Raw genomic sequence first — 57,671 nt, 5'->3', positions numbered from 1 at the left:
GACATGACGGTCGCCGCTTTTATTGATATGGGTGTCAACCTGGACTGCGTGCGCCGCGGGCTCAGAAAGATCGACTTAGACGGCTACACGGTGAAGACCCATCGTGTCCAGAGGGGGCATGGGAATGCTTTACGGTTTGATGTGGTTGTTCGCCGTGAGAAAAATTTTTCTTATCAGGAGATTATGCGACTCATCAAGACGAGCCGCCTGGGCCGCGGCGTCCAGGAACGGATGGTCAAGGTTTATGAGGCGCTGAAGGCCGCCGAGGGGCGCGTCCACGGCCACGCGCATCATGACATGCGTTTCCATCAGCTCGGCGAGGTCGACTCTTTCGTGGATATTGCTGCCGCCTGTATCTGTATGGATGCGTGCAGGGCATCGCGCCTGCTGTATTCCGCCATTCCTCTGGGGTTGAAGATCGCTCCTGCCGTCTCGGTCATGCTGGAGGGACAGGAGGTCTATTTTACGTCCTGGCCGTTTGAGAACGTGACGCCGACGGGCCTGGCGATCCTCAGGGCGCTCGGGACGCAGACATCCGGACAGGTGCAGGAACGTTTTGTTTACGGCAGATGCGGCTACGGCGCAGGCACGGCTGATCCGCCGGGCATGGCCAACGTCCTGCGCATTGCGGAGCTTGATGCCGCAAAGCGCTTCCTTGAGAGCGACACGGTGCTGGTCCTTGAGGCGAATATCGACGACACCCAGCCTCAGATATATGCTTATGTGTGCGAGCGCCTGCTTGAAGCGGGGGCCTTGGATGTTTCTCTGCAGGGCGTCATCATGAAGAAGTCTCGGCCGGGAATTTTGCTGACGGTCTTGTCAGATGCGAGTAATTTCGATAAGATATCTGACATCGTCTTTCGCGAAACAACCACGATCGGTTTGCGTTATTATCCTGTCAGCCGCATCAAATTGCCGCGTTCCTGCGGCAAGGTGAGGGTGGCCGGCGAGACCTTGAAGATCAAAACAGTTGTTCTTCCGGATGGTTCGCGGCGCAGCCTTCCGGAATACGAAGACTGCCTTCGGGCGGCCAAAAGGACCGGACGGCCCCTGCAGGAGATCATGGAATTTGTCAAGAAGAGGACATAGAGATGGCTTTGTCGGGATTGGATATTTATAAGCTTTTGCCCAAGACCAACTGCAAGAAGTGCGGTTTTCAGACGTGCCTGGCTTTTGCGATGCAGTTGGCCAAGAAAGCCGTCAGCTTGGACAAGTGTCCGTCTGTCGGCGAATCGGTGCGGCTCAAACTTGAGGAAGCTTCCCTGCCTGCCATCCGTCTCGTCGAGATCGGCACCGGCGAGAGGCGTGTGGCCGTAGGCCAGGAGACCGTCCTCTTTCGTCACGAAGAAAAATTCCACCACCCGACGGCAATCGGGTTGATTGTGGAAGACGATCTGCCTGTAGCTGAGCTTGACCGGACGCTGGGACAGATACGGTCTTTAAGGTTTGAGCGCGTCGGCCAACAGATCGGCGTCGAGCTGGTCGCGCTGCGCAACACAAGCGCCAGGACGGAGGTTTTTGTGGAACAGCTTCGGCGCATACGCGCGGCTGTTTCCCTGCCGCTTGTCCTGATGGCTTGTTCTGCGGAAACGTTGAAGGCCGCCCTCCGTCTTTGCGCGTCCGAGCGGCCTCTGGTTTATTGCCCGAAAGCGACGGATCTTGAGGCTTTTGTTACCGTCTGCAAGGAGTCCCATGTTCCTCTGGCGTTTCGGGCATCCAGTCTTGAGGAATTTTCTGCCGCGACAAAGAAAGCGGCCCAGGCCGGCTTTGCGGATCTTGTCCTGGACATTCCCGAAAATACAACGACAGAGCGGCTGTGGCAGTTGACCCAGATCAGGCGATTGAGCCTGAAAAAAGGCGAACGCAGTCTTGGATTCCCGACGATGGTGGTCGTGAATACCGCCGTGGAAAGCGAGGCCGTTTGCCAGGCCGCCGCCTACATCGCCAAATATGCGAGCATCTTATTGGTGAGGACGACGAAACCGGAGCACATCCTGCCTTTGTTGACGCTGAGGCAGAATATTTATACGGATCCGCAGAAGCCCCTCCAGGTCGAGCCGAACGTCTATCCTGTCGGGGCTGTTTCGCAGGATTCGCCTTTGCTTGTGACGACGAATTTCTCCCTGACGTATTACACGGTCTTGGGTGAGATCGAATCCAGCCGCCGGCCATGCTATCTGTTGTGCATGGATACCGAGGGGATGTCCGTATTGACGGCCTGGGCCGCGGAAAAATTCGGAGCCGAACAGATCGCCGATACGCTGACGAAATTCAAGCTGGCGGATACGGTGCGGCACAAGAGCATTGTGATCCCGGGATACGTGGCCATGATGAGCGGGGACCTGGAGGATAAGTCGGGCTGGCGCGTCGTGGTCGGGCCGCGCGAGGCTTCGGGGTTGCCTGTGTTTTTAAAGAACCTTGCGCAAGGATAGGTTCTCTTTTATGTGGTTACCCGATTCTATCGGAGGAGCCATGCGGAGACCTGTCCTTTTTGGATTAGGGGTTTGACGATGGACAAGTGTATCATCACATTTTTGCCGGATAACAAGAAGGTCGTCGTGGACCGGGGGACGAGCCTTTTGTCCGCGGCCCTTACCGCCCACATCCATCTGAATTCCAGCTGCGGCGGCGACGGGGTTTGCGGCAAGTGCCGCGTCCTGGTCAAAAGCGGCAAGGTCCATGCCGAGCCATCGGGCCGCATTGCTCCGCAAGACAGGAATGCCGGCGTCTATCTGGCATGTCAGACATTGGCGGAATCCGATCTGACAGTCGAGATTTTTCCGGAGTCCCGCCTGGATCTGAGCGCTTTGAGCCGCGAGGAGCTCGCCTTGCGCCTGCGGGGTATCTATGCGCCGGCAGAAGATATTCAGGAGGCCAAGCCGGGGTTGACGCAAGAGGTGTTTGCGTTCCGGCCTTTGGTGGAAAAATTCCATTTTGAGCTGCCTGCGCCGGATTTCAACGACAAGTTGAGCGATCTGGAGCGTGTCTGTCGGGCCGTCCAGGAGAAGATCGGCGACGCGCCCCTGCATACGGGCCTGGCGAACTTAAGGAAGCTGGGAGAGTTATTGCGTACCAGTTCCTGGAGTGTGACCGTGGCCGTGGCCGCAAAAGGGCCGGTTTATGAGATCCTCGCCATTGAGCCTGGGGACAGTTCGCAGAAGAATTTCGGCCTGGTTTTCGATATCGGCACGACGACGATCACCGGACAGCTGGTCGATTTGACGCACAAGAAGGTCCTGGGGACAAAGGCGACCTATAACCGGCAGGCGACGTTTGGCTCGGATATCATCACGCGGATCATCTATGCCCAGGCGGCCGATGGCTTGGAGAAACTTCACCATGCGGTCGTCGATGTCTTGAATGAGATGGCGGAGTCTTTTATCGAAGAGCACGATGTAGACTTGAACGATGTGACGTGCGTCTGCGTCTCCGGAAATACGACCATGATCCACCTGCTGTTGCGCATAGACCCGTCGCATATCCGCCAGGCGCCTTATGTGCCGACGGCGAATTATATCCCTGCGATCAGGGCGGCGGAGGCCGGCCTCAAGATCAATCCTCACGGTGTCCTCTATTGCCTGCCGGGAGTCTCCAGTTATGTGGGCGGCGATATCACGGCAGGGGTCTTGTCGTGCGAGATCTTCAAATCCAAGGATTTGGAGTTGTTGATCGACATCGGGACGAACGGAGAGATCGTCCTGGGGAATAACGAATGGCTGATCAGCTGCGCCGCATCGGCGGGCCCTGCTTTCGAGGGTAGCGGCATGGCATGCGGTCTGCGTGCCGTGCGCGGCGCCATCCAGGCGGTCCACGTCGATCCTGAGTCCCTCGATGTCGCCTATACGACGATCGGCGGCGACAAGCCGCGGGGCATCTGCGGCTCCGGCTATATCGATCTGGTGATGCAGTTGTTGCGCGCCGGTGTGGTCGACAAGAACGGTAAGCTCAACAGAGAGAAGGCCCATTCACGTCTGCGGCCGTCTTCAGCCGGCTATGAGTTTGTTGTGGTTTCCGGTCCTCAGGCAGGGCTTGACAATGACATCGTGGTGACCGACGCCGACCTTGATAATTTCAAAAGGGCCAAAGCGGCCATCTATTCGGCGGTATCGCTTCTGGTCAGGCACATGGAATTGAAGGCCGGCGATATCCGCAGGGTCTTTGTCGCGGGCGGATTCGGCACGTCGCTGAACGTGGAGAGCGCCGTTTTTATCGGCCTGATCCCGGATTTGCCGCGCGAGAGGTATGTCTTTGTCGGGAACAGTTCTCTGGCGGGCGCCAGGGAGGTCCTTTTGTCCCGTGACGCCGCGCAGGCATGCGACCGGATCGCAGGCAATATTACTTATTTTGAGCTTTCGACGGATGCCGCGTATATGGACGAATATATGGCGGCGCTTTTCTTTCCGCATACCGACGCCGGCAGGTTTCCAAGCGTAAAGTATTAAAAAAAGAATGATCAAATTCCAAGATACAATGACCAAACAATAATCAATCACCAAATTCGAACGACCAAACAAAAAGGCGGATTTTTTATTTGATTATTGGATATTGGAATTTGTTTGTGATTTGTTTCTTGCCTGCCTGCCGGCAGGCAGGGTGATTGGTTATTTTGGTTGTGGGTGTAGGCTTGACATTTAAACAGTACAATTGATGGCTGTTCCAAGATTTTGGGTGCGACGATGAATGATGTGATCGTGATCGGCGGCAAAGGGGGGACGGGCAAGACGACGATCTCGGCTCTTCTGGTCCTTGATCTGGCCAGGAAGGCGCAAGGGGGCGTTCTGGCCGTTGATGCCGACCCTAACAGCAATCTATGCGACGCTTTGGGATTGAAAGACGTCGGGACGATCGCGGATATCGTCGATGAGGTCGCAAAGAACCCAGAGTCCGTACCCAAGAATATGGGCAAGGACGCCTTTATCGAATACAGGATCCATACCGGCATCACCGAGAGCGAAGGGTTCGATCTTCTGGTGATGGGGCGTCCCGAGGGACCCGGGTGTTATTGTTATATCAACAACGTCTTGCGCAACTGCATGGCGAAGCTCATTGACGACTACCGGTATATCGTTATCGACAACGAGGCGGGACTTGAGCATTTTTCGAGGAAGACCACGCGGGCTTGCTCCGAGATGATCGTCGTGTCCGATACCACAGCTGTCGGCCTGCGTTCCGCCGGACGGATTTTTGAGCTGGCGGATGAGCTTGGGATTTCTTCCAAAAGGCGGTTTCTCTTTGTGAATAAAGTCGAGGGGCCGAAAGATACGGGAAGCATGGGAAAAGACTGCAGACTGGATAAGGTTTTCTTCATTCCCTATGATGCCGCCGTTTCGGATCTGTCCGCCAAGGGCGTTTCTTTGTCATGTCTGGCGCAGGATTCTGCAATGAGACAGGCTATTGTCAAAGCCGGAGAAGTCATATGGCCGAAGAATTGAAGATGATTACGACATGGTCCCAGGCTGTCTGTGAGATGCGGTTAGGCGCCGGACGACAGGAGGGCGGCAGCCGCAAGGTGACTTTGACCGTAGGCGGCGAAGAGACTTTGCCGTTTTTATTCAAGGAAGGCGCCCTGCCGCATACACCGCTTATTGCCGTCGAGATCTTTGACGTTCCTCAGGACGACGAGCCGGAGGCCCTGCGCCGCGATCTCAGGGGGATCAGTAAAGATCCGGTGACATGGGCCAAGGCCATGGTCGAAGACATTGGGGCTGACCTGGTCTGCGTCAAGCTTGCAGGCATCCATCCGGACGGTGCCAATACATCGGCAGGCCAGGCCGTAAATCTGGTCACAAAGATCCTTGGCGCCGTCGATAGACCTCTGATCGTTCTGGGATGCGGCGAGGCGGGTCGGGATAACGAGGTCCTGCCGCTTGTCTCGGAGGCGACGAAGGGGGAGCGCCTGCTTTTCGGCGATGCCGTTCAGGAAAATTACAAGACATTGACGGCCGCCTGCATCGCCGACGGCCACAACATCATTGCCGAATCGCCGATCGACGTGAATATCGCCAAACAGCTGAATATCCTGATCTCCGATCTGGGGATGCCCCTGGACCGCATCATCATCAATCCTACGATCGGCGCTCTGGGGTATGGTCTCGAATACGCCTATTCCATCATGGAGCGCGCCAGGAACGCGGCGCTCTCGGGCGACAGGATGCTGGCCATGCCTTTTATCTGTTTTGTCGGCCAGGAGAGCTGGCGCGCCAAGGAGGCGAAAGTCCCCGCAAGCGAATCCCCGGCGTGGGGAGACCAGAGAGAAAGGGGCATTATGTGGGAGGTCGTCACGGCCATGTCTTGTCTGCAGGCAGGCGCAGACATCCTGACGATGAGACATCCGCAGGCCATCAAGATCGTCAAGTCTGAAATCCAGGAATTGATGAAGAAGGCCCAGTCTTGAACTTATAGCTTACGACTCACAGCTTATTTATGTATATTATCGGCGAATTGATCAATGGGATGTATCGTAACGTCAGGGAGGCCTTGGCGGAACGGGACGCCTCCGCCATCAAGACGTTGGCCCGCCGCCAGGTCGAAGCAGGCGCGGATGCCCTGGATGTTAACTGTGGCCCATTGTCGAAGGACCCCGTGCAGGATATGCGGTGGCTCGTGGAGGCGATCCAGTCCGAGGTCGCCGTGCCTTTATGCCTGGACAGCACAAAACAGGCGGTGATCGAGGAAGGATTGAAGGCATGCCGCGGCAAGGCGATCATCAATTCCACGACGGCAGACACCGACAAGCTCGACGCCTATCTGGCTTTGGCCTTGAAACACCGCGCATCTTTGATCGCGTTGACCGTCGACAAGAAAGGCGTGCCTCAGGACAAGGAGAGGCGCCTGGAACTGGCGGCTTTTATCCTTGAGCGCGCAGCCGGCGCCGGTCTTGACGCTGCCGAATTATATCTGGACCCGGTTCTTCTGCCGGTCAACGTCGCCCAGAACCAGCTTGAGGATATCCTGCGCGTCATCGGTGATTTTAAATTATTGACGACGCCCGCGGTCAAGAGCGTCGTGGGGTTGAGCAATATCTCCCAAGGATCGAAGAACCGCTCGATCATCAACAGGACATTTTTGGTCATGGCGCAGGCCGCCGGGCTTGAGGCGGCCATCCTTGATCCCCTGGACCAGGAGCTGATGCGGTCTTTGATCACGGGTGCGTTGATCCTCAACAAGGCGATCTACTGTGATTCCTATATCGAGGCGTACCTGAAGAGCAAACTCAAATCTTAGGTATGAGGAGCCGCTTTCCCAACCGCTCATCAAGATGGCCGACCCGGCAGCAGAACAGCGATGCACCCGTTCCGACAGAGCCGCCATTTTTGTGCTCTTGTCGCTCTTGGCCGTTCTGACTTATGTTTCTTTCCGGCCTATTCTTCATAACGGATTTGTGAATTGGGACGACAATGTCTATTTGACGCAGAACCCGCGCGCGAAGAATTTTACTCCAGAAAAGATACCTCAAATATTCACCTCGTTCGAGAGGGTCCAGTATAAACCCTTGTCCTTCCTTGCCTTTGCCCTGGAAAACCGTTTGTTCCGCCTGGATCCCAGAGGTTATCACGCCGTCAGTCTTCTGTTGCATCTCATCAATGCCTTTTTTGTCTTCTGGCTCTTTTTTCTCCTGCGCAAGGATATTTTCCTTGCCTGGTTCGTGGCTGTGTTGTTCGCCATTCATCCTCTCCGGGTAGAATCGGTCGCATGGGTGACGGAGCAAAAAGACCTGCTCTACGGCTTTTTCTTCCTCGCCGCCGCCGTCACATATGTGCTTTACCGTCTGGCGCGCCCCCGCGCCCTCTATTATGCGTCCCTGATTCTTTTTGCTCTCTCCTTGATGGCCAAGCCCATGATGATCGCATTCCCGCTGCTTTTGTTCTTTTTCGACGCCGCGCTCGAAAAGAAACCGCTCCTTTCCTGGTGGGACAAGATACCGTTTTTTGTCATTTCGTTCTTGATGATCCTGCTTAATTATGCCGCCTTGTGCTGGTTTCACGCCCAGTACAGCGTATCCTCCATGCCGCTGGAATGGCTCCAGCGGATCCTGATTTATATCTTTATGATCCTTTGGCCTGTCCGCCTGTCATGTTTTTATCCTTATGCGCAGGGTTTTCTTTTTACTGTCTGGCCATGTCTCCTATCGCTGCTTTTTCTGGGATATTTTTACGTGGTCCTGCGCCGCGATGGGGGGCGAGGCATTTTTGCATTCTCGCTCGGCTTTTTTGTTTTGAGTCTTATTCCCGTTCTGGCCGCCCGGGCATCCTATGCCGTCAGCGACCGTTATGTGTACATCGCAGCCCTTGGCATATTCTATCTCGCGGCTGCATACGTCCGGAGGTTATGGGTGTCGCGGTTGAGCGGCCGCCGGGTCTTGAGGGTCCTCTTGGTGACGATAGGAATAGGTTTCGTCTGTTTGCTTTCAACTCTGACTTTTCAGCGCGCGCTTGTCTGGCATGACAGTATCTCTCTGTGGGAAGATGTATTGGCAAAATACCCCGGGGTCTCTGCCGCGCATCTTAATGTCGCTTATGCCTATGCCGAGAAAGGCGATAACGCCCTGGCCAGGCAACATGCCTTGGAGGCCTTGCGGTTGGAGCCCGGCGCCTGGGATGCGCTCCTTTTGCTCGGCAATATCCATTATGGGCAGCGCCGGATGGACAAGGCCGAAGAGTGCTATCGCTTGGTTTTGCGTATCAATCCCGGCGCTTTTCAGGCATATAATAATCTCGGCCTGGTGGAAATAGCGCGCGGCCGCAGACATCTGGAGGAGGCGGCCGTGTTGTTCCGTCAGGCGCTTCAGATCAATGACTATTCGGATGAAGCCTATTTCAATCTCGGCAAGGCTTATCTCGGGCTTGGACGGAGAGAAGATGCCGTCGCTTGTTTCAGGAAGGCGTCTGTTTTGAATCCGGATTCTGCGCTGGCATATACCGCTCTCCTGGATGTTTTTATCAGCGAGAAACGCTTTGACGAAGCCCTGGGTATTTTGCAGCCCTTGCTGGCCCTTAGGCCGGATGATGAAGCCGTCCTTCTGAAAGGCGGCGTGGTTTTGGCTTCACTGGACTATTTTGATGAAGCGCGGCTGTTGTTTGAAAGGATCCTTGTTTTGGATCCTGGTTGTGTGGAGGCGCTGGAGAATCTGGGGGCCCTCTACGGTAATCATGGAGACCGGGCGAGGGCCGAGCAGTATTTTCAAAGAGTCCGGGATCTTGAGTCAGGGTCTGGCAGATGAAACAGGGAAGTGCTGGTTTTTCCAAACCGGAATTCGTCGTTGTTCGTCTTTTGATACGTTCGGCGGCGCCCCGACAGGCGCAGCCTCAGGATCAACCCTGAGCAAATCCCCAAGTATGTTTTTGGGCTTGGGAGGGTGACGAATGGGTTGAATTTTCTTGTCAAATACGGGGTTTCAGTATAATATAGTCGGGTGCCAGAGAGGTGTCCTCGAGAATTTTTGAAAATATCGGCGGAGTAGCGACCGAAGGGAGTCCTGAGCAAGCGAAGCGCGTCGAAGGACCCAGTCTGATGCCTGTCTTCGCGGGCGGCGCCCACAGGGCAGACCGGGGAATATGGGTTGACTTGTGGTTTTTCGTTTTTGGCGAAGGACGGGGTTGCCCGGTATTCATTTTGTTTTGACATTGGAATGGCTTTATGGCGGAGTAGCTCAGCCTGATAGAGCACGCGGCTCATACCCGCTTGGTCGGTGGTTTAAATCCACTCTCCGCCACCACTTTTTGTCATAGAGAGCATCGTCATTTGAGCGAGGGTGGTTTCCCCGCTTCGGCCGGAGGCCGAGGCGGGATTTCGCTGGATGGGATATTGAGGTGCTCAAAAATCCCTGCCTGCCGGCAGGCACTCTCCGCCACCAAAATTTGTTTGATCTTTTTTCATTCAAATTTTGTCCCGAGTTTCTGTCTGATCTATTTTTGGAAACGAGGGGCAGCTTCGCCGGGAGAGCGATTGAAGGAATCGGCGGCAAAATATTCCCTGTCGCCAAAATTGGTATTTGAGAGTTTTCCTTGCAAATTTTGTCCCGATGATTGCGCAGAGTTTTTTGCCGGAGTAGGCAAAAAACGCAAGCGATATATCGAGGGACAAACGACAAGGCTCTCAATCATCCCGTCAGAGGCCTTGGGTCCTGGCGGGGTTTTGTTATAAAGGGGGCATACAGGAACGCAGGGAGGCGGCGATGAAAATAAGGCGCAGCACATTATTCTTCTTGTCGTTTCTGTGCATCGCAAGCACGGCTTTTCCATCGGGATATAAAGGAGAAGAGATCGCGTATGCGATTTCTCCTATCGGTCGCGCAGAATATCGCGACCTGGGGCTGGTCGATCTTGAAGGACGCAAACTCAAGCTTATCACCTTCAGGACGGTCATGCCGGGCTTCGACGACTTAGAGAAGATCTACGCGGATCCGGAGACCGGGCTGCCGGTCAGGGTGGAACGGGACATCTCTTGGGTCTTTTCCAAAGAAAATCTCACGGAAGAATATGCGGCAGCGCAGCATACCTTGGTCATCCGGAAATACATCGATGGGAAACAGGTCAAAGAGTACAAGTTTACGGCCGACGGCCCGATCCATAATGCGGTCCTGTTGCCTTTTTATTTGCGCCGCGTAGAGCATTTGGCGCCGGGATGGTCCTACGAAATCCGTTTGCCGGATGTCTACAAGGTTTCCTTGGCGTCGCTGGATGACATTGAAGTCTCCGGCAAAAAATACAAGGCCTATCATTTTATCAGCGAACCCCGTAAGTTTGAAATATGGATTTCCAGCGATGCTTCAAGGGTCCCCCTGGTGATCAAGGGGCTCGGGGGCTTCGGTTACACCTTGCAGATGAAAGATCGCGTGCTTCCTCCTGCGGCCGGTGCAGAAGCCAGCTGAAAGAGGGACGCTTCAGGCAGAGGCCTTCATATTTTCGGCGTTGCTCTTTTTTTAAGAATGTGATAAAATTCCTCCATAATGGAGGAGATGGCGCGCAAGCCCCTAGTCATAGAGCCTAAAGGTTTTACGTTAATCGAGTTCGTCGCGATCGTCATCATTATGACTGTTCTGGCCAGTATCGCCTTGCCTTTATTGATCAAAGGGGCTGAGCGGGCTAGAGTGAATGAGGCCAAGACGATACTGGGCGCCTTGCGCCGTGCGCAATTGAGGTATGCTGTCAGTTACGCCGTCTATGCCAGCGACAGCAGCCGTTTGGACATCAATCTCCCGCCGGCAAAGTATTTTTCCTATTCGGTCCTTGGGGGGACAGACCTTAGCGGCGCCACCGTCCCTGTTGCCACTGCAATAAGGACGACCCTGGAAAGCTTTCAGGCCGTCAGCTGCCGTTTCAATATTACGGCCGGCGGTAATTTCACGGCTAATACGACCCAGTGTGTGCAGTTGCTTTGAACCCCGCCGGTCTTCTGCGGCGGCCTCAATGAGGAGAATTAGTGGTTTATAAATTCATTACCCGTTCCAAGGGAGTCGTTGTCTTTTCGATTTCCCTCATCGCCTTCGGCGCTTTTAACGCTTTTCTCATGATCCTTTCCATGGCGCTGATGAGCTTGAGGAACCTTCCGGAGGTGGCGGCAGTCTTGCCGGTGGGAATGATCTCCTTGCCCGTTTTTTGGTTATCGTCCATCCTGAACCTTTTGATCTTTTTGGCGTGGGTGGTCTGCGGGATCGGCGCTCTTCATCTGAAGGACTGGGCGCGTCAGACCTTGCGCGTCGTCATGTCCGTTTATCTCATCAACTTTTTGGTCAATATCTGTCTCAATGTTTTCCTGGCACAGGAAGTCATGACGGATGTCCCCGTCGTTTTTCTGATCATAGGGATTGTTTTGTCTTTTTCTTATTACCTCGGCCTGATCTATTTTTTTTCCCATCCCAACATTGTCCGCCAATTCAAATACGGTGTCCCTCCGGCTTGACCTCGGCTTAGAATAGTGGGGATGTAACCATGTACGCATGCGTCAAGAAGACTGTCGAAACCTATCGGATGTTTGCGCCGCAAGATAAGGTATTGGCGGCTGTTTCCGGCGGGCCGGATTCCGTTGCGCTCCTGAGTGTTCTGAAACGCCTCCAGGCGGCCCTTGGTTTGGAAATTTCCGTCGCTTCCTTTGATCACGGCATCCGCAAGAACTCCGGGCGCGATGTGGCATTTGTCAGGCAGTTGTCTGAAAGCCTGGGGTATCCTTTTTTCACGGAGCGTTTGAAACATAAAGGGAAAAGCCGTCTTTCCGAGGATTTTTTGCGCCGGGCACGCTATGATTTTCTGACAAGGATTGCCGCGGACACGGGCGCGAATGCGATGGCATTGGGGCATACGCGCGACGACCAGGCGGAAACGGTTTTGATGCGTCTTGTGCGCGGCAGCGGATTGTGGGGGTTGATGGCCGTCTTGCCCGTGAGGCGGCAGGGGGCGCTGAAGATTGTCCGGCCGTTGATCGGCGTTTCCAGGAAAGACGTCCTTCGATATCTCAAGAAAGAGGGATTGGATTACCGGGTGGATGAAACGAACGAAGAAGAAGTTTACCTGCGCAATAAAATCCGACTTAGACTTCTTCCTTTTCTTGAGAAAGAATTCAATGCCAATGTCAGGGGAGTGCTTGTGAATACGGCCTTGTCCGTGGGCGCTGATTATGATTATTTGGAACAGCGTGCCTGGGATTTCCTTAAGGGACACGGCCGCTCGGTCGCCGGACAGCTGATGATAGCAGAAGAACCGTTGAAGTCGCTGGATATAGCGTTGAGGCGCATGGTTGTGCGGATGGCGATTTCGTCGTTGACGGGGATTCCCGGCCTGCTCGGGTTCCGGCATTCTCTCGAATTGGAAGAGTTGCTGTTTGGGCGCCCTGCCGGATCCGAGGTCCATCTGCCGGGAGGCGTGGTTGTGTCCAAGGAGGCTTGTACGCTTTCTTTCGCTTGCCGCAAGTCTCGCCGTCACCGCCTTTCCCGGAGAAAAGTTTGTGCCAAAAGATGATTTGCTTTTAAGACGCGTTAGGTTATAATAGGAAAACCATGAATAAATCCAATCCCCGTAAAATGAAACAGTCTCCTGCACAAAGATTTAAGAAGAACAATCTTTCTGTTTTCGTGTGGATCCTTTTTATTGTCGGCACCCTTTATCTGATGGGGCTTTTGCAGAACAATGGGGTGGCCCGCAAAGAGCTTTCATACACCGAGTTCTATCGTGTCTTGACAGAGGAACCGTCGCGGCTCAAGGTTGTCACGATGTCCGAAGACATCCTCCAGGGGGAGTTCGTGAATGGCTCGCGTTTTTTTGTCAATATCCCCCCTGACGACAAAGACCTCTTGGCGCTCCTGCGTACTCATGCGCCTGATTTTCAGGTCAAGCCGGCCCGGACGATTTGGACGAATCTTTTGTTTTCTCTGGGTCCCGTTGTCCTTTTTATCGCCTTTTTGTGGTATTTCAGCTATCGGGGGGCCGAGGTGGGCAACCGGATCTGGTCTTTCGGCAAAGTGAAGGCGCGCTTGGGGACGGAGCCCAAGGAGAAGGTGACTTTTGCCGATGTGGCCGGGGTCGACGAGGCCAAAGAAGAACTCCAGGAGGTCATAGAGTTCCTTAAGGATCCCAAGAAGTTCCAGCGTCTTGGGGGCAAGATTCCCAAAGGCGTGCTTCTTGTGGGCCCTCCGGGTTGCGGCAAGACATTGATCGCCAAGGCTGTCGCCGGGGAAGCCAACGTCCCTTTCTTTAACATCAGCGGATCCGACTTTGTCGAGATGTTCGTCGGCGTCGGCGCGTCGCGCGTCAGGGATCTTTTCGAGCAGGCCCGCAAGGCCGCAAAGACCTTTGGCCGGGGCGCGATTATTTTCATAGACGAGATCGATGCGGTCGGCCGTCTGCGGTTTTCCGGGATCGGCGGCGGCCACGACGAGAGGGAGCAGACCCTGAATCAGCTTCTCGTGGAGATGGACGGATTTGATCCGCAGGAGGGCATCATCCTTATTGCCGCGACCAACAGGCCCGATACGCTTGATCCCGCCTTATTGAGGCCCGGCCGTTTCGATCGGCATGTGGTTATTGACCGGCCTGACATCAAAGGACGTGAGGCGATCCTGAAAGTGCATTCCGCGAACATCAAGCTGGCGGCTGATGTCGGTCTCGAGGCCATCGCCAGGCAGACGCCGGGTTTTTCCGGGGCGGACCTGGCCAACCTTTGCAACGAAGCTGCTCTGCTTGCCGCGCGTTATGACAAGGAGGCCGTAGGCAAAAAAGAGATGGAGGCGGCCATAGAACGTGTCGTCGCCGGGCCTGAACGCAAGAGCCGCGTGATCAGTCCTAAAGAAAAAGAGATAGTGGCCTTTCACGAGGCGGGGCATACGCTTGTCTCCCTCTTGACGCCGGAGGTTGATCCGCTGCACAAGGTTTCCATCATTCCTCGCGGCGTGGCAGCCCTCGGCTATACGCTCCAGCTGCCTTTGCAGGACCGTTACATCATGATGAAAAGCGAACTGATCGGCCGCATCACGGTCTTGTTGGCCGGCCGCGCTTCCGAGAATCTTTATTTCCAGGATATCACGACGGGTTCCGAGAACGATATCGAAGTCGCGACGCAAATGGCCCGGCGCATGGTGTGTGAATTCGGCATGTCTGAAAAGATCGGCTATCTGACCCTCGGCCATCGTCAGGGGTTGATTTTCCTGGGCAAAAATCTTTCGGAAGAACGCAATTATAGCGACGAGACCGCTAAGATCATAGATGATGAGATCAAGGCGATCATCGATTCATGCTACGATCGGGCAAGACTCCTTTTGGAGCAGAATAAAGACAAGTTGACGCTTTTGGCCAATACTTTGCGGGAACGCGAAGTCATGGATGCCGAAGAAGTCAAAAAACTGCTGGGCTTCGCGCTGTAAGCCGCCTATGGTTCCACGCGTTCTCGCTTTGAAAAATTCCGCCGATCTCCTGAAGGAATTCAAGCGTATCGGCGTCGATGGGGGCGGCATGAAGATCATGCGCCCCAAGGCCTTCCTGCGTATCGTCAAAGTCTCGCACCTCCCCGGTTTCTGTGCCAATATCCTCAAGCAGGAGATGCTTTCTCTCGGCGGGGACGCCGCCCTGAGCCGCGGCTCGATCACCGGAACCGACAGGCATACCGATTGTCTTCTTTTGGGGACCTTTTCCCAGTATGCGTCGCTGTCCTCCAAATTAAAGAAACAGCCGTTTGGCCTTTCCGAGCTCGGGCAGGAAGTCCGCTTGTGCCTTGCCCGTTCGGCAGACCGAAGAGTGCCGCTTCATCTGGGTCGCCGGCATCTGCGTTTAGGTCGCAGGACCCTGGTCATGGGCATTCTAAATGCCACAACAGACTCCTCCAGCGGCGACGGGATGCTGGGGGCTTCTCCTCAGCGGGCGTTGAGTCTTGCCCGCAGTATGGCGGAGGAGGGCGCCGACATCATCGATATCGGAGGAGAATCCAGCCGTCCCGGCTCCAGACCTGTTTCTGCAAAAGAAGAATTGAAGCGTGTCCTGCCTTTCGTTAAATTGTTTGCAAAGTCCCTGCGGGTTGCTCTTTCCATCGATACGACCAAGAGCGAAGTGGCCCATGCGGCCCTGGATTGCGGCGTCGGTATCGTCAATGATATTTCGGCTCTCAGGGGCGATAAGAAGATGGCCAGGCTGGTGGCCCGTTATGGGGCGGCCGTTGTCCTGATGCACATGAAAGGGACCCCTCGCACGATGCAGGAATCCCCCCATTATGACGACCTCATGGGGGAGATCACAGGTTTCCTGGATGATTCAATAAAAAAAGCACTTGATAGTGGTATCCGGCAAGATAAAATAATAATCGATCCGGGCATTGGTTTTGGCAAAACGCTTTCCCATAACATTGAGATCATTGAGAGGCTTTCTGAGTTGAGGATGTTCGGCCGGCCGATCCTCGTGGGGGTGTCCCGCAAGTGGTTCATCGGCAGGATCCTCAATGCAGGAGTTTCCGGGAGACTTTGGGGGACAGCTGCAGCAGTCTGCGCCGCTATCTCCGGAGGCGCGGATATCGTGCGGGTGCATGATGTCCGTCAGATCAAGCAAGTCGTCCGCGTCGCGGACGCCATTCACAAAAGGTGCAGTTGATGTGGAACAGCATTGTTGAATTCGTCAACATCTATTGGTCTGTATTGAAGCCGGTCATTGAGATCACGATCCTGTGGTTTGTTTTTTTCAGGATCATGATTTTTTTCGAGGGGACTCGCGCCGGTCAGGTCTGGAAAGGTATTTTTATCCTTGTCATCGCGTTCTTTCTGGCCCAAAAACTGGGTTTGAATACCCTCGATTGGATCCTGACGAAATTATTTGCCATATCGGTCATCGCTATTATCGTTATCTTTCAGCCGGAGCTGCGATTCGGCCTTGCCCGGTTGGGACAACCGCATCTTTTCGGGACAGGATTGAAGGAGGAGGAAGTCGATGACCTGATCCGCCAACTCAGCTCCTCATTGTTTTATCTGTCCCAGAGGAGGATCGGGGGGATCGTCGCCATCGAACGCGAGGACCGGCTCAAGGGCTATATCAACAGCGGCATCCTTATCCAGGCGCGGATAACGCCGGAATTGATCGAAACCATTTTTACTCCGCCGTCCCCTTTGCACGACGGAGGCGTTATTATTCAAGGCAACACCTTGGTGGCGGCGAGCTGCTTGTTTCCCTTGGCGCAGAATCCCTATCTCAGCCATGCCCTGGGGACACGGCACAGGGCGGCATTAGGTATCAGCGAGGAGACAGACGCTGTTGTTCTGGTTGTTTCTGAAGAGACGGGGTTGGTTTCTCTGGCCGTCGGCGGACGGCTGACGCAGGGATTGACGCGCGAGGAATTCTCGCAGGCCCTGCGCGATCAGCTCGTCCAGACGAAGAAACACGCTGTGTCCTGACGTATTTTTCTCGTCCGCCGCGGATGAGGGGCCACAAGCATTACGGAGAACGTTTATGGGCACGCTGAAAAAGATACTGCAAGATTTCAAAAAATGGTTCACGTATTACCCTTTATACAAGGTCCTCGCTTTGATCCTTGCGGTCGTCGTTTACCTTTACGTTAACGGAGAATTTAAATAGGGCCGTCTCTGTGAAAGCGCGATTCCGGCGGTTCGATGCCGGTTTGACCCTTGCGGAGAAAGGATTGTTGTGCCTCTTTTAGGAGTCAATATAGACCATATCGCGACGCTCAGGCAGCAGCGCCGTGCGCCCTATCCCGATCTTCTTTTTGCCGCCAGGATTTGCGAGAATGCAGGCGCTGATTCCATTGTGGCGCATCTGCGCGAAGACCGCAGGCATATCCAGGATGTCGATGTCTTTGCGTTGCGTAAGACCGTCACGAAAAAATTTAACCTGGAGATGTCCATTGCGGATGAGATCGTCGGGATTGCCTGTCGTCTCAAACCGCATCAAGCGACCCTTGTGCCCGAGCGCCGCCAGGAATTGACGACGGAGGGGGGCTTGGACGTTGTTCGGTATGGAACGCGCGTGGCGAGAGCGGTCTCGAGGCTCAGAGAGAAGAATGTCGAGGTCAGTCTTTTCATCGAGTCGAGCCGCCGCCAGATCAAAATGGCCAGGGATGTCGGCGCGGGTACGGTCGAGCTGCATACAGGCCGTTATGCCGACTGCCGGTTGGCGGGCGCCCGAAAGAAGATGCTTGCGGAGTTTCGGGAAGCCGTGGCTTACGCCCGCGACCTGGGCCTGGTCGTGAATGCCGGCCACGGTCTGGACTATGAAAACGTCTGCCCCGTGGCGTCGATGAAGGGTATGCATGAGTTGAACATCGGCTATGCGATCGTGTGTTTTTCCATTTTTTTGGGTTTGGAACGCGCGGTCCGCCAGATGAAGGCCCTGGTGACGAACGCCGGGAAATCCTAAAAGAGGGTGCATGGTCAGAGGCAGCGGGATCGATATCGTCGAGATCAAGAAACTTGACCGGGCTGTAAAACGCTGGGGGGATGTTTTCCTGAAGCGTGTTTATACTGCGAAAGAACTGGCTTATTCCAGGAGCAAGCGTCATCCGCTCCAGCATTTGGCGGCACGTTTTGCGGCCAAAGAGGCGATTTTCAAGGCCCTGGGGAACAGTCCGAAGCTGAACTTTCGTGATATCGAGATCATCAATGATGTTAACGGGCGGCCTTTCTGCCGCATCAAGAATAGAAAGACTTCTATCGCCCTCTCCTTGTCCCATACGGATCACTATGCTGTGGCCAGCGCTATTCTTTGATCGTAAGAAGCAAACGCACAAAGGCGATTACGGGCATGTCCTGATCGTGGCCGGTTCGCGGAGTTATACGGGCGCCGCTCTTTTGTGTTCCGGGGCCGCCATGAGATCCGGTGCTGGATACGTGACCCTCGCTTTTCCTGAGAGCCTCCAGGGTGTCATTGCTTGCGGTGTAAGGGAAGTCGTGACGCTTCCGTTGCGTTCGACGGCTCAACAGAGTGTTTCTGAAAGGGCGTTGCCGCAGCTCGTGCCGGTCTTGAAAAAATCTGATTGTCTTCTGGTTGGCTGCGGCATGTCGCGTCATCCTTCCACGCAGGCATTGATACGTTCTCTGGTGAGACGTGCCTCGACGCCGGTGGTCGTGGATGCCGACGGCCTTAATGCCATGGCGGGGCATTTGGGCATCCTGAGAGGATTGAAGCATCCTGTTGTCCTCACACCGCACCCCGGGGAGATGGAACGTCTCTGCGGCCGTCGGATTGTCGCCGCGCCGGCAGCCAGAAAAGAAGTTGCAAAAGATTTTTCTCTTCGTTACAATGTTACCCTGATTTTGAAGGGGCCCAGGAGTGTGGTGTGTTCTTCCCGCGGCCGGCTCTATGAAAACACAACGGGCAATCCGGGTCTCGCGACAGCCGGGAGCGGTGACGTTCTTTCCGGGATCGTTGCGGCTTTCTTGGGGCAGGGGATGGAGCCTTTTGAGGCGGCATGCCGCGCCGTTTATATTCATGGCTTGGCTGCCGATTTGGCCGCCAAAGAGAAGACGCAGCCGGGGATGATCGCCTCTGATGTGATAGACTATTTGCCGAAGGCGTTCAAGAGGTGCCGTTAAATGGCAGAAACAAAGCTCAAGGGTGATATCGCCGAAGCCTATGTTTTTTTTGCTCAAGCAGAGGGGTTTCCATGTTCTTGTCCCCTGGGGAGAAGATCATAGATTTGATATGGTGGCGGAAAAGAACGGTATCTATAAAAAAGTCCAAGTCAAATATGTCTCTGCCAAAAACGGAATTCTTGAGATCCCCCTAAGGAGTTGTAATAATCACAAAGTTATTCATTATTCGCCGCTGGATGTTGATATTATAGCGGCATACCATGATGCAGCACGCAAGGTTTATTTTGTACCGCTTAAAAATATCAGCAACAGGAGCAGTTTTAAAATACGCCTGATTCCGGCGAGAAATAACCAGCAAGAGAAAATTGTTCCGGCTTCCAGATATGAAGCCAGATTTGATTTCTTTGATAAGTGATTTGCTGGCGTAGCTCAGCAGGTAGAGCATCTCACTTGTAATGAGAGGGTCACCCGTTCGATTCGGGTCGCCAGCTCTTTGAATATATCGGCCCCTTGTCTAAGACAATTCAAAAATTATCTTGAGCATGTTTGGAGATGATTTTTGGATTAGACTTCGGGGCAAATTTTGCAAGGTAGAAATACCTTGCCTGTCAAAATTTGGACGGGTACCCAAGTGGCTAAAGGGGGCAGACTGTAAATCTGCTGCACACATGCTTCAGAGGTTCGAATCCTCTCCCGTCCACCATTTTTTTGCGACAGAGCAAAAAAATGGTGGATGCCGGAACAATCGTTGTGGAGCGATAAGCGAAACAGATTGTTCCGACGCCACCACCTTGTTGTAAAGCGACAGAGCAAAAAAATGGTGGATGCCGGAACAATCGTTGTGGAGCGATAAGCGAAACAGATTGTTCCGACGCCACCACCTTGTTGTAAAGCGACAGAGCAAAAAAATGGTGGATGCCGGAACAATCGTTGTGGAGCGATAAGCGAAACAGATTGTTCCGACGCCACCACCTTAGTGTATTTCCCCGGCAGAGGGAAAAACGCCCGCTTGGCCAAAGGCCAGGCAGGTAGGGATGCGGATTTCGCGTCGCATGGCGACAAAGCCATGCAGCGAAATCCAGCGCCACAACCAAAGTGTATTCCGATTTCATTTCTTTGCGGGAGTAGTTTCCGCCGAAGGCGGACCCGCCTACGGCGGGCAGTGATACATTAATGTGACTCCCGCAATGCGCTGTTTGATTTTGAGTTTCTTGATTGATTGCGGGAGTAGTTTCCCGACGCCCGGCCCAAAAGCGTCCGGGGTCGGGATTTCGACCTCCGTTTTTTCGGAGCGTCGGAACAGTGGGTGAATACTAGCCCAGAAAGGGCAGGTCTCCGCATTCCGCATTGTGGAGGACCTAGCCTTCTCCCGTCATGTTCAGATTTCGCGGGTGTAGTTCAATGGTAGAACACTAGCCTTCCAAGCTGGTTACGTCGGTTCGATTCCGATCACCCGCTCTATTGAACGGACACGTGACGGGATCCCGTTTGATTGTAACATTTCGGTGCGGGACAAGCTGGTTACGTCGGTTCCCTGCCCGCCGGCAGGCGGGGATTCCGATCACCCGCTCTATTGAACGGAGACGTGACGGGATCCCGTTTGGATTTCACTCTGCGCGGCCTAAAACTCCGCCCTTTAGGGCGGAGAGTGTTGAGGCCGCTTAGAGGTACCCGAAACATGGCCGGAGGCCGAGGGCAAGGCCGGGGAATATGGGTTGACTTTGATTCGGGACAAGTTGATGTAAAGGTTTGCCCTGTGGAATACGAATATTTTACGGGCCGAGGCGAGTTTTACGTACCATCTCCCGCTCCAGATCTTCCTTCCTTGATCACCCCATTGACTCACTTAAGTGTTTGTGTTAACATAGGGTTACGCGTTTAGTTATTTAAAACTTCTCAAAGGTCATGGCGGTTGATCATGCATAAGGATTAATATTATTATTTAACTGCGGAGGGGCTCCGCAGTTTTTTGTTTCACTCCGGCTTCTTCCGAAGGCTGGATCAAGGCACAACAGACAGATCATCATGCAGCTATTTTTCCTGCAGAACTTAGACTATCTTTATTTCTTTTATGGCGCGGCATTTTTTCTTTTGGCGTCCGCCGGTTTTATTTTTTATATTCGCGAAAGATCGCACCATGCATTGACATTGAACTGGTTGTTTTTCGTATTTTTTGCTCTTTTGCGCGCTTTGAATAAATGGCTCGATCTCTTGGCCATATCTAACGCGGACCCATCTTTATTCAACAGCTTGCGTCTTATCCTGCTCGTCGCTTCTTTCGTTTTTCTCATGGAATTCTCCCGAAGTTCCTACGTCCTTTTGAGCGGAAAACAAATCAATAAATGGCTGTATATCCTGCCTTTCGGCGTTTTCGTGCTCGGTTTGTTTTTTATCCGCAACGCCTCGATATTAAACGGATTTATCACCGTGACATTGAGGGGGCCGGCGACTTTTGCGGCAGGAGCCGTGTTTTTGCTTTATTCTTCGAGGCAGGAGAGAGCCAGTTCACGCTGGAGCTACCGTTTTATTGGCATTGCTTTTTTCTTTTACTGTTTGCCGTTAGCGCCTCTCCAGATCGCCACGCTTCCCGCTTTGTCCGCGAGCCAACCGTCTTTTTATTATGCCTTTCTGGTTCCGGCGGCTTTCCAACGCGCTTTAGGGGCGATGCTTGTCGCCTTTCTTTTGATCCATCAGGCCACCCGTTATGTCCTTGATCTTCCATCCAGAAATGTCAGAGGGAGGCGCCGCCAGGTCCTCATGTACAGTTTTCTCTTTTTCTATCTCGTTTTCTTCGCCGGCGGATTCATGCTTATGGGATCTGTTGACAAGTTCGAGAAAAAACACCTCAAGCAGCTTGTCCTGACGGACGCCAGGAACCTGGCGGATATTATCGGGACACTGGATGTCCGTCAGTTCATTGCCGAGGAGGACGTATCCGTTTACAAGAAGTATCTTAAAATGCATAACCGCATGTCGGACCTGCCCGAGCTGTCGCTCTACACGAAGGCGCTGTATTTGATCCTGCCGGGAAAAGACCGTTTTTCTTTTGCCGTCGGAAGCTCGCCCCAGGTTTTTCCGCACGAGGTCGTCCCGTCCTTCGGCGCTCAAATCCCTCAGAAGGCGATTGCGGATTCTTTTTATTCAAAGAAACCGACGCTCGTCGGGCCCTATCTGGGGAATGACGGCCGTCCCGCCTATACGGTTTTTTTCCCCGTTCTTGATAAGGACGATCAGGCCCTGGCCCTTTTGGGGGTCGATATTGACGTTGCCAAGCTTCAAGGGGAAGTGTATCGCGTCAGGCTTTTTGTCATCGGCATATGTTTTAGTTTCCTCATCCTGCTGGTGGTTGGTTATGCGTTCTTGATCATCTTCGCGCTCAAAGGGCTTGAATTACAGATCCAGAAAGACAACCTCGATAAGGCTCTCGTAAGTCTGCGTGAAGCACAGCGGGAGCTGGCGAGGTCAGAGGAGACGTTTCGGGGCATCCTTAATAATTCGCCTAATGCCATCTTTGGCTTTGACAGGGATCTGCGTCTGATCTTTTGGAATCAAGGGGCCGAAAAACTCTACGGTTACCGCAAGGCCGATGTCATTGATGAAAGAAATCCTCTCCGGAGCAGGAAGGTGACGGATGTGCTGGGCGTTGTTTCTTTGGAAAGTGAGATTATGGAGGTGTTCGAGGGGCATACCCTCATCCGTGAACTGGCCCAAAAGAACATGGACGGCGAAGAACTGGACGTCGCCCTGACGGTATTCCCGGTGAAAGATCCGCAGGGGCATATCCTGTTTGTCCTGGGCTTGGCGCAAGATATCACGACCCACAAGCGCTATGAAGAGAGACTGGCGGACGCCCATGCGAGGCTAAGGTCTTTTCTGGATGGCGCCAGCCAAATTTCCATGTGCGCTACGAACTTGTCGGGTGCTTTTCAGATGTGGAACGATGGGGCGCAAGAGCTCTTCGGATATACCGCTTCAGAGATTTTGGGAAAGACGCCCCTTGTCCTTCATGACCCCGCAGATTTGAGGCTTTTCGAGGAGGAATTCTGCAGAAAGACAGGGAAGGATTTGCATGGTTTCGAGGTAATCACAGAGGTCGTACGGCAAGGCGGTGTTCTTCAGCGCGAATGGATCATGGTCAAGAAAGACGGCACGCGCTTTCCTGTCGATTTGACCATTGCCGGCATACGGAACGACAAGGGAGAGCTCGTCGGTTTTCTGGGGATCGGTATCGACAAGAGCGGGATCCGCAGGATTGAAAAGGAACTGCTCGAGACGCAGGAAAAATACAGGGACCTTGTTGAGAGTCTTAACGTAGGCGTCTATATCAATACGCCGGGTCCCGATGGCAGGTTTTTTGAGGCAAATCCGGCGCTGCTTAAAATTTTCGAGACCGATTCCGTGGAAAATATCTCTGTGAAGACTTTGTATGCCGATCCCGCAGAAAGAAAGCGTTTCAGCGATATGTTGCTCAAGAACGGTTTCGTAAAGAATTACGAATTTCGCGGCAAGACCCTTAAAGGACGTCTTTTCTGGGCCTCGGTCACTGCAGTGGTTAAGCATGACGAAAGGTACGGGGAAGTTTTTTACGGCATCATCCAGGATGTGACGGAGCAAAAACACCTGGAAGCTTCCCTGTCGGAAGAGCGCGGCCGTCTCAAGACGATTGCCGATTCTATCGGAGCGGGACTGTCGCTTATCGATAAGAATTTTAATATCGTCTGGGTCAACCAGGTTATGGAGAAGTGGTTCGGCAAACTGGGCACGATCCAGGGGCGCAAGTGCTTCGAGGTATATCAACTTCGTGATTCTGTCTGTCTGACATGTCCTTCGCGAAGGGCCATGGAGACGGGTCAGGTGCAGACGGGTGAAGAGAGGTCGGTTTTCCCCGACGGCCGGGTCATAGATTTTCTCCTGATTTGCACTCCGGTCAAAAATGAGCGGGGGGAAGTGGAGCAGGTCCTGGAGTTGACGCTGGATATGACGGAACGCAAGAGCATGGTCGAGATGCTGGAATTCGAGCGGGCCCTGTCGCGCAATGTCATCGATTCCATCAGCGATTCACTGATCGTGCTTGACTGCAACACCAAGGTCGTCCTGGATGTTAACCGTTATTTTATGGAGCAGGCGGGCATGCGCAAGGAAGATGTCATCGGTAAGCCGTGTTCAGAGGTCTACCGGCACGTTTGTTCCGCCTGCGAGGCCTGTTCGTTTGAAGAGGTCGCCAAGCACGGCCGGACGATCGAATCCACGCATATCCATAAAATGCGCGACGGCCGCGAGGCTTATGTGGATGTAACCCTCTCGCCCCTGAAGGATGAAAAGGGGCGCATCATCGGGGTCATCCACATCTCTCACGACGTGACCGATCGCAAGCGCCTGGAAGATGAATTGAAGCGTTATTCGCATGACCTGGAGAACTTGATCGAAGAGAGGACGAGGGCTTTACAGGTCTCCGAACTCATGTTCAGGAACCTTTTTGAATCGGCCCAGGACGGCATACTGATCATCGACGCCTCGAGCGGAAACATCATCAGCGCCAATCCGTATCTTTTGCATATCCTGGAGTGCACAAGAGACCAGTTGATGGGCCTGCATTACAACGCTGTTCCTTTTTTCCGCGAGTCCCAGGTTTACGACAGGGCCTTTTTGGCCCTCAAGGAACAGATGTCTGTCTTGTATGATGATGTGAGGCTCAAGACGTGCACGGGGAGGGAGATCGAGGCAGAATTCAGGGCCTCTACCTATTTCGTCGAAAAGCGCAAGATCATTCAATGCAATATTCGCGACATTACGGAACGCAAAAAGATCGAGAAGATCAAGACCGAATTTGTCTCGATGGTTTCCCACGAGCTCAGGACGCCTTTGTCGGCCATCAAGGAGGGGGTCGAGATCGTCGCCGACGGCACCCAGGGAAAGATCAACAGGAACCAGAAGGAGTGTCTTCAGATCGCCTTGTCCAATATCAACCGTTTGAACCGCCTGATCGGCGATATCCTCGATATCTCGAAGATCCAATCCAACTTGCTCAAAGTCCATATGAGCCCGTGCAATATTTGCGAGGTCATCGATCAGGTATACAGTCTGGTCAGGATCGAGATTGAAAAACGGGGGCTGGTGTTTGTCACCGATTGCCAGAAAGACCTGCCGTCGGCGATGGCGGACAAAGATAGGCTCATCCAGGTATTGATGAATCTCTTGAACAATGCCATTAAATTTACGCGGGAGCGCAGCAGGATCGTCCTGGCGGTGCGGCAGGTCCATGATTCCGTAGAATTCAGCATCAAAGATGAAGGGGTGGGGATTCCCCAGGAGGAGATTGCGCGCCTTTTCGGAAAATTCGTTCAGCTCGACAGCACGCTTGTGCGGCGGGTCGGGGGGACGGGGCTCGGGCTTTACATTTCCCGCAACCTGGTAGAAGCCATGGGGGGCCGTATTTGGGTTGAGTCCACATTGGGAGAGGGATCAACCTTTAAATTCACTCTTCCCATAACACGCGGGTAAATTATGGCAGAAGATAAGAAAACGATCCTCATCATCGATGATGAAGTGGGCTTGAGGAATTTGCTGAAATTCAGGCTCGTTTCTTTCGGTTTCGATGTTATCGTCGCAGAAGACGGCTATACGGGCATTGAGATGGCGAAATCCATGAAGCCGGATTTGATCATTCTTGATATCATGATGCCGTATTTCAACGGTATCGAAGTCTGCAAGAAGCTCAAATCGGATTATGCGACGAAAGGGATCCCCGTCGTTTTTTTAAGCGTTCTGGCCCAGAAAGAAGATATTGAAATGGGCAAGCAGGCCGGCGGGGAATTTTTCCTGACAAAGCCGTATGATCCGGAAAAACTGAATTTCGTCTTGCGCATGGCGTTGAATAAGAAAGAGGAGGAATGAGGATATGGACAAGCAAAAATTGCTGATTGTCGACGATGAGCCGGATGTGCTGAAGTTGCTTGGCGAGCGTCTCGCCAAGGCGGGTTACGAGGTCATCAAGGCTTCCTGTGGAAAGGAAGCTGTCGCCCTTGCCCAGAAAAAAACTCCGGACCTCATCATCCTGGATATCGCCATGCCGGGGATGGACGGTTCGGAAGTCGCCGGCATCCTGAGGAAGGATGCCAAGACCAAGGATATCCCGATCCTGTTTCTGACGTGTCTTTATACCAAGAGGGAAGAGCAAACAGAGGGCCATGAGCTCGGACATAATTTTTTCCTGGCAAAGCCCTATGATCCGAAGGAGCTTTTGGAGGAGATCCACCGGTTGATCGGGCCGCGATAGAGATAAACAAAAGGCGATGCCTACGGAACAATTCCTTTCTCCTGTATTTGTGGATGCTTTTGACCTGGACGACGCCTGGTTCCAGACGTTATCGGCTATTCTGGACAAGGGTCGGGTCTATACCATTACACGGGGCAGCTACAAGGGTTCCAAGCGTCTGGAGTTTGATTTCGTTGTCGTTCGGGTGCGCAAACCTTCGCATCAAATCATTCCTATCATCCCTGAAGGCCTGAATATCCCGGCTCCGACGGACATGGACTACATCCAGGGATATCTTTCGTATTTGTTGACCGGAGCGAAAACCGAGACGGAAGACTATACCTATGGCGAAAGGCTGGTGGATCCCAAGGTGCGTTTCGCTGAAGACAAGGACGGCCGTCAGATGGTCCGGGAGTTGCCCTTGCATGTCAATCAGATTGATGAAGTCATCAGGATGTACAGGCAAGAAGGTTTTGGGACCAACCAGGCCGTCATGGAGATCGGCATGCCGTCGGACATCAAGCTCCAGGATCCGCCTTGCCTGAGGCTGATCGACACAAAAGTGAGGGACCGCAAGCTTCATTTTTTTCTTTATTTTCGCTCCTGGGATCTCTGGGGCGGTTTTCCTTCAAACCTCGGCGGTCTGCAATTGGTGAAGCAGTATATGGCCGAGATGATCGGCGTCGAAGACGGAGAGATTGTCGCCGCTTCCAAGGGATTGCACCTCTATGATTATTCCTGGGAGGTGGCGAAGATCCGTACCAAGAAGACCGATCGGGTGATCGCTTAGTTTCCCGTCGTTTCAGGGCCGGCGTCTCGATCGAGGCCGGGTCGTTTCGTTCATCCTGGGAAGGCGAATGAAATCAAAACCATTGCCCACCGGAAATCCATGGAACAGCCGACGCTTTTGTTTGACAAGGCACTGATTTTCAGGCACATCCCGCTTTTTTCGGGCCTGAACCCTTTTGAGCGGCGCATGGTTTTCGATGCCCTGGAGATCGCAGATTATAAATCGGGTGAGACGATTTACCGCCAGGGGGATCCGCCCGATGCTTTTTATTGCATTATCTCCGGAAGGGTGGAGGTATTTGTTGAGAAGGCCGGACATCCCGAGACGCTTGAGCATATCCACCGGGGTAAATATTTTGGTTTTATCTCGCTGTTGACGGGCGAGCCTCATTCCGTCAGTGCGCGGGCCGTCAATGATACGGTGATGGCCCGTATTCCCGCCGATAAATTTAAAGCCATTCTCCATCGAATCCCGAGGCTGGCGATCGATTTGAGCCGGATGTTGTCGCGGAGGCTCAAACGCCGCGACCTGCATCCCAAATCCATCTTTGAAAGCACCATCGTTTCTTTTTTCGGCGACGCCCTGACGAAAAACGACACGGCCCTTTATGCCCTGAATTTGGCGATAGGCCTCAAGGAACAAACTGCAAAGAAGGTTGTTCTTGTCGATTTTTCCGGCGGGGATTCTTTGATCCGCGGCGTCCTGGGGCTCGGTCCTTCTGCAAGCATCTTGCCGAAAGATCTTGTTTATCATCCCACCAGAATTTTCGAATTTGTCCTCCATTCACAGGCCGGCATAGATGTTTTATTCGTTGAGGCGAAGGCCGCAGGGACGACGGATGTGGCCGCTTTTATCTCTCTGGCGACCACGCTTGTTAATGATTATCACTTTTGCCTCGTCCATCTTCCTTGTGATTTCGGACCCCAGGCTTTTAAGATCCTGGCGCAGTCCGATGCCGTCCATCTGGTAATGGCCCCGCACGCGGATGCCTTGCGAAAGATGTCGCGGCTCCTGGATATGACGGGTTTATCGTGCGACAGTTCCTTTAGAAAAAAAATGCGCCTTCTTATTGTTGAAGGGAAGGAAGCTCATAGCAAAGGCAGGCAGCTTTCCGTATGCATGGAGGAGTCGGTTTTTCATCTTCCTGTTTATGCCACGCTTCCTCCTCAGGACATGGACAGGCCTTTTCTTGTTTCGGGGCACCCTCTGGATCCCTATAGCCGCGTGATCCGGAGGGTCGCCAGGCAGATGGGCGAGGTTCTCGTGGGCCTGGCCCTCGGCAGCGGTTCGGCAATGGGCTTGGCGCACATCGGTATCATGCAGGTGATCGAAGAGGAAGGTATTCCCGTTGACATGGTTTCAGGCTCAAGCATCGGCGCCATGTTTGGCGCTTTCTGGGCGGCGGGTTATTCTGCCGGCGAGATCCAAACCATCGTCCTGAAGAACAATAAGAAGTCCTATCTTTTTGGTTTCGACGACCTGATGATGCCTCTGCGGGGGCTCATCCGCGGCGGGCATGTCAGGTCTTTTTTGAAGAGATACCTCGGCGATAAGACATTCTATGATTTGAAAATGCCGTTCAGGGTTGTGGCTTGCGATTGCCGTTCGATGAGGCAGGTAGTTTTCGACTCCGGCAGGCTCGTCGATGCGATCATGGCCAGCATTTCCATCCCCGGTGTCTTTGCGCCTCATGCCGTAGCGGGGAGGTTTTACATTGACGGGGGCATCATCAATCCTTTGCCGACGGATGTTCTGGTGGAGGCGGGCGCAAAAAAAATCGTCGCCGTCAATGTCCTGCCAAGCCCCGAAGAGATCGAGAGGACCTATGATCTGTTGCAGAAAAAACGGGTGAGGCCGGATTTCAATAAACAAGGGCTTTGGCGTTACCCGTGGTTTTATTTTAGGGACCGTTTTCACGAATGGCTGGATCCCAATATCTTCGGTATCATCGTTTCGACCGTGCAATCCATGGAGTATCTTTTGGCCCAGGTGAGTTCCCTCGGCCAGTCTGACGTGGTCCTCCATCCGGATATGACCGGCATCTCATGGTCTTGTTTTGAGCATGCTGAAGAGCTTATCAGCCGGGGCCGGCAGGAAGCACGCCGTTGTCTCCCCCAGATCCGATCCTTGGTCTTGCGGACCGAATAGCCGAGTCAGCCCCATAAGTACGAATATGTTGACATTATAGAGCACTTTAGGTAAAATATTTATTTCAAATACGCTCACGGTCGCTTGACGTAACTATTTTAAAATGAACAGGTAAAGCCTTTGTTAAGAATATGAAAAAAAACGGAAAGATCGTTGTTCTTGGAGATGGAGGGTGGGGTACGACTCTTTCTGTTTTGCTCTGCCGAAAGGGATTTCCGGTAACTCTGTGGAGTCCTTTCAAGGACTACGCTCTTTATCTGGCCCGTTACAGGACAAATCCACGCTACCTCCAGGGGATCCCGATCCCGCGGAGCCTGAATATCACGGCGGACATTTCGTGTCTTGAGGGTGCCGGATTGGTTGTGGCGGCGGTGCCTTCAAAATATCTCAGGAATGTGTTGATGCGCGGCAGGGATTTTGTCGCGCCGCTGACACCTGTTGTCAGCGTCATCAAGGGTATCGAAGACCATACCCTTATGCGCATGACGGAAGTGATCCGGGAGGTATGGGCCAGCAAGCGCATTGTCGTTCTTTCCGGCCCGACGATCGCCCAAGAGGTTGCCCGCGGCATTCCCTCAACGGCCGTCGTGTCGTCTTCGGATGCCGAAGGAATGCGCAAGGCGCAGGATTTGTTCATGTCGCCGGCGTTCAGGATATACACCAATCCGGATACCGTAGGCGTGGAATTGGGCGGAAGCTTGAAAAACGTGATTGCCATCGCCTGTGGTATCTCCGACGGGCTTGGTTTCGGGACGAATGCAAAGGCGGCGATCGTCGCGCGCGGTTTGGCCGAGATCTCGCGCCTGGGCGCGGCCATGGGCGCCAAGAGAGACACTTTTGCCGGTATCGCAGGCCTGGGGGACCTTGTCACGACGTGTTTTAATCCGTTAAGCCGCAATCACAGCGTCGGAGAGCGTATCGGCAAGGGGGAGTCTGTCAAGCATATCCTTGCTTCTATGAAAATGGTGGCGGAAGGGGTCTTGACGACGAAGTCCGCATGCGGCCTAGCCAGGAAGTTTGGCGTGTCGATGCCGATATCGCAAGAAATATACAATGTTCTTTTTAAACACACGCATCCGAGGACGGCTGTCAGGAATTTGATGGAAAGAAAGAAGAAGTCCGAAGGGGCGTAGGGATTTTTGAGATCGTATCGTGTGTGTCGTTTGCCCTGTTAGAGAAAGCCGCCGATTGAAATCGGAGGCCATCTCCTATTGAAGCCGGCCGTGGTATAAAACCACCGTCGTAGCAGATTGTTAAAGAACAAAGTTCTCTAACGGGGTTTGCTGCAGACAGCCATTTGTCCGTTAATTCCAGAAGATATTGCGGGCTCGATGCCGATTTGCAGGGAAAATAGCTACAGCAAATCGGGGAGTGGCGCAGTCCGTCCGCCACCACTGCTTCGGCGGACGTCCCTGCCTACCGTCAGGCAGGCGCCGAAGCTTCAGTGGAGGACGCCACCAAAGCGTCGGCGGATTTCGCCTCACCTTATGAATAGGGCAGGGCTCAAGTTTTCCGCCGAAGGCGGATCTGTCCTGGCTTGGCTGACGCCAGACCAGGCGGAGGTAGCGCACTTGCGATTTTTCTCGATTTATGATATTGGAAGTCCCGCGCCTCGTGAAGAGGTGCGGGGAATGGGGTTCCCCGTGCGAAAAAATGTCCGGGGAGTAGCGCAGTTTGGTAGCGCACTTGTGACCAACCCCAATATAAAAATTTAGGAAATCCCTCACCTTTTCAAGGTGAGGGAAATGGGGTTTCCCGTGATACAAAAATTAGTCCGGGGCGTAGCGCAGTTTGGTAGCGCACTTGAATGGGGTTCAAGGGGTCAGCGGTTCGAGTCCGCTCGCCCCGACTATTAATTTTTGTATCACGGGATTATGCCAGCAGCAGCCTTTAGCAGAGTTATGTTGTGTTGGTAGTTCGGATGAGTTTTTGCGGGATGTTGTGTGCCGTCATGAACAAGGGGCCAGCGGTTCGAATCCGCTCTCCCCGACCATTTTTTCCGATAAGGAAAAAATGGTCGAGTGCTTGTGAGGCCGCGGCGAGCCGATAAGGCGAGCAGGCCGAACAAGTGCCGACCACCACAGTGTTTTCCGATAAGGAAAAAATGGTCGAGTGCTTGAACGAGTGTTAGGCGCGCATAGGAGGCAGCCATGGTCTGGAGCGAATTGTCAATGCATGCAGACGCGGGCTTGTTGGTTATTCGTCTTGTCTTCGGATGTATGTTCGTCTATTACGGTTGGCCGAAACTTGTGGGCGGTCCGGTTTCTTGGGAAGGCGTGGGACAGGCGATATCTGCCGTCGGGATCCGTTTCGGTTTTGTTTTTTGGGGATTCCTGGCCGCGGCTGTGATGGTTTTCGGAGGATTTTGTGTTTTGACGGGTATTTTGTTTCGGCCGGCCTGTCTTTTTCTTTTTCTGGTGATGGTCGTGGCGGCGGCGATGCATTTCCGTCATGGCGATGGGTTAAAGATCGCCTCTCATGCCATTGAGGACGGGATTGTTTTTCTGGGATTCATGTTCATAGGGCCCGGCCGGTATGTGCTCGGTCATTTTTAATCCCTATACCATGGTTTTGTCTACAAGACAAAACCATGGCGGAACGGGGATGCCATCCCACGGTCGCCCCTGACTTTCAGTCAGGGCAGATCGTGGAAACAAAAAGCGCTCATGGACCTGCCCTTGGCCTTGAGACCAGGGCGAGTCCGTGGGTGTTCCAGCTAAAAAACGGGTGACACGTGAAGAGAATCAGCGTCGGAGTGATCGGGTTGGGGACCATCGGGTCCGGGGTCGTTAAGGCCTTGAGAGACAAAAGAGGGCTTATTGCGGAGCGCAGCGGCGTGGACATGCATTTGGCTATGGCCTGCGATGTGCGGCGTTCAAGAGGCGCCCAGCTCGGTTTGCCCCCGTCTTTGTTTACGATAAATCCCCAGGATATCATCAAAAACGAAAAGATCGATTGCGTCGTTGAATTGATCGGCGGCCAGCATCCGGCCAGGGAATTGATCCTTCAGGCCCTGAAACACAAGAAACATGTGGTGACAGCCAACAAGGCATTGTTGGCCAGCGATATCGAAGATATCCTTTCGGTTGCGGCGAAGTCCGGCAGGCAGCTCAAGTTTGAGGCATCCGTCTGCGGCGGCATCCCGATCATCAAGGCGCTCAAAGAAGGCCTGGTCGCCAACCGCATCGATTCGCTTTACGGCATCATCAATGGGACATCCAATTACCTCTTGTCCAAGATGTCGCAGGAGTCTTTGAGCTTCGCAGAGGCGCTGAGTCTGGCCAAGAAAAAAGGTTATGCGGAACGCCAGTCGCGGCTTGATATTGAAGGGATCGACGCGGCGCACAAGCTGGTCATCCTCTGCTATCTTTTATTTTCCAAATTGGTCCCTCTGGATGCCGTCATACGGGAAGGCATCTCCGGCATCTCCGAGATGGATGTGCGCTATGCGGGGGAGATGGGGCTTGTCATTAAACCCATGGCTATCGCCAAGAAGGACCATGAAAGTCTCGAGGCGAGGGTCCATCCGACCCTTTTGCCGAAGTCGCATCCTCTGGCGGTCGTGAACGGTGTCTTTAACGCGATTTTGCTGAAGGGCGATATGGTCGGCGATATGCTGTTTTACGGCAGAGGCGCCGGACAATCTGCGACGACTTCCGCCGTCATCAGCGACATCGTCGATCTTGGCCGCGATGCGCTGGAGGAAGGCAGACGGAAGGCGAAGGCGGCAGCGCGCGTCAGCCGCATCCGGCGCGTCGATGAGATCCAGAGCCGTTATTATCTGCGTTTTATGGCCATTGATAAACCCGGTATCCTGGCTAGGATTTCCGGCGTCCTGGGTAAGAACCATATCGGCATTGCTCAAGTCAGCCAGAAAGAGCGCAAGCGGGCGAAGTTCGTCCCCGTCGTCATGATCACGCACAATGTTCTTGAGAAGAATTTGCGCAAGGCCCTTGAGAATATCGATCGGCTGGCGATCGTCAAAGGCAAGACCGTCAAGATCCATATGGAAGGTTTTTAGGCGGACCTATGGCATATCAGGGATTGATCCAAAAATACAGGGAATTCCTGCCTGTGACGGACAGGACGCCCGTTGTTTCACTTCTTGAAGGCGATACCCCGCTTATCTATTCTGTCGTCTTGAGCCGGGCGACGGGATGCCGGGTGTTCCTCAAATATGAAGGGTTGAACCCCACAGGTTCTTTTAAGGACCGGGGAATGACCATGGCGATTTCCAAGGCGAAAGAGGAGGGCTCGGAGGTCGTCATCTGCGCTTCGACGGGTAATACGTCAGCTTCTGCCGCGGCCTACGCCGCCCGCGCAGGAATGAAATGCGTTGTGCTTATCCCCGAGGGCGCCATTGCCATGGGCAAATTGGCCCAGGCGCTCATCCATGGCGCGAAAGTCCTGGCGATCAAGGGAAATTTTGACGATGCCCTGAGGCTTGTGCGCGAGATCGCATCCAAATATCCCATAACGCTCGTGAATTCCGTCAATCCCTACCGTATCGAAGGTCAGAAGACCGGATCTTTTGAGATCTGCGATGACCTGGGGGAGGCGCCTGCGTATCACGCCATCCCTGTCGGGAACGCCGGGAATATTACGGCTTACTGGAAGGGGTATAAGGAATATCATGCCAAAGGCAAGACCGCTACCTTGCCGAAGATGCTGGGTTTTCAGGCCTCGGGCGCGGCCCCTATTGTTAAAGGCAAGCCCGTCAAGCATCCCAAGACGATCGCAACAGCCATCAAGATCGGCGATCCCGCCAGCTGGAAACAGGCGGTCGCAGCGCGGGACGAGTCCGGCGGACTCATCGATACCGTGACGGACCGTGAGATTCTTTCGGCTTACAAGCTTTTGGCGGGCAAGGAAGGTGTTTTTGTGGAGCCGGCATCTGCGGCGTCTGTCGCCGGTATCTTGAAGCTGTCCCGGTCCGGGTATTTTCGCCAGGAGGGCGTTACAGGGCGCGAGGCGGCTGTTGTGTGTATCTTGACGGGCCACGGTCTTAAAGATCCTGACCGGGCCATTGCTTCCATCAAAAAACCGAAAGTCCTGAAGGCAGATCTGAAAGCGATCCTGAAAGAAATGGGGTTTTCGCGATGAAGGGGCATGCTTTGGCCGGAAAAAAGATCCTTATCACGGCCGGGCCGACGTGGGTGCCTATCGATGATGTGCGCGTGATCAGCAATACCTCGTCGGGAGAAATGGGGACGCTTTTGGCTAAAGAGGCGCAGGCCTGCGGCATGGATGTTGATGTGATCCTGGGGCCTGTCACTTACCGCGATCCGCTGAAGGGCGTGCGCGTGGAACGTTTCAAATATTTCGATGAGCTTTTGAGGCATGTTTCGGCGACGCTGGCGCGCAGACAATATGACATCATCCTGCATGCGGCGGCGGTGAGTGATTATCTGCTTAAACCGGTGCCGGGGAAGATATCGTCGGCGAACCCCCAATTGATTTTACGCCTGACCTCTGCCCCGAAGCTGATCGATGTGATGAGGCGCCTGAACCCGAAGGCTTTTCTTGTCATGTTCAAGCTGGAAGGAAAGGTGACGGACGCTGTCTTGCTCAAGAGGTCTCTGGAGGCGATGAAAAAGGCGTCGGCAGATCTTGTCATCGCCAACAGGTTTGAGGGCGGCCATTACAGGGGGTTTATCCTCGGCTCAAAGAACATCCTGGCTAAGTCCGCGTCCAAGCAGGCGCTGGCGGCGTCGTTGTTCAAGATTTTAAAAGAGAAGATGGCATGACTCTGCGCGGCCTAAAGCTCCGCCCTTTAGGGCGCAAGAGTGTTGTGCCGCTTAGAGTAACCAGAAACAAGCCCCGGCCTTGCCCCTGGCCTTGCCCGAAGGGCAGGCCAAGGGCAAGGCCAGGGAATATGGGTTGACTGCACCGGAACCTTGACGTCCGGCACAGGATCTGTCTTTGCAGGATCGCTGATGAAATATATCGTGCTTGTCCCGGACGGGATGGCTGATTATCCCGTCGAAAAATTAGGCGGCAAGACTCCGCTGGAAGTGGCGGAGACGCCGAACATGGATTATGTCGTCAAGAACGGGCTCCTTGCCCAGGTGACGACCATTCCTGACCGCATGGCCCCTGCCTCGGATGTCGCCAATCTTTCCATCATCGGCTATGATCCTAGGGAGTTCTATTCCGGGCGCGCTCCGCTGGAAGCCGCCCATCTCGGCGTCGATTTAACGGCGCAGGATGTCGCCTTCCGCTGCAATCTCGTGACGATTGCCGACGAAAAGATGGCCGATTACAGTGCGGGGCATATCTCTACTCACGAGGCCTCCGTCCTTATCCAGGAGTTGAACAGGGGGTTGGGTTCCGATGCCGTCAGGTTTTATCCGGGCGTCAGCTACAGACATTTGGCCGTGCTTCGGGGATATCCCGTGGAAGAATTGAGCCGGTGCCTATGCGCACCTCCTCATGATATCCTGGGCGAGCCCATCCGCAGGCACATACCGAAAGGCAAGGGCGCGCAAGTCCTTCTCGAGCTGATGGAGAAGTCCAAAGACGTCCTTTCGCGTCATGAGATCAACAGGGTGAGGCTTGACTTGCACGAGAACCCGGCCAACATGATCTGGTTATGGGGGCAGGGGCAAAAGAGCCAGATGCCTCTGTTCCGCCAGAAGTACGGCGTGACCGGCGCGGTGATCTCAGCCGTTGATCTTATCAAGGGGATCGGTAAGCTGATCGGCCTTGAGGTGATCAACGTGGAGGGGGCGACGGGCTACTACGATACGAATTATACGGGGAAAGCTGAAGCAGGTCTAAAAGCCCTGGAGCGCCTGGATTTTGTTTTTATCCACGTGGAGGCCACCGACGAGGCGGGCCACAACGGCGATCTGCGTAACAAGATCGCCTGTATCGAGCGGTTCGATAAATTGGTCGTGGGGACGATTCTGGATCATTTCAAATCCTCCGGGAATGGTTGGCGTCTGATGGTTTTGCCGGATCATGCGACACCCGTCGAGCTGCGCAAGCACGTCGCAGATCGGGTGTGCATGACGATGATGGGTCAGGGGATCGCCAAAAACGGTTTTGAGAGGTTCACGGAGGAAGAGGCCCGCAAGAGCGAGGTTCATTTCGAGGGCCATCAACTGATGGAAGTATTCTTAAAATGAGTTCTTTGGTTGTTTTGCTCGGATGTCTGGCGGTTTTTGCGCTGGGGTATTTTGTATACGGCGGCCGCATTGCAGGGCTTTTTCCTATCGACCCCCGAAGGGAGACGCCCGCCGTCAAAAAGTTCGACGGCGTGGATTATGTTCCTGCCAAAAACTGGCTTGTTCTGTTCGGCCACCATTTTTCTTCCATTGCCGGCGCCGGTCCGATCATCGGCCCTGTGATCGGGTGTATCTGGTGGGGCTGGTTTCCGTCGGTCGTTTGGATCGTCCTGGGAACGGTCCTTGTGGGCGGAGTGCATGATTTTGCGGCGCTCATGATCTCCGTGCGCGAAGAAGGGGCTTCCGTGGCTGAAGTTTCGGCAACGGTCGTCTCGCGCAAAGCGCGCCTGATATTCTCTGTCTTTGTATGGTTGACTCTGATCCTTGTGATCGCCGTGTTTGCGGATCTGTGCGCCAAGACATTCATTGCAGAGAAGAAGATCGTCTTGTCGTCCCTTGGTCTTATCCCGGTCGCTATTTTGACGGGTTATCTCATGTATGTCCGCAAGGCGAATTTGACGTTTTCGACGGTGTTGGGCCTGTTGTTTTTGGCTGGCTTATTATTTCTCGGGAAATATGTTCCCATTGATGTCGGCGGCCAAGCCTATGTTGTTTGGCTGATAGTTTTGTTGGTTTATTGTTTTGCGGCGTCCGTCACGCCGGTCAATATCCTTCTGCAGCCGCGCGATTATTTGTGCAGTTTTCTTTTGCTTTTCGGCGCGGGGATGGGGCTTCTGGGACTGGTGGTCTCGCGGCCGGTCATCACGCAGCCGGCTTTTATTTCCTGGCAGACGTCCCAGGGGGCGTTGTGGCCGATGATGTGCGTGACGATCGCCTGCGGCGCAATTTCCGGCTTCCATGCGATTATCGCCAGCGGCACGACATCAAAACAGCTGGCCAGCGAACGCCATGGCAGGAAAATCGGCTATGGCGCCATGGTGGCCGAGGGGCTGGTGGCCTTGATCGCTGTTTTGGCCGTTGTCAGCGGCATCCCTGGAAAGACCCAGCAAGATCTTTGTTTATTGTTCAAAGACCAGGGACCCATCTGTCTGTTTGGGACCGGGTATACCGGTTTGACGCGCGTTTTCTTCGGGGACTACGGCCTCTATATCGCCGTGATGATCTTGAATGCGTTCATATTGACGACGCTGGACACGGCGACACGCGTTTGCCGGTATATTACCCAGGAATTGACGGGATTGTCGAACAGGTTTGTTTCGACGTTGATCGTTGTCGCCGTTGCCGGCATTTTGGCGTTTTCCGGGGCCTGGAGCCGGATATGGCCTATTTTCGGAGCGTCCAATCAGCTTGTGGCGGCGCTGGCGTTATTTGTCGCCAGCCTTTGGTTTTTGATGAAGAAGAAGCCGACAGGTTATACGCTTGTGCCGGCTATTTTTATGTTTCTGACGACGGTGGCGGCCCTGGGGATCCAATATTTGTCGTATCTTAGAAGCGGGCAGTATCTTTTGGCAGGATTGAGTGTTGTCCTTTTGATATTGGCGTTGGTTATGGTTGGAGAAGTCTATCGGGCGTTCTTCAGGAACAAAAGGGGTCAGAAGCGATGAAAGTTCTTGTTCAAAAATTCGGAGGGAGCTCTGTTGCTAATGTCGACCGCATCAAAAATGTGGCGCGCCGCGTCGTTTCCTACAGGGCAAAGGGCTGGAAGCTGGTCGTGGTCGTTTCCGCGCTCGGCGATACGACAGACGAATTGATCGAGCTGGCCGGCCAGATCACAAGCGAGCCGCCTGCCAGGGAGATGGATATGCTTTTGTCGACCGGCGAACAGATCAGTTGTTCGCTTTTGGCCATGGCGATCGAAGAGCTGGGTTACGATGCGATTTCTTTTACGGGCGGGCAAGTCGGCATCGTGACGGACAAGACACACACCAAGGCCAAGATCGTCGATATCAGTGCAGGACGCATCCGCAGGGCCCTCCAGGAAGGCAAGATCGTCATCGTGGCCGGCTTCCAGGGGGTGACTCAGGACCAGGATATCACGACGCTGGGCCGCGGAGGGTCAGACTTGACGGCCGTAGCCCTGGCCAAGGCCATAGGTGCCAAGACGTGCGAGATCTACACGGACGTGGAAGGGGTCTATACGACAGATCCCAGGATCGTGCCTGAAGCGCGCAAGCTCAAACAGATCACCTATGACGAGATGCTGGAGATGGCATCGCTGGGGGCGCAGGTCATGCAGGCGCGTTCCATTGAGGTGGCTAAAAAATTCGATATCCCCATTCATGTGAGATCCAGTTTCAACGCGGCGGAGGGGACGCTCATTTTAAAGGAGGCGGATAAAATGGAAGATTTTGTTATCAGCGGCGTCACGTTGAATAAGAACGAAGCCAAGGTGACCGTGTGCGATGTCCCGGATAAGCCGGGGATTGCAGCCAAGCTCTTTCGCGAATTGTCCCGCGAAGGGATCAACGTCGATACGATCGTCCAGAACGTCTCCCGCACGGGCTTTACGGATGTTTCTTTTACCGTCTCGCTCGCTGATCTGGCAAAGACCAAAAAGGTGATGGAGAAATTCGCTTCGAAGATTCATGCGGGCAAGGTGTTGGAAGATAAGGATATCGCCAGGGTGTCGATCGTGGGTGTCGGCATGAAGACGCACTCGGGGGTCGCCGCCGGCATGTTTGAGGCGTTGGCGCAGAAGAAGATCAATATCGGCATGATCACAACGTCGGAGATCAGTATTTCCTGTATCATCAGAAAGAAGGATGCGGAAAAAGCCGTCAGGTCCATTCATGCGAAATTCGGTCTGGGCAAGCAGGCATGACCAGAGAGGCCGTTATGAAAAAGATAGAGCTTTACGACACGACATTACGCGACGGTTCCCAGACAGAGGGGATCTCGTATTCCGTTGCGGACAAGATCAAGATTGCGCGCAAGCTTGATGAGCTTGGCGTCGCCTATATTGAAGGGGGATTTCCCGGCTCAAACCCGAAGGACAGGATGTTTTTTGAGGAGTTCAAGAAACACCCGCTCAAAAACGCGGCCTTGACCGCCTTCGGCGCTACGCGCAAGGCGGGCGTGGCAGCCAAGGACGACCCTGTCTTTGCGGCCATCCTTCATTCAGGGGTGCGGGTTGCGACTATCTTCGGAAAATCCTGGGACTTGCACGTGCGCGACGTCCTGCGCGTGAGCCTGGAGGAGAACCTCGAGATCATCAGGGATTCCGTCAAATATCTCGTCGCAGAGGGGCTGGAGCTCATTTATGACGCCGAGCATTTCTTCGATGCGTATAAACATAACCGCGACTACGCGATGGCGACGCTTCTGGCGGCCCAGGACTGCGGCGCGCGGTTGCTTTGTCTCTGCGATACCAACGGCGGCACGCTGACGTCGCAGCTCGTTGCCGTCATTGCCGATGTCCAGAAGAATGTGAAGCTTCCTTTGGGCATCCATGTCCACAACGATCTTGGTCTTGCGGTGGCCAATTCCATTGCGGCCGTCGAGGCCGGGTGCGTCCAGGTGCAGGGGACGATCAACGGTTATGGTGAACGCTGCGGTAATGCGGATTTGATTCCTATCGTCGGAATCCTGAAGTTGAAAATGGGCCTCGATTGTGTCACAGACGAGCAGCTCAAGGAGCTGACGGAGGTGTCGCATTTCGTCAGCGAGATCAGCAATATGAAGCAGGCCGACAACCAGCCTTTTGTCGGCAAGTCTGCTTTTGCCCATAAGGCCGGCGTCCATATCAACGCGGTTTACAAAAATCCAAAAAGCTACGAGCATATCGAGCCTGAGCGCGTGGGGAACGTCCGCAGGATCCTTGTCTCGGAATTGGCCGGTAAGACGCCCATCCTGACCAAGGCCGAAGAGCTCAAGCTGCAATTGAAAAAAGATTCGCCCGACACCAAGAGAGTCGTCAAATTGCTCCAGGACCTGGAACATGAGGGCTACCAGTTCGAGGCGGCAGACGCGAGCTTTGAGATCCTGGTCAAGCGGGCCCTGAAACAATATAAAAAGTTTTTCGAGCTTGAGGGTTTTCGCGTGATCGTCGAGAAACGCCAAAAAGGGACGATTACCTCTGAGGCCACGATCAAGCTGAAAGTGGGGGGCGTTCAGGAACATACGTCGTCCGATGGGGACGGTCCTGTGAACGCCCTGGACAATGCCCTGCGCAAGGCGTTGAAGGGTTTTTATCCGGTTGTTTCCAAGATGCACCTTTCCGATTTCAAGGTCAGGGTGCTGGATGCCAAGGACGGGACAGCCGCGAAGGTGCGCGTCCTCATCCAGTCGCAGGATGAACGCGACTCCTGGACGACGGTGGGCGTTTCGGAGAATATCATTGAAGCCAGCTGGCTGGCGTTGGTCGACAGCATCGAGTATAAGTTGTTAAAGGATGGAGCCGTGTTGCCTCATGAATGATCTGCCCCGCGAGTTAAGCGCCCAATATAACCCTAAAGAGGTCGAAGAGAAATGGGCCGGCCTCTGGGCCCGCATGCCGTTGTTTCACGCTTCGGTCAACCCGGACAAGGAGCATTTCACGATCGTGATCCCGCCGCCGAATGTGACGGGTATCCTTCATATGGGCCATGCCTTGAACAATACCCTTCAGGACATCTTGATTCGCATGCGGCGCATGCAAGGCTGTGAGGCACTCTGGATGCCGGGCACCGACCACGCGGGGATAGCGACGCAGAACGTCGTGGAGAGGCAGATCGCCAAAGAGGGGTTGACCCGCGGCCAGATGGGCCGCGAGAAGTTTTTAGAGAAGGTATGGGAGTGGAAAGAAAATTACGGTTCGACGATCATCAATCAGCTCAAAAGGCTGGGGGCTACCTGCGACTGGCAGCGTGAACGCTTCACGATGGATGAGGGGTATTCGCGCGCCATCACGGAGGTTTTTGTCTCCCTTTACGAAAAGGACCTGATCTATCAGGGCGACTATATCATTAACTGGTGTCCGCGTTGCCAGACAGCTTTGTCCGACGAGGAAGCTCCTCATCACGACCTGGACGGGAAACTGTATTACATCAAATATCCGTTGAAGGAGCCGCAGGCCGCCGGACGCAAGTCAAAAAGAAACAGCAAGAAGACGGCGGCGCCCGAAGATGGGATTATCGTAGCGACCACGCGTCCTGAGACCATGCTGGGAGATACGGCGGTCGCCGTCAACCCCAAGGACAAGAGATATAAGCACCTGATCGGCGCCACGCTTGTCTTGCCCCTCGTCGGAAGGGAGATCGGGATCATTGCCGACGACCTGGTGGACAAATCTTTTGGTACAGGCGCAGTCAAGGTAACGCCGGCCCATGACCCCAATGATTATCAGATGGGCAAAACGCATGAGCTGGAATTCATCAATATCATGCAGCCCGATGCGGTCCTTAACGCCCATGCGGGGGACTATGCGGGCATGGACCGTTTTGAGGCCAGGGAAGCCATTATCGAGGATTTGACGGAGCGCAAGCTCCTTGTCAAGATCGAACCCCATCGCCACGCTGTCGGCCATTGCTACCGTTGCCATACGATCGTAGAACCCTATTTGTCCAAGCAGTGGTTTGTGCGCACCAAGCCGCTGGCCAAGCCGGCCATCGACGCCGTCAAGAAGGGCAAGATCGCATTCACCCCCCAGCGTTGGACCAAGGTATATCTCAACTGGATGGAGAATATCAAGGATTGGTGCATCTCGCGCCAGATATGGTGGGGGCACCGGCTTCCCGTTTATTATTGTCAGCGGTGTATGGCAGAAACAGGAAGCAAATCCCAAGTTCCAATTTCCAATTTCAAAAAAAATTCAAAAAATACACAAAAAGGTATTATTGTTGCGCGGGTCAGGCCTGAAAAGTGTCCGGATTGCGGTGGAACGGACTTAAAACAGGACGAAGATGTGTTGGATACCTGGTTTTCGTCGTGGTTGTGGCCGTTTGCGACCTTCGGGTGGCCGTTTTCAGACCAGGTGTCTGAAGACGCAAAGCGGAGAACAGAAGAGCAGAAAAAAGAGCTGGAGTATTTCTATCCGACATCGGTCCTTGTGACGGCGCCGGAGATCATCTTTTTTTGGGTGGCGCGGATGATCATGGCGGGTTTCGCCTTCATGGGGTCGATCCCTTTTAAGGATGTTTTTATCCATGGGACGGTCCGTGACGCGCAGGGCCGCAAGATGTCCAAATCCCTGGGCAACAGCATCGATCCATTGGAAGTGATCGAGACGTATGGAGCGGACGCCCTGCGTTTCAGCCTTATTTCCGCATGCGCCTCGGATATTTTCCTCTCCAAGGAGAAATTCGAGCAGGGCCGCAACTTTGCCAACAAGATATGGAATGCCTCCAGGTTTATCCGTATGAATGCGGCCGTCGGCGTCGACGGCAGCCGGATTGACCCGGCCGCCTGCCGCATCCAGGACCTCTGGATCCTTGCCGAACTCAACGATACCATCCGCCGTGTGACAAAGGCCGTCGATGCTTTTCGTTTTCACGAGGCCGTCAATTTGCTCTACACCTTTTTCTGGCATTCATTCTGCGATTGGTATGTAGAGATGGCCAAGCAGACGATCTGCGAAAAAAATACTCAGGAAATTCTGGTTCATGTCCTCAAGGTCTCGCTTTTACTGTTGCATCCGTTTATGCCGTTCATTACCGATGAGATTTCATCTGTGCTTGGAGGTTCTTCGTTTGAGACTATTGCCGTTGCTCCGTGGCCGCAGCCTGAAAAGAAGTTCGAGAATAAGGAGGCGCGCGAATTGATGCGCATTATTTTCGACGCGGTGCTTCTTTTGCGCGAACGGCGCCATGAGTTGAAGCTGAACCCTGCGGTGAAGGTGCGCGTGCGCATGTGGGCAGCCCCAAAAAAGAGAGCCGCGCTTCTGGCGGCTGCGCCTGTCATTTGTCAGCTGGCGCAGGCGAGCGAACTGGAGTGGTTGGATGACGATACGGCGCCGCAGAATTCTTTGAGCCTGCTTGTGGCCCGCGACGCCCATCTGTATCTTCTGCTTGAAGGCCTGGTGGATATCGCGCAGGAGAGAGAACGTTTGGCCGGCGAGATCGCGCAGGGGCACAAGCAGATCAAAGCCAAAGAGGCGCTTCTGAAGAACAAGGGGTTTGTCAAGAAGGCGCCGGAGCAAGTTGTCGCCGCTGAGCGTAAAAGACTTGAGGAGCTCAAGGCAAAGACGGCCGACTTGGAGGAGATTCGACGTGCGCTTCAATGACCCTTCGGTGGCGCTTATGATCAAGGCCGCTCTCCTGGAAGATGCGGCCTACCAGGATATCACGACGTTGGATTTTATCCCTTTTTCGGCCCGCGTTACGGCCAGGATCATCGCCAGGGAGAAGGGGGTTGTTTGCGGTGCGGCGCTTGCAGCAGAGGTCTTCAGGGTTTTTGACCCATCATTGTCCGTGCGCCTGCTGAAGACAGACGGATATGTGGTTCGGGCGGGCGAGACGTTGATGACGGTCACCGGCAAGGCGCGTTCCGTCCTTTCTTGCGAGCGGTTGGCCCTGAATTTCCTCGGTTATCTTTCGGGGATTGCTACGCAGACGCGCCAGGCCTGCGATGCCGTCCGGCGCGCCGGGGTCCGTATCCTTGATACGCGCAAGACCACGCCCCTCATGCGTTCCCTGGAAAAATATGCCGTCTGTGCCGGCGGAGGCATGAATCACCGCCTGAATCTGGCTGATCAATACCTCGTTAAAGATAACCATATCCTGATCTTGAAGAGCATCGGCGGCTTCGACATTTTTGCACGGCGCAGAAAGAAGGTTCTTTTCGAGATTGAAGTCGAGAACTTGTCCGAGCTGAAAAAAGCCATGGTGTATCGTCCGGATATCGTCATGCTGGATAATTTTTCCCCCTTGCAGGTACGCCGGGCTGTCGCATTGCTGAAAAAGATATTCCCCGATAAGGAGCATCGGCCCCTTGTGGAGCTTTCGGGAGGTATCGGGCCGCAGAATATCCGAGGATACGCGATCAAGGGCGTCGATTTTATCTCTCTGGGCGCGCTGACGCATTCGGCGCGCGCGCTGGACGTGTCGCTTGAGATCGTAAAGGTTCGTTTCAAACGGCGTCTTCTATCACGGGAGGGGTAGCCATGGAACATTCCTATCCGGATCAGGAAAGAAGAAAATTCAGGAGGGTGAAACAAGGGTATGTCCTGATGTACAAAATGGCCTCCGGCGTCAAGACAAGGGCCTTGCCGGTTGAGGCGGCATACAACGGGATGATGCTGGATTTGTCCGAAGGCGGCATGGCCTTCTTGACCCACCAGAAGATCCCCCTTTCCACCTGTATCACCAACAAATTCATTCTGGTCAATGAGCTGATGACGCAGCAGGATAACCGTTTCAGGCCTATCGAGGCCGAGGGGAAGGTGTGTTATCATCTTTGCGGCCAGAGGGGGATGTACAGGGTGGGGTTGCAGTTCACCCGCCTGTCCGATGATGATCGCGGGTTTATCAAGAATATGCGTAGCTGCGGAGAGCGAAAAACGGAGGCGTAACAGCCGCCGGGACGGCGCACGGGATGCGGGGAGGATGAAATACATTTAACGTTCAGCATGAGGTGGCGGTATCCGGGAGGGGCAGAGGATTTGGATAAAAAGAAGATCTTGCTTGTCGATGATGATACGGATATCGTCCAGTTTTTAAAAAGATTGCTGGAGCGAAGCGGGTCTTATGAGGTCCAGGGGGTTACCGATCCAAGGGATGTAATGACCGATGTGCATGCGTTCAGGCCGGATGTCATTGTCCTGGATTTGTTGATGCCGCACATGGGCGGACTGGAGATCTGCCAGGAATTGAACGATGATCCCATCGGACAGGAGACGCCGATCATCATCACATCGGCCTTGTGGAAGGATACGGACAAATTCAAGGCTTTCAAGCTGGGAATTACTTCTTACTTGGTGAAGCCGATCGACACGGGTGTGCTGATGGTTGCTATCGAGAATGCCTTGCGGCTGAAGGAGCAGCCGGGCGGAGATCCTGTTTAACCCTTCGCACCTGTCTGTCGGCATGCAGGGAAATCCCCGGCTTTTAGGTAGGCTGAGGATATCTGCCACTACAGATCGGCGGGTCCGCCTAAGTTTAAGTCCTTGGGGATTCCGCGCCCTTCAAAGCAGGCTTTATCCGCCTCTGGCGGGAAAACCACGGGTGTGAACCCGTGGATGCCCGCCGGCTTTTAGCCGGCGAGGCCTCGCCAAAAGGCGGAAATGCAGGATAGGTGCGCTACGGCCCGCCACCCTGCGGCGGGCGAGGTCCCGCCGAAGGCCGGATGAGATGTCGTTCGATCGCTGGAAGGCGGACAGGCACCACGGCTCGCCTCTCGGTGAAGATGAGGGCTGTAAAGCCGTGGGGCTCCATAGTTTGACGGGGACTCCTGCTCAAGCGGCCTGCCTCAACTGTTTCGTCAACCTCGAATCTATGCCTGATTTTAAACTCAAAAGTCCTTTTCGTCCTTCGGGCGATCAGGCCCAGGCGATCGATAAACTCGTAGGCGGCCTGCGGGATTCCTCGAGAAAATTCCTGACCCTCCTGGGCGTGACAGGGTCGGGCAAGACGTTCACGATGGCCAATTGCATCGAGCGGATCAACAAGCCGACGCTCGTCATTTCACACAACAAGACGCTGGCTGCCCAGCTTTATTTTGAGTTCAAGGAGTTCTTTCCGGAAAATGCGGTTGAGTATTTCGTCAGCTATTACGATTATTATCAGCCGGAAGCCTATATCCCTGCGACGGACACCTATATTGAGAAGGATTCGTCGATCAATGACAGGCTGGACCGCCTGCGGTTATCTTCGACGACATCGCTTTTTTCCCGCCAGGATGTCCTGGTGGTCGCCTCTGTTTCCTGCATTTACAATCTGGGGAGTCCCAGAGAGTACGGCGACTATATGCTTTTTCTTGAGGTCGGCCAGGCTGCAAGCCGCCAGGATATCCTCAAGCGTCTGGTGGCCATCCAGTACGAGCGTAACGATTATGAATTTTCCCGGGGGAAGGTCAGGGTAAAAGGCGATGTTGTGGATGTCTATCCCGCTTATACGGAGAAGGCCGTCCGTCTGGAAATGGAGGATGAGGCGATTGCCGGGATCTATGAATTCGATCCCGTTTCCGGCAAGAAGATCGCGGATTTAAAGAAGATCGGCATCTATCCGGCCAAACATTATATTGTGGCGGGCGATGCGATTGAAAAGGCCTCGGTTTCCATCATGAAAGAGCTGGAAGACAGGCTCAGGGAATTGAGGGGGCAGAATAAACTTCTGGAGGCGCAGCGGCTGGAGCAGAGGACAAAATATGACCTGGAGATGCTTAAAGTGGTCGGCTACTGCCATGGCATCGAGAATTATTCGCGCCACCTGTCTTTCCGTCAGCCCGGTTCGCGTCCTTATTGCCTTCTTGATTATTTTCCGAAGGATTTTTTGGTCTGCATCGACGAGAGCCATGTGACGATCCCCCAGGTCCGCGGCATGTATGAGGGCGACCGCGCCCGCAAAGAAGTCCTGGTGGATTTCGGCTTTCGTCTGCCTTCGTGCCTGGATAACCGGCCCCTGACATTCGATGAATTTGAATCGCTCGTGCCGCAGACGGTTTTTGTTTCCGCGACGCCCGGGCCGTATGAATTGAAGAGATCCGGCGGCATTTCTGCCGAACAGGTCATTCGTCCGACGGGCATTCCGGATCCTGAAATCCTCGTTAAGCCGACTAACGGGCAGGTGGAGGATTTGGAGAGGCTGGTGAGGGAACGCGCCCAAAAGGATGAGCGCGTGCTTGTGACAACGCTGACCAAGCGTATGGCCGAGGATTTGAGCCAGTATCTGGAAGAAAAAGGCCTGAAGGTCGCTTACCTTCATTCGGAGATCGATACGATCGAGCGCGTCGAGATCCTGCGGCGGCTCCGTAAAAAAGATTACGATTGTCTTGTCGGGGTAAATCTTCTAAGGGAGGGCTTGGATTTGCCGGAGGTGTCTCTGGTGGTTATCTTAGACGCCGACAAAGAAGGTTTTTTGCGGTCGGACGTTTCGCTGATCCAGCTTGCCGGTAGGGCTGCGCGCCATGTCCACGGAGAGGTCGTCATGTATGCCGATACGGTCACGCCTGCGATGGAGAATGCCATCAAAGAAAGCCGCAGGCGTCGCGGTATTCAGCTGGCATTCAACGAGCGCCACGGCATCACCATCGCCTCGATCAAAAAAGAGATCCGTGAAAGCCTGAAAGAGGAAGAAGAGGCCAAAACATACCTCGCCAGGCTGTCCGGCCAGAAAAAAGAGCAATTCGAATTCGATTCCCTGCTTGCGTTATTGCAGCGTGATATGGAATTGGCGGCGCGGAACCTCAAATTCGAAGAGGCGGCGGCCTTGCGCGACGAGATCAAGCGCCTCAGGGAGGATAAGGGGAAAATTACTTTTGGTGAAGACGGCGCAGAACAATACAGAAGAGATAAGGTTATCGCCGCGAGAAAGACATCGCGCCAGCGTAAATGAATCAACCCATATTCCCCGGCTTTGCCCTCGGCCTGCCCCTGGCCTTGCCCGAAGGGCAGGCCGAGGGCAAGGCCAGGGGCAGGCCTGGGCTTGTTTCGGGTACCTCTAAGCGGCCACAACACTCTTCGTCCTAAAGGGCGGAGCTTTAGGCCGCGCAGAGTCAACGGGTTAACGGGTAAGCGGGTTAAAAAATCTCCGACAACGCGTTAACTCGCTAACGCGCCAACGGATTTAAAAATGGATTCCGGACTTTCGAGACTATTCCATCAACGTTCCAGCAAGCATTCCTTGGGGACGCGTTATATCGGCAAGAAACTCCTGGCTTACGATCTGGTGACCTCGACCAATGATTTGGCCCATTTTCTTGCCGAAAGCGGAGAGCCTCAGGGCACCGTTCTTTTTGCGAACGGCCAGACCCAGGGCCGCGGTCGTCTTGGGAACGCCTGGAATTCTCCTGTCGGCAAGGGGATCTACTGTTCTTTTATCCTGAGGCCTGAGTTGGAAGTCGCGCGCATGCCGCTCGTTACCCTGACGGTGGCCATGGCCATTGCCAAGGCCCTCAAAGGCATCCATGTCGACAAGGTGTCCATCAAATGGCCCAATGATGTGTATGTGGGGCATGGAAAGGTCGCCGGCATCCTGACAGAAATGCATCTGGAGGGCGACAGGGTCGGGTATGCTGTCGTCGGTCTCGGAGTGAACGTGAATCTGTCTCGCGGCGAGCTTCCGCCGGGAGCGACATCGGTCGCCCTTGCATTAAAAAGGGAGGTTGACTTGGTTGATCTCTCCCATATAATTATAAAGAACCTTGATCGGCTCTATGCGGATCTTCTGGAGGGCCGGAGCAGAGAGTTGCTTGGGATGATCAAGGAGTCTTCCGGCCTGATCTTGGGCGAGAGGGTCCGCGTCGTCACCGCCAATCACGTCGTGGAAGGGTATGCCTTGGATTTCGACGAGAACGGCAGCCTTGTGATACGCTTGGACAATGGTTGTTGCCAGGTTGTCCATACGGGCCATCTGGAAAAGCCGGGGGTTTCATGATCGCGACAGTTGACATCGGCAACACGAACGTGACGGTCGGATTTTTCGCTGACTCGCGCCTGGTGGGCGTTTTTAAAGTTTTGACGTCTGGCTGGGGCGAACCCGTAAAGGTCGAGGCCTTGATCAAAGACAAAGCGCGGCCGTTCTTGAAGAAGGAAGCATGCAGGGAAGTCTATGCCTGCAGCGTTGTCCCCCAGGCCAACAAGCATCTACGGTCCATCTGCCGCAGTATCTTTAAGACGGACTGCAAGATCGCCGGAGAAGATTTCTGCGTGCCTTTGATGAATAAATACAGGATCCCGTCACAGGTGGGTCAGGACAGGCTGGTGAATGCTTACGCCGCGTTGAAATTGTACGGAAAAGGATTGGTTGTCGTTGATTTCGGGACCGCCATCACGTTTGACGTTGTGTCGCGCGGCGCTGAATATCTGGGCGGTCTTATTGCTCCCGGTTTAAGGCTTATGCAGGAATCCCTGAACAATAAGACAGCGCTTCTGCCGTTCGTTGAGCTGGCGCGCCCCATAGAGCTCATTGGACGCGACACTGCCTCCAGCATACGCGCCGGCATCGTTTTCGGCGCCGCCTCATTGTGTGACGGGATCATCGAGCGTCTCCTGAAAAAAGAATGCCGGGGATATAAGATCATTGTCACAGGCGGCGACGCCCTTCTCATCAAGCCTCACAGCCGTTATCTGAAGGTCGTTGAAGAAGACCTGATTCTGAAAGGCCTGGCCATGATCGCAGCCAGTCAGAAAATCAGCAAAAAGCTGTAAAAAAAAACTTGACAAGACGGGAAAATTTCATTAAAATTCACAATCGCAAATCTTAGAAAAGCCGGTGCGCAATATCGCGCTGGGTTTCGGTTTGCGTTTTTTTGATGTCTGTTATTAGCACTCATCATTGCAGAGTGCTAATCCCTTTGCCTGAGTTCCATCGGTTCGTCCGCAGGGAGAACCGATGGGTTGGTTTTGTCTTGCAGGAAAAACTATGGCGGATGGGGACGTCGCCCCTGATCGCCGCAAGCGGCGGGCGAGGGCGAATAGAAAGACGAATAGAAAGAGCCCACGGGTTATACCCATGGGGGGGACTCCAGAAATTCCAACCAACAAAACAAGGAGGGAGGCATGAACTTTCAACCATTAGGCGACAGGATTATCCTGAAGCCTCTGGAAGCCGATTCCAAATCGAAAGGCGGCATCGTTCTTCCTGATACCGTCAAAGAGAAGCCGCAGGAAGGAAAGGTCGTTGCTGTCGGCAAGGGAAAGGTTCTGGATAACGGCACTGTCCAGAAGCCGGAAGTAAAAGAGGGCGATGTCGTTCTTTATGCCAAGTATTCAGGGACGGAAGTGACGACAAAGGATGGCGAGGAATATCTTATCGTCCGCGAAGAAGATATTCTGGCTATTGTGAAGAAGTAACGCATTAGTTTTAATTGTTGTCTTGCGCAAAATAAGCATAAAAGGTTAAACTTACTCCTTGCGTTTGCATCTTGTCAATATCTGTCTGCGACCAGTCTTCGCAGAGCTCGGACGGGCATCCAGATATTTACAAGATACGCTGCGGAGTTAATCCCGCCGGAGGTGGGATTAAGGAGGATCGATATGGCAAAGCAGTTGCTATTCAGCGATGAGGCCAGGCGCGCCGTCCTGCGGGGCGTCGAGCAGCTGGCAAAGGCTGTGAAAGTGACCTTGGGCCCTAAGGGGCGCAATGTCGTCCTGGACAAGAAATTCGGCTCTCCGACCATCACCAAGGATGGCGTGACGGTGGCCAAAGAGGTCGATCTGGAAGACCCGTTTGAGAACATGGGCGCCCAGATGGTCAAGGAAGTCGCCGAGAAGACATCCGATGTGGCCGGAGACGGCACCACAACGGCGACAGTCCTGGCCGAAGCGATTTACCGCGAAGGCCTAAAGAATGTGACGGCCGGCGTCAACCCGATGGCGCTGAAACGCGGCATCGAAAAAGCCGTGGATGCCGTTGTCGAGGAGCTCAAAGAGCTGTCCACGTCGATTAAAGACAAAAAAGAAGTCGCGCAGGTAGCGACGATCGCTGCCAACGGCGACAACAAGATCGGTTCCGACATTGCCGAAGCTATGGAGAAAGTCGGCAAAGACGGTGTCATCACGGTCGAGGAAGCCAAGTCGACGGCGACGACCCTGGATGTTGTGGAAGGGATGCAGTTTGATCAGGGGTATCTCTCTCCTTATTTTGTGACGGACGCTGAGAGGATGGAGGCGGTGATAGAAGAGCCTTATATCCTGATCTACGAAAAGAAGATATCGTCCATCAAGGATCTTCTGCCCTTGTTGGAAAAGATCGCCCGTTCCGGCAGGTCCCTGTTGATCATTGCTGAAGACGTGGAAGGCGAGGCCTTGACGACTTTGGTCGTCAACAGGCTTAAAGGCGTTCTTTCCTGCTGCGCGGTCAAGGCCCCGGGATACGGCGACAGGCGCCGGGCCATGATCGAGGATATCGCGATTTTGACCGGTGGAGAGGCCATCACGGAGGACCGCGGCATCAAGCTCGAAAGCGTGGATCTGGATATGCTTGGACGCGCCAAGAGGGTGAAGGTCGATAAGGACGATACGACGATCATCGAAGGCGCAGGAAAGACCCAGGCGATCAACGGCCGCATCGCGCAGATCAAGAAACAGATCGAGCAGAGCGATTCGGATTACGATAAAGAGAAGCTCCAGGAGCGTCTGGCCAAGCTGGCCGGGGGCGTCGCCGTCATCAATGTCGGCGCCGCAACAGAGACGGAAATGAAGGAGAAAAAGGCCAGGGTCGAAGATGCTCTGCATGCGACCCGTGCGGCTGTCCAGGAAGGGATTGTTCCCGGCGGCGGCGTGGCCTTGATCCGTTGTATCTCTTCCTTGGACAAGGTGAAGGTGGGCGAGGAGGACGAGAAGGTCGGCGTCAACATCATCCGCCGCGTCCTCGAAGAGCCCTTGAGGCAGCTGGCTGCCAATGCCGCTGTCGACGGCTCTGTGATCGTCCAGCGCGTCAAGACGGAGAAGAAGAACATCGGATATGACGTTTCCGATGATAAGTTTGTGGATATGCTGGAAGCGGGCATCATCGATCCGACAAAAGTGACGCGTTCGGCGCTTCAAAACGCCTCCAGTATCGCGTCGCTCTTGTTGACGACAGAGGCGTTGGTGACCGATATCCCGGAAAAAGAAAAACCGGGTATGCCGGCCATGCCTCCCGGAGGCGGGATGGGCGGGATGTATTGATCCCGTAGCGTCGTCAGATGATAGGGTCAGGAGGGGCCCGCGCAGACTTGCGCGGGCCCCTGTTTTTTTATTCCTTTTTTTGTGGAAACTACCTTAGAAAGGATCAGCTTGACAAAGCCTCGATTCTTGTGTAGACTATCCCATATTTTTTCAATCCCACGGCCATGAAAGACGGTTGTCTTTGGGGAGACCGCCGGGGATGGCCGATAGGATCATTCGGGGAATTGTTCTAAGGAAAAAAGGAGCCCCGGACTTAAAGTCCGGGGGGATTCCACTGACTTTGCCAAAGCTATACATGTAACGGAGGATTTATGGGGGAGTGGATCGGAATAAATCGAAGAGCCAGAAAATGTTACGGATTTGATGAGGTAGCGTTGGTGCCCGGCATGACGACCATCAATCCTGCGGAAGTGGATCCTTCCTGGGAATTGGCAGGCAAGAGGTATAAGTGTCCTATTTTGGCTGCAGCCATGGATGGGGTGGTCGATGTAAAGTTTGCAGTTGAAATGGGCCGGCTGGGTGGAATCGCCGTTCTTAATCTGGACGGTATCCAGACCCGTTACGAGAATCCCGATGAAGTTCTTGAGGCGATCGCCAAGGCCTCGCCTCAGGAAGCCACGCGTCTTGTCCAGGAAGTATATGTCAAGCCGATCAAAGAGAAGCTGATTGCCGCGCGCGTCGAGGAGATCAAAAAAAAGAAAGCGCCGGCCGTCGTCAGCTGTATTCCTCAGAATGCCGAAAAATTTGCGGCCATCGCCGAAGACGCAGGCGCCGATATCTTTGTCGTGCAATCAACGGTCACGACGACCCGCCATATCGCCAGAGAATACAAGGCGCTGGACCTCAAAAAATTCTGCACCAAGCGCAACATCCCCGTCATCCTCGGAAATTCCGTTACTTATGAAGTGACGTTGGAACTCATGGATACGGGCGCGGCAGCTTTGTTGATTGGTGTCGGTCCGGGCGCTGCATGCACGACTCGCGGAGTTCTTGGCATCGGCGTGCCGCAGGTGACGGCGACGATCGACGCGGCCGGGGCCAGGGATTATTATTTCAAGAGGACGGGTAAGTACGTCCCCATCATTACGGACGGCGGCATGCGTATCGGCGGCGAGATCTGCAAGGCTTTTGCGGCCGGCGCGGATGCGGTCATGGTAGGTTCTGCTTTTGCCAGGGCGGTGGAAGCGCCCGGCCGCGGCTATCACTGGGGCATGGCGACGTCTCATGCCAACCTGCCCCGGGGGACCCGCGTTTACGTAGGGACCACGGGGTCTCTCGAGGAGATCCTTTTCGGGCCCGCCAAGGTCGATGACGGCTCGCAAAACCTGATGGGCGCATTGACCACATCCATGGGGTGTCTGGGCGCAGCGACGATCAAAGACATGCAGTTTACGGAGATTATTATTGCGCCTTCGATCCAGACAGAAGGTAAAATCTTCCAGGTGGTTCAACGAGTGGGGATGGGCAAGTGAAATCTAAAAAAACGTTAAAAAGAAAAAAGGCGAAAGCCGTCACGAGACATCCGAAACCGGCAGGAAGACCCTCTCCAAGGGCCGCGAAAAAACCCGAAGTCAAGACGGGTTCATTTTTGACATCCGGCCTTCAACAGAAAAATTCCATCCTGATCCTTGATTTCGGCTCCCAGTACACGCAATTGATTGCGCGCAGGGTACGCGAAAACAAGGTCTACAGCACCATCGTTTCCCATAAGATCACGGCCGAGGAGATCAAGAAGCAGGCCCCGAAGGGGTTGATCTTTTCAGGCGGTCCGGCCAGCGTTTATGACGAAAAGAGCCCGAAGTGCGACAAGGGGATTTTTAAATTGGGCATTCCCATTCTCGGGATTTGTTACGGGCAGCAGCTGATCGCACAATATTTCGGCGGCAAGGTGCGGCGGACAAGGGAGCGCGAGTTCGGCCGCCAGGAACTTTTCATAGACGACCATGCGGATTTCTTCAGCGGGTTGCCGGGCAATATCACGTGCTGGATGAGCCACGGAGACTACGTTTCATCTTTGCCCAAAGGATTTGTTTCCATTGCGCATACCCTGAGCACTCCGAATGCGGCATTTGCCAGCCGTGACCGCAAGGTTTTCGGCGTGCAATTCCATCCCGAGGTTGTTCATACGGCCCGCGGTTCCGAGATCATTTCCAATTTTCTTTACAGGATCTGTCGCTGCCGTCCGAGCTGGGAGATGGGCGCCTTCATCAAGGATACGGTGAGCCATATCCGCCAGTTGGTCGGCAAAGACAGCGTCGTCTGCGGCTTGAGCGGCGGCGTGGATTCTTCGGTTGCCGCCGTTCTCATCCACAGGGCGATCGGCAGGCAGTTGCGCTGCATTTTCGTCGATAACGGCCTTGTGCGCAACAGGGAACCGGAAGAGATCAAGACCATTTTCCGCGCCAATCTCCATATGAATTTGGATTTCGTCAATGCCCAGAACCGATTCTTGAAGCGTCTCAAGGGCGTGACAGATCCGGAGGTCAAACGCAAGACTATCGGAGACGAATTCATCAAGGTTTTTGAAGAAGAAGCCAAGAAGATCAGGCGCGTCAAGTATCTGGCTCAGGGGACATTGTATCCCGATGTGATCGAGTCTGTCTCTGCAACGGGATCGCCTTCAGCCAAGATCAAGACGCACCATAATGTCGGCGGTCTTCCCGAAAAAATGAACCTGAAGTTGATTGAGCCCTTGAGGGAGCTTTTCAAGGACGAGGTCCGCGAGCTGGCCAAACAATTGGGCCTGCCGCAGGAGATCATCCATAGACAGCCGTTCCCAGGGCCGGGTCTCGCCATCCGCATTGTCGGGGAAGTGACCCCGGAACGCCTGCAGGTGTTGCGTGACGCCGATGACATCTTTGTCGGCGAGATCCGCAAGGCGGGCCTGTATAATGAGGTCTGGCAGTCGTTCTGTGTTTTATTGTGCATCAAGTCCGTCGGAGTCATGGGGGACGAGAGGACCTATGAGAACGTGATCGCCCTGCGCTGCGTTTCTTCCAGCGACGGCATGACCGCGGACTGGGTGAAGCTGGAACCGGCGCTTTTGGGCAAGGTTTCCAGCAGGATCATTAACGAAGTCAAGGGGGTCAACAGGGTCGTCTATGACATCAGCTCCAAGCCCCCTTCGACTATCGAGTGGGAGTAAAGCGATTACGCAGATTTTGAAAGATAGATTACACAGATTTAAAAGGGTAGTATAATATTTCTATCTGTGGAATCTTTATTATGATCTGCAACATCAAGGCCGCCTGGGGCGGCCAGGTGAAGTTCTGTGCGTAAACAGGGCTTCGAAAGAAATCTTCATGGCCCATTCCGATTTCGTCCATCTGCACCTCCACACCCAGTTCAGCCTCCTTGACGGCGCCTGCCGTATCAAAGAATTAATCGCCAAAGCTGTTGAATTCAGGATGCCGGCTATCGCCGTGACGGACCATGGCAATATGTTCGGTTCCATCGATTTTTATTCCGAGGCTACAAAGCAGGGCATCAAGCCCATCATCGGTTGTGAAGTCTATATCGCCCAGAAGGGCCGCTTTGACAGGTCCGAGTCTTTGAGCGAGGGGTCGAACCATTTCATCCTCCTGGCCAAAGATGAGGAGGGCTACAGGAATCTTTCCAAGCTGGTCTCCCTGGGATATATCGAAGGATATTATTACCGGCCTCGCATCGACAAGGAGATCCTGGCGCAGTATTGCCGCGGCCTGATCGGTTCCAGCGCCTGTCTTAAAGGCGAGCTGGCCTGCCTGATCACAGCCAATCGCCTCAACGACGCGATCAAGGCCGCGGACGAATTCTCGTGCATGTTCGGCAGGGACAATTTTTACCTGGAGCTCCAGGAGAATTTTATCCCCGAACAGACTGTCGTCAACGAAGGCCTGCTCAAGATCGCCCATGAATTAAACCTGCCCGTCATAGCCACCAACGACGTCCACTATTTGAATAAGAAAAGCGCGGCATCCCACGAGGCGTTGTTGTGTATCCAGACCCAGACGACTTTGGATGATCCCAACCGCATGCGGTTTCAGACCCAGGAATTTTATTTCAAGAGTCCGCAGGAAATGAAAGACCTGTTCGCTTATTGTCCGGAAGCCATCCGCAATACGATCGAAGTCGCCAACCGCTGCAACCTGGTCCTGGAGTTCGGCAAGCCTCACCTGCCTCAATACACGCCGCCGGCCGGCAAGACAGGGGAGATATATTTGAGGGAGCTTTGCGATGAAGGGCTTAAGAAGCGCTATGGCGGAAAAGTCACGCCGGCTATCCGCCAAAGACTGGAGCATGAGCTGGCCACGATCAAGCAGATGGGGTTCATCAGTTATTTTCTTATTGTCTGGGATTTTATCCATTACGCGAAAAGCAAAGGGATCCCCGTCGGGCCTGGCCGCGGATCGGCTGCCGGCAGCCTGGTGAGTTATCTTCTGGGGATAACGGAACTCGACCCTTTAAGGTATAAGCTGCTTTTTGAAAGGTTCCTGAATCCCGAGCGCGTGGGGTTGCCGGATATCGATATCGATTTTTGTTTCGAACGCCGCCAGGAAGTCATCGATTACGTCAATCAGAAGTACGGCAAGGAGAACGTCGCCCAGATCATCACTTTTGGAACGATGCTGGCGCGCGCCGTCATCCGCGACGTCGGCCGCGTGATGGCCGTTCCTTACGCGGACGTCGACCGGATCGCCAAACTTGTTCCGCCAGAACTGGGCATCACCCTCGACGATGCCCTGAAGACAGACGAACTCAAAAACCTCTATGAAAACAATGCCCAGGTGCGTCAATTACTGGATACGGCCAAGGACCTTGAAGGGCTTTCGCGGCACGCCTCGGTGCACGCGGCGGGCGTCGTCATCGGCGACAAGCCTTTGGATACCTATATGCCGCTGTGCAAGCTTGACGACGATCAGGTGACGTCCGGTTTTTCCATGAAGGCGCTTGAAAAGATCGGCTTGCTCAAGATGGATTTTCTGGGGCTGAGGACGCTGACGGTTATCGCCGAGGCCTTAAAGATCATCAAGAGGACCAAGAATGTCGATATCGACATTGATGCCGTTTCCCTGGAGGACAAGAAGACCTTTGGACTTCTGGCCTCGGCCCAGACGATCGGCGTCTTCCAGCTGGAAAGCGCAGGGATGCGCGATCTTTTGCGTAAGCTCAACCCGAGCCTTTTTGAGGATTTGATCGCCTTGCTCGCGCTTTATCGGCCGGGCCCTATCGGTTCGGGCATGCTCGATGATTTCATCCAGCGTAAACACGGCCTCAAGCCCATCGTCTACGACCACCCGAAAATGGAGAGCATCCTGAAAGACACCTACGGGATCATGGTGTATCAGGAACAGGTCATGCAGATTGCCTCGGCCCTCGCCGGTTTCAGCATGGCGCAAGCGGATTTGCTGCGTCGCGCCATGGCCAAAAAGATCCCTGAGGAGATGGATAAGCAGCGCCATTTGTTTGTCGAGGGATGTATCAAGAACAAGATCGACAAGAGGATAGCGACCAAGGTGTTCGATCTCATCGATTATTTTTCCGGCTATGGTTTTAACAGGAGTCATTCGGCCGCCTATGCCGTGATCTCTTACCGCACGGCTTACCTGAAGGCG

At 54.1% G+C, this 57,671-nt stretch carries 45 protein-coding genes and 5 tRNA genes (2 of these 50 only partly in view); all 50 read left to right on the top strand.

What is annotated here, in order from left to right; translation table 11 throughout:
- Nucleotides 1-1,089 carry the 3' portion of a nickel pincer cofactor biosynthesis protein LarC2 gene (larC2, locus tag BU251_RS04880; protein ID WP_128699780.1) on the top strand. 42 nt of this gene lie to the left of the window's left edge, so the window shows 1,089 of its 1,131 coding nt (coding positions 43-1,131); its start codon lies off the left edge, out of view; it ends in the stop codon at nt 1,087-1,089.
- A 2-nt stretch (nt 1,090-1,091) separates the two neighbouring features.
- Complete coding sequence (gene acsC, locus BU251_RS04875; RefSeq protein WP_128699779.1) at nt 1,092-2,432, top strand: acetyl-CoA decarbonylase/synthase complex subunit gamma; 1,341 nt, start codon at nt 1,092-1,094, stop codon at nt 2,430-2,432.
- A 78-nt stretch (nt 2,433-2,510) separates the two neighbouring features.
- On the top strand, nt 2,511-4,442 hold the full coding sequence (locus tag BU251_RS04870; RefSeq protein WP_128699777.1) for an ASKHA domain-containing protein: 1,932 nt from the start codon (nt 2,511-2,513) through the stop codon (nt 4,440-4,442).
- A gap of 234 nt (nt 4,443-4,676) precedes the next feature.
- Nucleotides 4,677-5,432, top strand: coding sequence for an ATP-binding protein (locus BU251_RS04865; protein ID WP_128699775.1), 756 nt, complete (start codon nt 4,677-4,679; stop codon nt 5,430-5,432).
- Nucleotides 5,417-6,394, top strand: a complete 978-nt coding sequence (locus tag BU251_RS04860; protein WP_228767777.1) for an acetyl-CoA decarbonylase/synthase complex subunit delta — start codon at nt 5,417-5,419, stop codon at nt 6,392-6,394. Before BU251_RS04865 ends, BU251_RS04860 begins: the two co-directional genes overlap by 16 nt.
- Before the next feature lie 29 nt (nt 6,395-6,423).
- Complete coding sequence (locus BU251_RS04855; protein WP_128699773.1) at nt 6,424-7,224, top strand: dihydropteroate synthase; 801 nt, start codon at nt 6,424-6,426, stop codon at nt 7,222-7,224.
- Between the two features lie 34 nt (nt 7,225-7,258).
- A complete protein-coding gene (locus BU251_RS04850; protein WP_128699771.1) occupies nt 7,259-9,220 on the top strand; it encodes a tetratricopeptide repeat protein in 1,962 nt (653 codons plus the stop codon).
- A 418-nt stretch (nt 9,221-9,638) separates the two neighbouring features.
- Nucleotides 9,639-9,715, top strand: a tRNA-Met gene (locus BU251_RS04845).
- 459 nt (nt 9,716-10,174) lie between these two features.
- On the top strand, nt 10,175-10,870 hold the full coding sequence (locus tag BU251_RS04840; RefSeq protein WP_128699769.1) for a DUF3108 domain-containing protein: 696 nt from the start codon (nt 10,175-10,177) through the stop codon (nt 10,868-10,870).
- Nucleotides 10,871-10,957: 87 nt separating this feature from the next.
- Nucleotides 10,958-11,380 (top strand): type IV pilin protein, encoded by a 423-nt coding sequence (locus BU251_RS04835; RefSeq protein WP_164908872.1) that lies wholly within the window; start codon nt 10,958-10,960, stop codon nt 11,378-11,380.
- 41 nt (nt 11,381-11,421) lie between these two features.
- The gene (locus BU251_RS04830; RefSeq protein WP_128699766.1) at nt 11,422-11,901 is read left to right on the top strand and encodes a hypothetical protein; all 480 of its coding nucleotides are present in this window, start codon (nt 11,422-11,424) and stop codon (nt 11,899-11,901) included.
- A 29-nt stretch (nt 11,902-11,930) separates the two neighbouring features.
- Entirely contained in the window at nt 11,931-12,953 is a 1,023-nt protein-coding gene (gene tilS, locus BU251_RS04825) for a tRNA lysidine(34) synthetase TilS (RefSeq protein WP_128699764.1), read from the top strand.
- Nucleotides 12,954-12,991: 38 nt separating this feature from the next.
- Nucleotides 12,992-14,851, top strand: coding sequence for an ATP-dependent zinc metalloprotease FtsH (gene ftsH / locus BU251_RS04820; protein WP_228767776.1), 1,860 nt, complete (start codon nt 12,992-12,994; stop codon nt 14,849-14,851).
- A gap of 7 nt (nt 14,852-14,858) precedes the next feature.
- Nucleotides 14,859-16,064, top strand: coding sequence for a dihydropteroate synthase (folP, locus tag BU251_RS04815; protein WP_128699762.1), 1,206 nt, complete (start codon nt 14,859-14,861; stop codon nt 16,062-16,064).
- Nucleotides 16,064-16,858, top strand: coding sequence for a diadenylate cyclase CdaA (gene cdaA / locus BU251_RS04810; protein WP_128699760.1), 795 nt, complete (start codon nt 16,064-16,066; stop codon nt 16,856-16,858). Before folP ends, cdaA begins: the two co-directional genes overlap by 1 nt.
- A gap of 55 nt (nt 16,859-16,913) precedes the next feature.
- Entirely contained in the window at nt 16,914-17,039 is a 126-nt protein-coding gene (locus BU251_RS09590) for a hypothetical protein (RefSeq protein ID WP_275405385.1), read from the top strand.
- A 69-nt stretch (nt 17,040-17,108) separates the two neighbouring features.
- Nucleotides 17,109-17,837: a pyridoxine 5'-phosphate synthase gene (locus BU251_RS04805; protein ID WP_320416939.1), complete on the top strand. Its 729-nt coding sequence runs from the start codon at nt 17,109-17,111 to the stop codon at nt 17,835-17,837.
- 10 nt (nt 17,838-17,847) lie between these two features.
- The gene (gene acpS / locus BU251_RS04800) at nt 17,848-18,186 is read left to right on the top strand and encodes a holo-ACP synthase (RefSeq protein WP_128699756.1); all 339 of its coding nucleotides are present in this window, start codon (nt 17,848-17,850) and stop codon (nt 18,184-18,186) included.
- Nucleotides 18,080-19,012 carry an NAD(P)H-hydrate dehydratase gene (locus BU251_RS04795; protein ID WP_128699755.1) on the top strand — a complete coding sequence of 311 codons (933 nt, stop codon included), beginning with the start codon at nt 18,080-18,082 and terminating at the stop codon, nt 19,010-19,012. The genes acpS and BU251_RS04795 overlap by 107 nt, the downstream gene beginning before the upstream one ends.
- Before the next feature lie 40 nt (nt 19,013-19,052).
- On the top strand, nt 19,053-19,427 hold the full coding sequence (locus tag BU251_RS04790; protein ID WP_128699753.1) for a group I intron-associated PD-(D/E)XK endonuclease: 375 nt from the start codon (nt 19,053-19,055) through the stop codon (nt 19,425-19,427).
- A 3-nt stretch (nt 19,428-19,430) separates the two neighbouring features.
- Nucleotides 19,431-19,503 (top strand) — tRNA-Thr (locus BU251_RS04785).
- Between the two features lie 126 nt (nt 19,504-19,629).
- Nucleotides 19,630-19,715: transfer RNA gene (locus BU251_RS04780), tRNA-Tyr, on the top strand.
- A gap of 684 nt (nt 19,716-20,399) precedes the next feature.
- A tRNA-Gly gene (locus tag BU251_RS04775) sits at nt 20,400-20,470 on the top strand.
- 567 nt (nt 20,471-21,037) lie between these two features.
- Nucleotides 21,038-25,513, top strand: a complete 4,476-nt coding sequence (locus BU251_RS04770; protein ID WP_128699752.1) for a PAS domain S-box protein — start codon at nt 21,038-21,040, stop codon at nt 25,511-25,513.
- A gap of 3 nt (nt 25,514-25,516) precedes the next feature.
- Nucleotides 25,517-25,906 (top strand): response regulator transcription factor, encoded by a 390-nt coding sequence (locus tag BU251_RS04765; RefSeq protein WP_128699751.1) that lies wholly within the window; start codon nt 25,517-25,519, stop codon nt 25,904-25,906.
- A gap of 4 nt (nt 25,907-25,910) precedes the next feature.
- The gene (locus BU251_RS04760; protein WP_128699750.1) at nt 25,911-26,288 is read left to right on the top strand and encodes a response regulator; all 378 of its coding nucleotides are present in this window, start codon (nt 25,911-25,913) and stop codon (nt 26,286-26,288) included.
- Between the two features lie 16 nt (nt 26,289-26,304).
- Nucleotides 26,305-27,057, top strand: a complete 753-nt coding sequence (locus tag BU251_RS04755; RefSeq protein WP_128699749.1) for a thymidylate synthase — start codon at nt 26,305-26,307, stop codon at nt 27,055-27,057.
- Nucleotides 27,058-27,156: 99 nt separating this feature from the next.
- Nucleotides 27,157-29,205, top strand: a complete 2,049-nt coding sequence (locus tag BU251_RS04750) for a patatin-like phospholipase family protein (RefSeq protein WP_128699748.1) — start codon at nt 27,157-27,159, stop codon at nt 29,203-29,205.
- Between the two features lie 131 nt (nt 29,206-29,336).
- On the top strand, nt 29,337-30,338 hold the full coding sequence (locus tag BU251_RS04745) for an NAD(P)H-dependent glycerol-3-phosphate dehydrogenase (RefSeq protein ID WP_128699747.1): 1,002 nt from the start codon (nt 29,337-29,339) through the stop codon (nt 30,336-30,338).
- Between the two features lie 642 nt (nt 30,339-30,980).
- Nucleotides 30,981-31,054, top strand: a tRNA-Pro gene (locus tag BU251_RS04740).
- 301 nt (nt 31,055-31,355) lie between these two features.
- Nucleotides 31,356-31,760 carry a DoxX family protein gene (locus tag BU251_RS04735; RefSeq protein WP_128699746.1) on the top strand — a complete coding sequence of 135 codons (405 nt, stop codon included), beginning with the start codon at nt 31,356-31,358 and terminating at the stop codon, nt 31,758-31,760.
- A 179-nt stretch (nt 31,761-31,939) separates the two neighbouring features.
- Nucleotides 31,940-33,226, top strand: a complete 1,287-nt coding sequence (locus BU251_RS04730) for a homoserine dehydrogenase (protein WP_128699745.1) — start codon at nt 31,940-31,942, stop codon at nt 33,224-33,226.
- Between the two features lie 8 nt (nt 33,227-33,234).
- Nucleotides 33,235-34,308, top strand: coding sequence for a threonine synthase (gene thrC, locus BU251_RS04725; RefSeq protein WP_128699744.1), 1,074 nt, complete (start codon nt 33,235-33,237; stop codon nt 34,306-34,308).
- Nucleotides 34,305-34,952 (top strand): phosphopantothenoylcysteine decarboxylase domain-containing protein, encoded by a 648-nt coding sequence (locus BU251_RS04720; RefSeq protein WP_128699743.1) that lies wholly within the window; start codon nt 34,305-34,307, stop codon nt 34,950-34,952. The genes thrC and BU251_RS04720 overlap by 4 nt, the downstream gene beginning before the upstream one ends.
- 189 nt (nt 34,953-35,141) lie before the next feature.
- A complete protein-coding gene (locus tag BU251_RS04715; protein ID WP_128699742.1) occupies nt 35,142-36,335 on the top strand; it encodes a cofactor-independent phosphoglycerate mutase in 1,194 nt (397 codons plus the stop codon).
- Nucleotides 36,332-37,939 (top strand): carbon starvation CstA family protein, encoded by a 1,608-nt coding sequence (locus BU251_RS04710; protein ID WP_128699741.1) that lies wholly within the window; start codon nt 36,332-36,334, stop codon nt 37,937-37,939. Before BU251_RS04715 ends, BU251_RS04710 begins: the two co-directional genes overlap by 4 nt.
- Nucleotides 37,936-39,156, top strand: coding sequence for an aspartate kinase (locus BU251_RS04705; RefSeq protein ID WP_128699740.1), 1,221 nt, complete (start codon nt 37,936-37,938; stop codon nt 39,154-39,156). The genes BU251_RS04710 and BU251_RS04705 overlap by 4 nt, the downstream gene beginning before the upstream one ends.
- 14 nt (nt 39,157-39,170) lie before the next feature.
- Nucleotides 39,171-40,751, top strand: coding sequence for a citramalate synthase (gene cimA, locus BU251_RS04700; RefSeq protein WP_128699739.1), 1,581 nt, complete (start codon nt 39,171-39,173; stop codon nt 40,749-40,751).
- Nucleotides 40,744-43,533, top strand: coding sequence for a valine--tRNA ligase (locus BU251_RS04695; protein WP_128699738.1), 2,790 nt, complete (start codon nt 40,744-40,746; stop codon nt 43,531-43,533). The genes cimA and BU251_RS04695 overlap by 8 nt, the downstream gene beginning before the upstream one ends.
- The gene (nadC, locus tag BU251_RS04690) at nt 43,520-44,410 is read left to right on the top strand and encodes a carboxylating nicotinate-nucleotide diphosphorylase (RefSeq protein WP_128699737.1); all 891 of its coding nucleotides are present in this window, start codon (nt 43,520-43,522) and stop codon (nt 44,408-44,410) included. The genes BU251_RS04695 and nadC overlap by 14 nt, the downstream gene beginning before the upstream one ends.
- Nucleotides 44,411-44,412: 2 nt before the next feature.
- The gene (locus tag BU251_RS04685; RefSeq protein ID WP_128699736.1) at nt 44,413-44,820 is read left to right on the top strand and encodes a PilZ domain-containing protein; all 408 of its coding nucleotides are present in this window, start codon (nt 44,413-44,415) and stop codon (nt 44,818-44,820) included.
- A gap of 90 nt (nt 44,821-44,910) precedes the next feature.
- Nucleotides 44,911-45,312: a response regulator gene (locus BU251_RS04680; RefSeq protein ID WP_164908870.1), complete on the top strand. Its 402-nt coding sequence runs from the start codon at nt 44,911-44,913 to the stop codon at nt 45,310-45,312.
- A 430-nt stretch (nt 45,313-45,742) separates the two neighbouring features.
- Nucleotides 45,743-47,800 (top strand): excinuclease ABC subunit UvrB, encoded by a 2,058-nt coding sequence (uvrB, locus tag BU251_RS04675; protein WP_128700961.1) that lies wholly within the window; start codon nt 45,743-45,745, stop codon nt 47,798-47,800.
- Nucleotides 47,801-48,037: 237 nt separating this feature from the next.
- Nucleotides 48,038-48,841 carry a biotin--[acetyl-CoA-carboxylase] ligase gene (locus BU251_RS04670; protein WP_128699734.1) on the top strand — a complete coding sequence of 268 codons (804 nt, stop codon included), beginning with the start codon at nt 48,038-48,040 and terminating at the stop codon, nt 48,839-48,841.
- The gene (locus BU251_RS04665) at nt 48,838-49,614 is read left to right on the top strand and encodes a type III pantothenate kinase (protein WP_128699733.1); all 777 of its coding nucleotides are present in this window, start codon (nt 48,838-48,840) and stop codon (nt 49,612-49,614) included. The genes BU251_RS04670 and BU251_RS04665 overlap by 4 nt, the downstream gene beginning before the upstream one ends.
- 351 nt (nt 49,615-49,965) lie before the next feature.
- Nucleotides 49,966-50,259 (top strand): co-chaperone GroES, encoded by a 294-nt coding sequence (groES, locus tag BU251_RS04660; protein WP_128699732.1) that lies wholly within the window; start codon nt 49,966-49,968, stop codon nt 50,257-50,259.
- Between the two features lie 183 nt (nt 50,260-50,442).
- Nucleotides 50,443-52,077, top strand: a complete 1,635-nt coding sequence (gene groL, locus BU251_RS04655) for a chaperonin GroEL (protein ID WP_128699731.1) — start codon at nt 50,443-50,445, stop codon at nt 52,075-52,077.
- A 311-nt stretch (nt 52,078-52,388) separates the two neighbouring features.
- Nucleotides 52,389-53,549, top strand: a complete 1,161-nt coding sequence (locus tag BU251_RS04650) for a GuaB3 family IMP dehydrogenase-related protein (RefSeq protein WP_128699730.1) — start codon at nt 52,389-52,391, stop codon at nt 53,547-53,549.
- A 116-nt stretch (nt 53,550-53,665) separates the two neighbouring features.
- Complete coding sequence (gene guaA / locus BU251_RS04645; protein WP_128700960.1) at nt 53,666-55,222, top strand: glutamine-hydrolyzing GMP synthase; 1,557 nt, start codon at nt 53,666-53,668, stop codon at nt 55,220-55,222.
- Between the two features lie 157 nt (nt 55,223-55,379).
- On the top strand, nt 55,380-57,671 hold the 5' portion of the coding sequence (locus BU251_RS04640) for a DNA polymerase III subunit alpha (protein WP_128699729.1). 1,146 nt of this gene lie beyond the right edge of the window; 2,292 of the gene's 3,438 nt are visible here — the first part of the coding sequence; the start codon lies at nt 55,380-55,382; its stop codon lies off the right edge, out of view.

The sequence above is a fragment of the Candidatus Velamenicoccus archaeovorus genome, assembly GCF_004102945.1.
GTDB classification, from domain to species: domain Bacteria; phylum Omnitrophota; class Gorgyraeia; order Velamenicoccales; family Velamenicoccaceae; genus Velamenicoccus; species Velamenicoccus archaeovorus.
The sequence above is the reverse complement of the archived record's forward strand: the minus strand, read 5'-3'. Positions and strand labels throughout refer to the sequence as shown.

Bases quoted from the DNA above. Each gene is read 5' to 3' on its own strand.
- acsC (WP_128699779.1), top strand. From the start codon at position 1,092: ATGGCTTTGTCGGGATTGGATATTTATAAGCTTTTGCCCAAGACCAAC.
- BU251_RS04870 (WP_128699777.1), top strand. From the start codon at position 2,511: ATGGACAAGTGTATCATCACATTTTTGCCGGATAACAAGAAGGTCGTC.
- BU251_RS04865 (WP_128699775.1), top strand. From the start codon at position 4,677: ATGAATGATGTGATCGTGATCGGCGGCAAAGGGGGGACGGGCAAGACG.
- BU251_RS04860 (WP_228767777.1), top strand. From the start codon at position 5,417: ATGGCCGAAGAATTGAAGATGATTACGACATGGTCCCAGGCTGTCTGT.
- BU251_RS04855 (WP_128699773.1), top strand. From the start codon at position 6,424: ATGTATATTATCGGCGAATTGATCAATGGGATGTATCGTAACGTCAGG.
- BU251_RS04850 (WP_128699771.1), top strand. From the start codon at position 7,259: ATGGCCGACCCGGCAGCAGAACAGCGATGCACCCGTTCCGACAGAGCC.
- BU251_RS04840 (WP_128699769.1), top strand. From the start codon at position 10,175: ATGAAAATAAGGCGCAGCACATTATTCTTCTTGTCGTTTCTGTGCATC.
- BU251_RS04835 (WP_164908872.1), top strand. From the start codon at position 10,958: ATGGCGCGCAAGCCCCTAGTCATAGAGCCTAAAGGTTTTACGTTAATC.
- tilS (WP_128699764.1), top strand. From the start codon at position 11,931: ATGTACGCATGCGTCAAGAAGACTGTCGAAACCTATCGGATGTTTGCG.
- ftsH (WP_228767776.1), top strand. From the start codon at position 12,992: ATGAATAAATCCAATCCCCGTAAAATGAAACAGTCTCCTGCACAAAGA.
- folP (WP_128699762.1), top strand. From the start codon at position 14,859: ATGGTTCCACGCGTTCTCGCTTTGAAAAATTCCGCCGATCTCCTGAAG.
- cdaA (WP_128699760.1), top strand. From the start codon at position 16,064: ATGTGGAACAGCATTGTTGAATTCGTCAACATCTATTGGTCTGTATTG.
- BU251_RS09590 (WP_275405385.1), top strand. From the start codon at position 16,914: ATGGGCACGCTGAAAAAGATACTGCAAGATTTCAAAAAATGGTTCACG.
- acpS (WP_128699756.1), top strand. From the start codon at position 17,848: ATGGTCAGAGGCAGCGGGATCGATATCGTCGAGATCAAGAAACTTGAC.
- BU251_RS04795 (WP_128699755.1), top strand. From the start codon at position 18,080: ATGATGTTAACGGGCGGCCTTTCTGCCGCATCAAGAATAGAAAGACTT.
- BU251_RS04790 (WP_128699753.1), top strand. From the start codon at position 19,053: ATGTTTTTTTTGCTCAAGCAGAGGGGTTTCCATGTTCTTGTCCCCTGG.
- BU251_RS04770 (WP_128699752.1), top strand. From the start codon at position 21,038: ATGCAGCTATTTTTCCTGCAGAACTTAGACTATCTTTATTTCTTTTAT.
- BU251_RS04765 (WP_128699751.1), top strand. From the start codon at position 25,517: ATGGCAGAAGATAAGAAAACGATCCTCATCATCGATGATGAAGTGGGC.
- BU251_RS04760 (WP_128699750.1), top strand. From the start codon at position 25,911: ATGGACAAGCAAAAATTGCTGATTGTCGACGATGAGCCGGATGTGCTG.
- BU251_RS04755 (WP_128699749.1), top strand. From the start codon at position 26,305: ATGCCTACGGAACAATTCCTTTCTCCTGTATTTGTGGATGCTTTTGAC.
- BU251_RS04750 (WP_128699748.1), top strand. From the start codon at position 27,157: ATGGAACAGCCGACGCTTTTGTTTGACAAGGCACTGATTTTCAGGCAC.
- BU251_RS04745 (WP_128699747.1), top strand. From the start codon at position 29,337: ATGAAAAAAAACGGAAAGATCGTTGTTCTTGGAGATGGAGGGTGGGGT.
- BU251_RS04735 (WP_128699746.1), top strand. From the start codon at position 31,356: ATGGTCTGGAGCGAATTGTCAATGCATGCAGACGCGGGCTTGTTGGTT.
- thrC (WP_128699744.1), top strand. From the start codon at position 33,235: ATGGCATATCAGGGATTGATCCAAAAATACAGGGAATTCCTGCCTGTG.
- BU251_RS04720 (WP_128699743.1), top strand. From the start codon at position 34,305: ATGAAGGGGCATGCTTTGGCCGGAAAAAAGATCCTTATCACGGCCGGG.
- BU251_RS04715 (WP_128699742.1), top strand. From the start codon at position 35,142: ATGAAATATATCGTGCTTGTCCCGGACGGGATGGCTGATTATCCCGTC.
- BU251_RS04710 (WP_128699741.1), top strand. From the start codon at position 36,332: ATGAGTTCTTTGGTTGTTTTGCTCGGATGTCTGGCGGTTTTTGCGCTG.
- BU251_RS04705 (WP_128699740.1), top strand. From the start codon at position 37,936: ATGAAAGTTCTTGTTCAAAAATTCGGAGGGAGCTCTGTTGCTAATGTC.
- cimA (WP_128699739.1), top strand. From the start codon at position 39,171: ATGAAAAAGATAGAGCTTTACGACACGACATTACGCGACGGTTCCCAG.
- BU251_RS04695 (WP_128699738.1), top strand. From the start codon at position 40,744: ATGAATGATCTGCCCCGCGAGTTAAGCGCCCAATATAACCCTAAAGAG.
- BU251_RS04685 (WP_128699736.1), top strand. From the start codon at position 44,413: ATGGAACATTCCTATCCGGATCAGGAAAGAAGAAAATTCAGGAGGGTG.
- uvrB (WP_128700961.1), top strand. From the start codon at position 45,743: ATGCCTGATTTTAAACTCAAAAGTCCTTTTCGTCCTTCGGGCGATCAG.
- BU251_RS04670 (WP_128699734.1), top strand. From the start codon at position 48,038: ATGGATTCCGGACTTTCGAGACTATTCCATCAACGTTCCAGCAAGCAT.
- BU251_RS04665 (WP_128699733.1), top strand. From the start codon at position 48,838: ATGATCGCGACAGTTGACATCGGCAACACGAACGTGACGGTCGGATTT.
- groES (WP_128699732.1), top strand. From the start codon at position 49,966: ATGAACTTTCAACCATTAGGCGACAGGATTATCCTGAAGCCTCTGGAA.
- groL (WP_128699731.1), top strand. From the start codon at position 50,443: ATGGCAAAGCAGTTGCTATTCAGCGATGAGGCCAGGCGCGCCGTCCTG.
- BU251_RS04650 (WP_128699730.1), top strand. From the start codon at position 52,389: ATGGGGGAGTGGATCGGAATAAATCGAAGAGCCAGAAAATGTTACGGA.